Annotated in this window: 57 protein-coding genes and 1 pseudogene (2 of these 58 only partly in view); 42 read left to right on the top strand and 16 right to left on the bottom strand. The window is 70.2% G+C overall.

What is annotated here, in order from left to right; all coding sequences use genetic code 11:
• Positions 1 to 344 carry the 5' end (the start) of an SDR family oxidoreductase gene (locus ACH4TL_RS38775; protein WP_398325353.1) on the bottom strand. The gene continues 412 nt to the left of window position 1, outside the view, so the window shows 344 of its 756 coding nt (coding positions 1–344); its start codon is at positions 342 to 344; the stop codon falls past the left edge of the window.
• A gap of 208 nt (positions 345 to 552) precedes the next feature.
• Here ACH4TL_RS38775 and ACH4TL_RS38770 point away from each other — a divergent pair, with 208 nt between their 5' ends.
• A complete protein-coding gene (locus ACH4TL_RS38770; protein WP_398325350.1) occupies positions 553 to 1959 on the top strand; it encodes a hypothetical protein in 1407 nt (468 codons plus the stop codon).
• Here ACH4TL_RS38770 and ACH4TL_RS38765 read toward each other — a convergent pair.
• Together ACH4TL_RS38765 and ACH4TL_RS38760 are read right to left on the bottom strand one after the other, a co-directional pair.
• Positions 1949 to 2281 carry a YnfA family protein gene (locus ACH4TL_RS38765; protein WP_398325347.1) on the bottom strand — a complete coding sequence of 111 codons (333 nt, stop codon included), beginning with the start codon at positions 2279 to 2281 and terminating at the stop codon, positions 1949 to 1951. The two genes, ACH4TL_RS38770 and ACH4TL_RS38765, sit on opposite strands and share 11 nt — an antisense overlap.
• A 37-nt stretch (positions 2282 to 2318) precedes the next feature.
• Positions 2319 to 2867 carry a hypothetical protein gene (locus ACH4TL_RS38760; protein ID WP_078510346.1) on the bottom strand — a complete coding sequence of 183 codons (549 nt, stop codon included), beginning with the start codon at positions 2865 to 2867 and terminating at the stop codon, positions 2319 to 2321.
• A 138-nt stretch (positions 2868 to 3005) separates the two neighbouring features.
• Between ACH4TL_RS38760 and hemL the strand changes: the two genes are divergently transcribed.
• The 7 genes from hemL (at position 3006) to ccsB (ending at position 10711) form a co-directional block, all read left to right on the top strand.
• Positions 3006 to 4322, top strand: a complete 1317-nt coding sequence (gene hemL / locus ACH4TL_RS38755; protein WP_398325344.1) for a glutamate-1-semialdehyde 2,1-aminomutase — start codon at positions 3006 to 3008, stop codon at positions 4320 to 4322.
• Between the two features lie 8 nt (positions 4323 to 4330).
• Positions 4331 to 5017: a histidine phosphatase family protein gene (locus tag ACH4TL_RS38750; protein WP_398325341.1), complete on the top strand. Its 687-nt coding sequence runs from the start codon at positions 4331 to 4333 to the stop codon at positions 5015 to 5017.
• Between the two features lie 163 nt (positions 5018 to 5180).
• The gene (locus ACH4TL_RS38745; protein ID WP_398325490.1) at positions 5181 to 6362 is read left to right on the top strand and encodes a hypothetical protein; all 1182 of its coding nucleotides are present in this window, start codon (positions 5181 to 5183) and stop codon (positions 6360 to 6362) included.
• A gap of 102 nt (positions 6363 to 6464) precedes the next feature.
• A complete protein-coding gene (locus ACH4TL_RS38740) occupies positions 6465 to 7082 on the top strand; it encodes a TlpA family protein disulfide reductase (protein ID WP_398325338.1) in 618 nt (205 codons plus the stop codon).
• A 6-nt stretch (positions 7083 to 7088) separates the two neighbouring features.
• Entirely contained in the window at positions 7089 to 7850 is a 762-nt protein-coding gene (locus ACH4TL_RS38735) for a cytochrome c biogenesis CcdA family protein (protein ID WP_398325335.1), read from the top strand.
• A gap of 3 nt (positions 7851 to 7853) precedes the next feature.
• The gene (locus ACH4TL_RS38730; RefSeq protein WP_398325332.1) at positions 7854 to 9617 is read left to right on the top strand and encodes a cytochrome c biogenesis protein ResB; all 1764 of its coding nucleotides are present in this window, start codon (positions 7854 to 7856) and stop codon (positions 9615 to 9617) included.
• A complete protein-coding gene (ccsB, locus tag ACH4TL_RS38725) occupies positions 9614 to 10711 on the top strand; it encodes a c-type cytochrome biogenesis protein CcsB (RefSeq protein ID WP_398325329.1) in 1098 nt (365 codons plus the stop codon). The genes ACH4TL_RS38730 and ccsB overlap by 4 nt, the downstream gene beginning before the upstream one ends.
• A 52-nt stretch (positions 10712 to 10763) precedes the next feature.
• Here ccsB and ACH4TL_RS38720 read toward each other — a convergent pair whose 3' ends face one another.
• Positions 10764 to 11165, bottom strand: a complete 402-nt coding sequence (locus ACH4TL_RS38720; protein ID WP_398325326.1) for a PLD nuclease N-terminal domain-containing protein — start codon at positions 11163 to 11165, stop codon at positions 10764 to 10766.
• An 89-nt stretch (positions 11166 to 11254) separates the two neighbouring features.
• On the opposite strand from ACH4TL_RS38720, the gene ACH4TL_RS38715 reads away from it, so the two are divergent.
• The 3 genes from ACH4TL_RS38715 (at position 11255) to ACH4TL_RS38705 (ending at position 14366) form a co-directional block, all read left to right on the top strand.
• Positions 11255 to 12706, top strand: coding sequence for a menaquinone biosynthesis decarboxylase (locus tag ACH4TL_RS38715; protein ID WP_398325323.1), 1452 nt, complete (start codon positions 11255 to 11257; stop codon positions 12704 to 12706).
• Between the two features lie 11 nt (positions 12707 to 12717).
• Positions 12718 to 13629: a menaquinone biosynthesis prenyltransferase MqnP gene (gene mqnP, locus ACH4TL_RS38710; protein ID WP_398325486.1), complete on the top strand. Its 912-nt coding sequence runs from the start codon at positions 12718 to 12720 to the stop codon at positions 13627 to 13629.
• A 62-nt stretch (positions 13630 to 13691) separates the two neighbouring features.
• On the top strand, positions 13692 to 14366 hold the full coding sequence (locus ACH4TL_RS38705; RefSeq protein ID WP_398325320.1) for a UbiX family flavin prenyltransferase: 675 nt from the start codon (positions 13692 to 13694) through the stop codon (positions 14364 to 14366).
• 29 nt (positions 14367 to 14395) lie between these two features.
• On the opposite strand, the gene ACH4TL_RS38700 is transcribed toward ACH4TL_RS38705, so the two are convergent.
• Positions 14396 to 14566, bottom strand: a complete 171-nt coding sequence (locus tag ACH4TL_RS38700) for a hypothetical protein (RefSeq protein WP_398325317.1) — start codon at positions 14564 to 14566, stop codon at positions 14396 to 14398.
• 126 nt (positions 14567 to 14692) lie between these two features.
• Here ACH4TL_RS38700 and ACH4TL_RS38695 point away from each other — a divergent pair, with 126 nt between their 5' ends.
• From ACH4TL_RS38695 to ACH4TL_RS38675, 5 genes are all read left to right on the top strand, one after another.
• Positions 14693 to 15154 carry an Lrp/AsnC family transcriptional regulator gene (locus ACH4TL_RS38695; protein ID WP_039938108.1) on the top strand — a complete coding sequence of 154 codons (462 nt, stop codon included), beginning with the start codon at positions 14693 to 14695 and terminating at the stop codon, positions 15152 to 15154.
• Positions 15155 to 15217: 63 nt separating this feature from the next.
• On the top strand, positions 15218 to 16399 hold the full coding sequence (gene mqnE, locus ACH4TL_RS38690) for an aminofutalosine synthase MqnE (protein WP_398325314.1): 1182 nt from the start codon (positions 15218 to 15220) through the stop codon (positions 16397 to 16399).
• A gap of 48 nt (positions 16400 to 16447) precedes the next feature.
• Positions 16448 to 16972, top strand: coding sequence for a GNAT family N-acetyltransferase (locus ACH4TL_RS38685; protein ID WP_398325311.1), 525 nt, complete (start codon positions 16448 to 16450; stop codon positions 16970 to 16972).
• Between the two features lie 106 nt (positions 16973 to 17078).
• Positions 17079 to 17399, top strand: a complete 321-nt coding sequence (locus ACH4TL_RS38680) for a DUF4229 domain-containing protein (RefSeq protein WP_398325308.1) — start codon at positions 17079 to 17081, stop codon at positions 17397 to 17399.
• Positions 17400 to 17757: 358 nt separating this feature from the next.
• Entirely contained in the window at positions 17758 to 19089 is a 1332-nt protein-coding gene (locus tag ACH4TL_RS38675) for a dicarboxylate/amino acid:cation symporter (protein WP_398325304.1), read from the top strand.
• Positions 19090 to 19238: 149 nt separating this feature from the next.
• Here ACH4TL_RS38675 and ACH4TL_RS38670 read toward each other — a convergent pair.
• Both ACH4TL_RS38670 and ACH4TL_RS38665 read right to left on the bottom strand, forming a co-directional pair.
• Positions 19239 to 19373, bottom strand: a pseudogene (locus ACH4TL_RS38670) (flavoprotein); the annotation flags it as partial.
• Positions 19374 to 19402: 29 nt separating this feature from the next.
• Positions 19403 to 20041 carry a hypothetical protein gene (locus ACH4TL_RS38665; protein ID WP_398325301.1) on the bottom strand — a complete coding sequence of 213 codons (639 nt, stop codon included), beginning with the start codon at positions 20039 to 20041 and terminating at the stop codon, positions 19403 to 19405.
• Positions 20042 to 20266: 225 nt separating this feature from the next.
• Here ACH4TL_RS38665 and ACH4TL_RS38660 point away from each other — a divergent pair, with 225 nt between their 5' ends.
• From ACH4TL_RS38660 to ACH4TL_RS38645, 4 genes are read left to right on the top strand one after another with little or no spacing between them, the layout of a single operon-like run.
• Entirely contained in the window at positions 20267 to 20848 is a 582-nt protein-coding gene (locus ACH4TL_RS38660; protein WP_398325298.1) for a hypothetical protein, read from the top strand.
• On the top strand, positions 20848 to 21300 hold the full coding sequence (locus ACH4TL_RS38655) for a hypothetical protein (protein WP_398325295.1): 453 nt from the start codon (positions 20848 to 20850) through the stop codon (positions 21298 to 21300). The genes ACH4TL_RS38660 and ACH4TL_RS38655 overlap by 1 nt, the downstream gene beginning before the upstream one ends.
• Positions 21297 to 21764, top strand: coding sequence for a hypothetical protein (locus ACH4TL_RS38650; protein ID WP_398325291.1), 468 nt, complete (start codon positions 21297 to 21299; stop codon positions 21762 to 21764). Before ACH4TL_RS38655 ends, ACH4TL_RS38650 begins: the two co-directional genes overlap by 4 nt.
• Before the next feature lie 39 nt (positions 21765 to 21803).
• The gene (locus ACH4TL_RS38645) at positions 21804 to 22856 is read left to right on the top strand and encodes an ATP-binding protein (RefSeq protein WP_398325288.1); all 1053 of its coding nucleotides are present in this window, start codon (positions 21804 to 21806) and stop codon (positions 22854 to 22856) included.
• Here ACH4TL_RS38645 and ACH4TL_RS38640 read toward each other — a convergent pair.
• Positions 22809 to 23843 carry an alpha/beta hydrolase gene (locus ACH4TL_RS38640; RefSeq protein WP_398325283.1) on the bottom strand — a complete coding sequence of 345 codons (1035 nt, stop codon included), beginning with the start codon at positions 23841 to 23843 and terminating at the stop codon, positions 22809 to 22811. The genes ACH4TL_RS38645 and ACH4TL_RS38640 overlap by 48 nt on opposite strands.
• 240 nt (positions 23844 to 24083) lie before the next feature.
• Here ACH4TL_RS38640 and ACH4TL_RS38635 point away from each other — a divergent pair, with 240 nt between their 5' ends.
• Positions 24084 to 24692, top strand: a complete 609-nt coding sequence (locus ACH4TL_RS38635) for a TetR/AcrR family transcriptional regulator (RefSeq protein ID WP_398325483.1) — start codon at positions 24084 to 24086, stop codon at positions 24690 to 24692.
• A 9-nt stretch (positions 24693 to 24701) separates the two neighbouring features.
• On the opposite strand, the gene ACH4TL_RS38630 is transcribed toward ACH4TL_RS38635, so the two are convergent.
• From ACH4TL_RS38630 to ACH4TL_RS38610, 5 genes are all read right to left on the bottom strand, one after another.
• Entirely contained in the window at positions 24702 to 25301 is a 600-nt protein-coding gene (locus ACH4TL_RS38630; protein WP_398325280.1) for a hypothetical protein, read from the bottom strand.
• On the bottom strand, positions 25298 to 25801 hold the full coding sequence (locus tag ACH4TL_RS38625; RefSeq protein ID WP_398325278.1) for a hypothetical protein: 504 nt from the start codon (positions 25799 to 25801) through the stop codon (positions 25298 to 25300). Before ACH4TL_RS38625 ends, ACH4TL_RS38630 begins: the two co-directional genes overlap by 4 nt.
• 154 nt (positions 25802 to 25955) lie before the next feature.
• Entirely contained in the window at positions 25956 to 27140 is a 1185-nt protein-coding gene (locus ACH4TL_RS38620) for a lipase family protein (RefSeq protein ID WP_398325275.1), read from the bottom strand.
• Between the two features lie 175 nt (positions 27141 to 27315).
• The gene (locus tag ACH4TL_RS38615; protein WP_398325272.1) at positions 27316 to 28401 is read right to left on the bottom strand and encodes an AraC family transcriptional regulator; all 1086 of its coding nucleotides are present in this window, start codon (positions 28399 to 28401) and stop codon (positions 27316 to 27318) included.
• A gap of 188 nt (positions 28402 to 28589) precedes the next feature.
• Positions 28590 to 28793 carry a cold-shock protein gene (locus tag ACH4TL_RS38610; RefSeq protein WP_009715975.1) on the bottom strand — a complete coding sequence of 68 codons (204 nt, stop codon included), beginning with the start codon at positions 28791 to 28793 and terminating at the stop codon, positions 28590 to 28592.
• A gap of 359 nt (positions 28794 to 29152) precedes the next feature.
• On the opposite strand from ACH4TL_RS38610, the gene ACH4TL_RS38605 reads away from it, so the two are divergent.
• From ACH4TL_RS38605 to ACH4TL_RS38580, 6 genes are all read left to right on the top strand, one after another.
• A complete protein-coding gene (locus tag ACH4TL_RS38605; RefSeq protein ID WP_398325480.1) occupies positions 29153 to 30025 on the top strand; it encodes a menaquinone biosynthetic enzyme MqnA/MqnD family protein in 873 nt (290 codons plus the stop codon).
• A 68-nt stretch (positions 30026 to 30093) separates the two neighbouring features.
• Positions 30094 to 31863, top strand: a complete 1770-nt coding sequence (locus tag ACH4TL_RS38600; protein ID WP_398325268.1) for a serine/threonine-protein kinase — start codon at positions 30094 to 30096, stop codon at positions 31861 to 31863.
• Positions 31864 to 31920: 57 nt separating this feature from the next.
• On the top strand, positions 31921 to 33120 hold the full coding sequence (mqnC, locus tag ACH4TL_RS38595) for a cyclic dehypoxanthinyl futalosine synthase (RefSeq protein WP_398325265.1): 1200 nt from the start codon (positions 31921 to 31923) through the stop codon (positions 33118 to 33120).
• The gene (locus ACH4TL_RS38590) at positions 33120 to 33572 is read left to right on the top strand and encodes an imidazolonepropionase-like domain-containing protein (RefSeq protein WP_398325262.1); all 453 of its coding nucleotides are present in this window, start codon (positions 33120 to 33122) and stop codon (positions 33570 to 33572) included. The genes mqnC and ACH4TL_RS38590 overlap by 1 nt, the downstream gene beginning before the upstream one ends.
• A gap of 42 nt (positions 33573 to 33614) precedes the next feature.
• Positions 33615 to 34307, top strand: coding sequence for a demethylmenaquinone methyltransferase (locus ACH4TL_RS38585; protein WP_398325259.1), 693 nt, complete (start codon positions 33615 to 33617; stop codon positions 34305 to 34307).
• 145 nt (positions 34308 to 34452) lie between these two features.
• Positions 34453 to 35775 (top strand): geranylgeranyl reductase family protein, encoded by a 1323-nt coding sequence (locus tag ACH4TL_RS38580; protein WP_398325256.1) that lies wholly within the window; start codon positions 34453 to 34455, stop codon positions 35773 to 35775.
• A gap of 25 nt (positions 35776 to 35800) precedes the next feature.
• Here ACH4TL_RS38580 and ACH4TL_RS38575 read toward each other — a convergent pair whose 3' ends face one another.
• A complete protein-coding gene (locus ACH4TL_RS38575) occupies positions 35801 to 36586 on the bottom strand; it encodes a VOC family protein (RefSeq protein WP_398325254.1) in 786 nt (261 codons plus the stop codon).
• Positions 36587 to 36791: 205 nt separating this feature from the next.
• Between ACH4TL_RS38575 and ACH4TL_RS38570 the strand changes: the two genes are divergently transcribed.
• Positions 36792 to 37211: a CBS domain-containing protein gene (locus ACH4TL_RS38570; RefSeq protein WP_398325251.1), complete on the top strand. Its 420-nt coding sequence runs from the start codon at positions 36792 to 36794 to the stop codon at positions 37209 to 37211.
• Positions 37212 to 37317: 106 nt separating this feature from the next.
• Here ACH4TL_RS38570 and ACH4TL_RS38565 read toward each other — a convergent pair whose 3' ends face one another.
• Positions 37318 to 38118, bottom strand: coding sequence for a C40 family peptidase (locus tag ACH4TL_RS38565; protein ID WP_398325247.1), 801 nt, complete (start codon positions 38116 to 38118; stop codon positions 37318 to 37320).
• A 746-nt stretch (positions 38119 to 38864) separates the two neighbouring features.
• On the opposite strand from ACH4TL_RS38565, the gene ACH4TL_RS38560 reads away from it, so the two are divergent.
• The 14 genes from ACH4TL_RS38560 (at position 38865) to nuoN (ending at position 55101) form a co-directional block, all read left to right on the top strand.
• The gene (locus ACH4TL_RS38560; protein WP_398325244.1) at positions 38865 to 39224 is read left to right on the top strand and encodes an NADH-quinone oxidoreductase subunit A; all 360 of its coding nucleotides are present in this window, start codon (positions 38865 to 38867) and stop codon (positions 39222 to 39224) included.
• A gap of 60 nt (positions 39225 to 39284) precedes the next feature.
• A complete protein-coding gene (locus ACH4TL_RS38555; RefSeq protein WP_055555975.1) occupies positions 39285 to 39839 on the top strand; it encodes an NADH-quinone oxidoreductase subunit B family protein in 555 nt (184 codons plus the stop codon).
• Complete coding sequence (locus tag ACH4TL_RS38550) at positions 39836 to 40573, top strand: NADH-quinone oxidoreductase subunit C (RefSeq protein ID WP_398325239.1); 738 nt, start codon at positions 39836 to 39838, stop codon at positions 40571 to 40573. The genes ACH4TL_RS38555 and ACH4TL_RS38550 overlap by 4 nt, the downstream gene beginning before the upstream one ends.
• On the top strand, positions 40573 to 41910 hold the full coding sequence (locus ACH4TL_RS38545) for an NADH-quinone oxidoreductase subunit D (RefSeq protein ID WP_398325236.1): 1338 nt from the start codon (positions 40573 to 40575) through the stop codon (positions 41908 to 41910). Before ACH4TL_RS38550 ends, ACH4TL_RS38545 begins: the two co-directional genes overlap by 1 nt.
• 17 nt (positions 41911 to 41927) lie before the next feature.
• On the top strand, positions 41928 to 42737 hold the full coding sequence (gene nuoE, locus ACH4TL_RS38540; RefSeq protein ID WP_398325477.1) for an NADH-quinone oxidoreductase subunit NuoE: 810 nt from the start codon (positions 41928 to 41930) through the stop codon (positions 42735 to 42737).
• A complete protein-coding gene (gene nuoF, locus ACH4TL_RS38535; RefSeq protein ID WP_398325233.1) occupies positions 42737 to 44116 on the top strand; it encodes an NADH-quinone oxidoreductase subunit NuoF in 1380 nt (459 codons plus the stop codon). The genes nuoE and nuoF overlap by 1 nt, the downstream gene beginning before the upstream one ends.
• Positions 44113 to 46608, top strand: coding sequence for an NADH-quinone oxidoreductase subunit G (locus ACH4TL_RS38530; RefSeq protein ID WP_398325230.1), 2496 nt, complete (start codon positions 44113 to 44115; stop codon positions 46606 to 46608). The genes nuoF and ACH4TL_RS38530 overlap by 4 nt, the downstream gene beginning before the upstream one ends.
• A gap of 115 nt (positions 46609 to 46723) precedes the next feature.
• A complete protein-coding gene (nuoH, locus tag ACH4TL_RS38525; RefSeq protein WP_398325227.1) occupies positions 46724 to 48088 on the top strand; it encodes an NADH-quinone oxidoreductase subunit NuoH in 1365 nt (454 codons plus the stop codon).
• Positions 48078 to 48695, top strand: a complete 618-nt coding sequence (gene nuoI, locus ACH4TL_RS38520) for an NADH-quinone oxidoreductase subunit NuoI (protein ID WP_398325224.1) — start codon at positions 48078 to 48080, stop codon at positions 48693 to 48695. The genes nuoH and nuoI overlap by 11 nt, the downstream gene beginning before the upstream one ends.
• Positions 48692 to 49576: an NADH-quinone oxidoreductase subunit J gene (locus tag ACH4TL_RS38515; protein ID WP_398325221.1), complete on the top strand. Its 885-nt coding sequence runs from the start codon at positions 48692 to 48694 to the stop codon at positions 49574 to 49576. The genes nuoI and ACH4TL_RS38515 overlap by 4 nt, the downstream gene beginning before the upstream one ends.
• Complete coding sequence (gene nuoK, locus ACH4TL_RS38510; protein ID WP_009715954.1) at positions 49573 to 49872, top strand: NADH-quinone oxidoreductase subunit NuoK; 300 nt, start codon at positions 49573 to 49575, stop codon at positions 49870 to 49872. The genes ACH4TL_RS38515 and nuoK overlap by 4 nt, the downstream gene beginning before the upstream one ends.
• A 16-nt stretch (positions 49873 to 49888) precedes the next feature.
• Entirely contained in the window at positions 49889 to 51784 is a 1896-nt protein-coding gene (gene nuoL / locus ACH4TL_RS38505) for an NADH-quinone oxidoreductase subunit L (protein ID WP_398325218.1), read from the top strand.
• 3 nt (positions 51785 to 51787) lie between these two features.
• Positions 51788 to 53452 carry an NADH-quinone oxidoreductase subunit M gene (locus ACH4TL_RS38500; RefSeq protein WP_398325215.1) on the top strand — a complete coding sequence of 555 codons (1665 nt, stop codon included), beginning with the start codon at positions 51788 to 51790 and terminating at the stop codon, positions 53450 to 53452.
• The gene (gene nuoN / locus ACH4TL_RS38495) at positions 53449 to 55101 is read left to right on the top strand and encodes an NADH-quinone oxidoreductase subunit NuoN (protein ID WP_398325212.1); all 1653 of its coding nucleotides are present in this window, start codon (positions 53449 to 53451) and stop codon (positions 55099 to 55101) included. Before ACH4TL_RS38500 ends, nuoN begins: the two co-directional genes overlap by 4 nt.
• Before the next feature lie 107 nt (positions 55102 to 55208).
• Here nuoN and ACH4TL_RS38490 read toward each other — a convergent pair whose 3' ends face one another.
• On the bottom strand, positions 55209 to 55345 hold the 3' portion of the coding sequence (locus ACH4TL_RS38490; protein WP_398325209.1) for a fumarate reductase/succinate dehydrogenase flavoprotein subunit. It continues 2614 nt past the right edge of the window; the window shows 137 of its 2751 coding nt (coding positions 2615–2751); the start codon falls outside the window, past its right edge; its stop codon occupies positions 55209 to 55211.

Here is a 55345-nt window from a genome sequence, read left to right as displayed (position 1 = left end):
ACATGGAGCACGCCCATCACGTTGACCTCGTACATCGCGCGCCAGTCGGCCGGGTCGGAGGCCGCGACGGTCTCGGCTCCGATGGCCCCGCCCGCGTTGTTGACCAGTACGTCACAGCGGTCGAGCTGACCGGCGAAGGCGGTCACGGCGTCCCGGTCGGTGACGTCCAGGACGTACGGCACGGCCTCGTGCCCCGCCTCGGTCAGCTCCGTGGCCAGCGCCTCGATCCGCTCCTTGCGGCGGGCGGCGAGGACGACGCGGAATCCGGCCGCGGCGAGCCTGCGGGCGGTCGCCGCCCCGATCCCACTGCTGGCACCGGTGATGACTGCGGTACGGGTGGTCATCGGCCCTCCTGTGGCGACGTGGCGTACACGATCACGGTACGGAAATCACACCGTGATCCATACGCAGGATATGACCTTCTGATCTACGGCCGATCGGGGGACTGGGGATCGGAAACCGCTATCCGCTCATGACCCCGGGGAAGGGTGCACTGCGTCCGGCGTGCCGCCGGTCTCGGACTCTCCCATGCCCAAGGAGTGAATTCAGGTCATGACCCATCAGAACAGAATGGTGTCCCGGTCCCGTCGGTCCCTCAGCCGTTGGGGCGTCGCCTCCGCCGGTGCCCTCGCGGCCGCGGCGCTGGTGGCGGGCGCTCCGTCGGTCGCGTGGGCCGCGGGTACGCCGGGCCCGCACCAGTCGTCGTCCTCCGCATGCCCCCAGGACCACGAGCGGCACGGCGACCATGGGGATGGCCGTCAGCACGACAACAACAACCAGCACAACAACCACCAGCAGCAAGGCAACAACAACCACCACCAGCACGACAACGGTCAGCAGCAGAACGGCAACAACAACCAGCACCAGCAGCAAGGCAACAACCACCAGCAGCACAACAACAACCAGCACCAGCAGCAAGGCAACAACGGCCAGCAGCACAACAACAACCAGCACCAGCAGCAAGGCAACAACAGCCACCAGCAGCAAGGCAACAACAGTCAGCAGCAGCAAGGCAACAACAACCAGCAGCACAACAACGGCCAGCAGATGAACGGGCAGTCGGGGAACGGCTGGCACGGCAACGGGCAGCAGGGCAATGGCCAGGCGGGCCACATGCAGCAGGGCAGCGGTCAGGCCGCTCAGGGGCAGCAGGCCAACGGCCAGCAGATGAACGGCCAGCAGATGAACGGGCAGTCGGGGAACGGCTGGCACGGCAACGGGCAGCAGGGCAACGGCCAGGCGGGCCAGATGCAGCAGGGCAACGGCCAGGCGGGCCACATGCAGCAGGGCAACGGCCAGGCCGCCCAAGGGCAGCAGGCCAACGGTCAGGCCGCCGCCAACCAGGGCCAGGGCGCCCGGCCCAACGCCCGCCCGAACCGCTGGCAGCGTGAGAACAGCGCCCCGCAGGGCCATGGCTACCAGCAGCGCGCCATGGTCCAGCCGGAGGCGGCCCCGCAGGCCGCCGAGGTCATGCCGCAGGACCGTTACGGCGCCCCGTCCGCCCACGGTGACCACCAGAACAACCAGCACCAGCAGAACAACAACCAGCACAACAACCAGCAGCAGGGCAGCGGCGCGCAGAGCGCGAGCGGACCGGTCACGCTCCAGCAGGCCGTGGAGATCGCCGAGTGCGAGGCCGGCGGCCAGGCCGTCAGCGTCGACCTGGTGGACGACTGCCCCGAGGACGACCAGCGGCACGACGACCACCACAAGGGCGACCACCGCAAGAACGGTCAGCACCAGGACCAGCAGCGCCACGGCGACAGGCAGCAGGACGAGCACGGCCAGCGGGACGAGCACAAGCAGCAGGGTCCGCACCAGGTGTGGGCCGTGGACGTCGAGTGCGGCGACACCATCACCCGGGTGCTGATCGACCCGGACACCGGCTGCGTGCTCAGCTCAACTCAGCAGCAGGACAACGGCGACCACGGTCAGCACGGCCACCCGCTCACCTTCTAGGCGCGTACATGATCACGGCTACTCCGGCCAGGCAGATCAGCGCTCCGAGGACATCGAAGCGGTCGGGCCGGTAGCCGTCGGCGACCATGCCCCAGGCGAGCGATCCGGCGACGAAGACGCCGCCGTACGCCGCGAGGATGCGGCCGAACTCCGCGTCCGGCTGGAGCGTGGCGACGAAACCGTAGGCGCCGAGAGCGACGATCCCGGCGCCGATCCAGGCCCATCCCCTGTGCTCGCGCACACCCTGCCAGACCAGCCAGGCGCCTCCGATCTCCAGGAGGGCGGCCAGGACGAACAGGACGACGGAGCGTGCGATGAGCATGGGGGAAGGCTAGGACGATGCTGAGGACCGACCGGCCTCAGGGCCAGACCAGGCAGTACGGCTGGTGGCCGGCCTCGTGCAGCCGGTGGCTGAAGTCCTGCCACTCGTGGAGCAGTTGGTAGACCAGGAAGGCGTCCCGCGGGCCGCCGCGGTCCGGGACCGTGGACCAGATGAAGGCCGCCGCGCCCACCGCCTCCTCGCCGACGCCGCGCAGCGGGTCGACGGCGGTCATCGGCAGCTTGACGACGGCGTAGTCCGGGTGCAGGACGACGAGTTCGAGCGGGGGCACCTTGTGCAGGGGCACGCCCTCGATGCCGGTGAGGACCATCGCGGCCACCGTCTCCGGCTTGATCTTGGTGAACATGCCGTGACCCAGCTCGTCACCGCCGAGCTCCTCGGGGCGCATGGAGATGGGGACCCGGGCAGCGGTGGCCCCGTCGGGCGCGCCGAAGTACTTGTAGGTCACCCCCATGCGGCCCCCGCTCCTGCTTGCCCTGCCCGCGTCTTCTCGCCGATGGCGTCCGGGGCGGGCACGCTCGGGGCCTCGATCGTCAGTCCCTTCACCCAGTTCGCCACCGCGATGCATATCTCCACCCGACCACTCGCAGCCGCCGCCGCGCAACCCGATCTTTGCCACTGATCAAACTGATCAATATGACTGAGACCTCCCCCGCGTCGGCGTTGTGAAACGCCCGGCGGCAGGACTCCGTCACCCTCTGACAACATGGCTTGCGTGAGCTATCCGTACGCAGCCCCAGTTTCGCAGACGCTTTTCGATCGTGCGGCCGTCGTGACGCCCGGCGGCGTGAACTCTCCGGTCCGGGCTTTCCGCGCCGTCGGAGGTACGCCCCGCTTTATGGTGTCCGGTGACGGTCCGTACCTCACCGATGCCGACGGACGCGAGTACGTCGACCTCGTGTGCTCGTGGGGACCGATGATCCTCGGCCATTCGCACCCCGAGGTCATCGCGGCCGTGCAGGCCGCCGTCGCACGTGGTACGTCGTTCGGCACCCCGGGCGAGGGCGAGGTCGAACTCGCCGAGGAGATCGTGGCCCGGGTCGGCCCCGTCGAGCAGGTGCGCCTGGTGTCGTCCGGCACCGAGGCGACGATGTCGGCGATCCGGCTGGCCCGCGGGTTCACCGGCCGCCCCAAGGTGATCAAGTTCGCCGGTTGCTACCACGGCCATGTGGACGCCCTGCTGGCCGCGGCCGGGTCCGGGGTGGCGACCTTCGGGCTGCCGGACACCCCCGGGGTGACGGGCGCGCAGGCGGGGGAGACCCTCGTGCTGCCGTACAACGACCTGGAGGCGGTGCGGGCGGCGTTCGCCGCGCACCCGGGTGAGATCGCCTGTGTGATCACCGAGGCCTCGGCGGGCAACATGGGCGTGGTGCCGCCGCTGCCGGGGTTCAACGCGGGCCTGAAGCAGCTGTGCGCCGACAACGGCGCGCTCTACATCTCCGACGAGGTCATGACCGGCTTCCGGGTCTCCAAGGCCGGCTGGTTCGGGCTCGACGGAGTCGTACCCGATCTGATGACCTTCGGAAAGGTCATGGGCGGCGGCTTCCCGGCCGCGGCCTTCGGCGGCCGCAGCGATGTGATGGCGCAGCTCGCCCCGGCCGGTCCGGTCTACCAGGCGGGCACCCTGTCCGGGAACCCGATCGCGACGGCGGCCGGTGTGGCGCAGCTGCGGCTGCTGGACGACGCGGCGTACGAGAAGGTCGACGCGGCCTCCGCGCGGCTGCGGGCGCTGGTGACCGAGGCGCTGGACAAGGCGGGCGTGGCCCACCGGCTCCAGACCGCGGGCAACATGTTCTCCGTCTTCTTCACCGACGAGGACGTCACGGACTACGCCAAGGCGAAGGCGCAGCAGGCGTTCCGCTTCACCCCCTTCTTCCACTCGATGCTGTCCCAGGGCGTCTATCTGCCGCCGTCGGCCTTCGAGTCGTGGTTCGTCTCGACGGCTCATGACGAGCGGGCGCTGGAGCGGGTGGCGGAGGCTCTGCCGGGGGCGGCGCGGGCCGCCGCCGAGGCGACTGAATGATGGGTGACATGACACAGAGCGAGAACGACATCACCGTCGTCCATGTGATGCGCCACGGCGAGGTGGAGAACCCGGAGGGCGTCCTGTACGGGCGCCTGCCCGGCTACCACCTGTCCGAGCTGGGGCGCCGCATGGCCGACCGGGTCGCCGAGCACCTCGCTGAGCGCGACATCACCCATGTCGTCGCCTCCCCGCTGGAGCGGGCCCAGGAGACGGCCGCGCCGATCGGCAAGGCGCACGGTCTGGACGTGGCCGTGGACGAGCGGCTGATCGAGGCGGCGAACGCCTTCCAGGGGAAGACCTTCGGGGTGGGCGACGGCGCGCTGCGCAGGCCCGCCAACTGGCGTCATCTCACCAACCCCTTCCGTCCCTCCTGGGGCGAGCCGTACATCGATCAGGTGGTGCGGATGATGGGGGCGCTGGGCGCGGCGCGCGACGCGGCCCGCGGGCACGAGGCGGTCTGCGTCAGCCATCAGCTGCCGATCTGGATCGTGCGCAGCTTCGTGGAGCGGCGGCGGCTGTGGCACGACCCGCGCAAGCGGCAGTGCACCCTGGCCAGCCTCACCAGCTTCACCTATCGCGGCGACAAGATCGTGTCGGTCGGCTACAGCGAACCGGCCCGTGATCTCGTCCCCGCCCATCTCCTCGCGGGTGCGAAGCGGGTGAAGGGGGCCTCCAAGGGGGTCGGTGCGTAATCAGCGCACCGTAGGCGTCTCATCGCATTCGGTCATCGTTCCGGAGTTTTGTGCCGGAACTGTAATTGACCGCGTCCGTCCGGAACCCCGCTATTCGTCTCGCCATCTCAAAGGTCGTCCGCAGCCCGGACAACCGGAACGGCGAGTGCGAATTGAGGACGCTATGCGTGAGGTCAGCCGGAGGGGGATCCTCGGTCTCGGTATGGGGGCGGTCGCGTCACTGACCGCCGTCGGCTGTTCGTCGTCGGGGTCGGGCAAGGCGGCGCCGAAGAGGACGGCACAGGCAAAGCCGATCGGTGACGGTTCAACTTCCCGTGGGGTGAGCCGGCCGAAGGAGCCCAAGCCGGAGCGTCTTGAGCGGGGGCAGAAGCCGCCGCAGTTCGTGGTCTTCTCGTGGGACGGCGCGGGAGAGGTCGGAAACGGCCTCTTCCCGCGTTTCCGGAAGCTCGCCGAGGATCACGGCGCGACCATGACGTTCTTCCTGTCCGGGCTCTACTGTCTGCCGGAGTCGAAGAAGTCCCTCTACAAGCCGCCGAACAACCCGGTGGGCGCCTCCGACATCGGCTATCTCAGCGACGACCACGTCAAGGCGACGCTGAAGAACGTGCGTCTGGCCTGGCTGGAGGGGCATGAGATAGGCACCCACTTCAACGGGCACTTCTGCTCCGGCCGCGGCACCGTCGCCGACTGGACGCCCGACCAGTGGGAGTCCGAGGTCGAGCAGGCCGTGTCGTTCGTGACGCAGTGGCGTACGAACACCGGATTCAAGGATGTCGATCCGCTGCCCTTCGATTACCGCGAGGAACTGATCGGCGGACGCACCCCCTGTCTGCTCGGACAGCAGAATCTGCTGCCGACCGCACGCAAGCTCGGCTGGCGTTATGACGCCAGTTCGCCCGGCGGCCGCCAGGTGTGGCCGACGAAGAAGTCGGGGCTGTGGGACTATCCGCTCCAGCAGATTCCCTTCCCCGGCCATTCCTTCGAAGTGCTGTCGATGGATTACAACATCCTCGCCAATCAGTCGCGGAATTCGACGAATGCGCCGCCCGCCAATTACCCGGGCTGGCGCAAGCAGGCCACCGACGCTTACATCGCCGGTTTCCAGCGCGCGTACGAGACCAATCGCGCCCCGTTCTTCATCGGCAACCACTTCGAGAAGTGGAATGGTGGCATCTATATGGACGCCGTCGAGGAAGCGCTCAAGCACATGGCCGACGAGAAGCACAAGGACGTGCGGCTGGTGTCCTTCAAGCAGCTCACGGACTGGCTGGACGCGCAGGACCCGCAGGTGCTCGCCGATCTTCAGGGGTTCGGCGTGGGCGAGGCGTGGCACGCGGGCAGCTGACCGCCGCCCGGCTCCGGCACCGCGGGGTCCCCGGCGCGGGGGCAGGTGAGGGGGCGAGGGGGGTGGCGAAGATCGGCAAATGGGCCATGCGAAACTTTTCACATGAGTGCCTGCCGCGCCCCTCGGCGCCTCGCGACCTGCCGTCGCGCAACCGTGCTGGCCACCGGGGCCGTGGTTGCCGCGCTGTCCCTCACCGCCTGCGGTAGCGGCGGCACCTCGGGCGGTTCCGCCGACACCAAGTTCGTCCAGGGCAAGGGCGGCGTCGACACCGTGCCCAAGGGGGACCGCCAGGACGCCCCCGAGCTGTCCGGCAAGACCCTCGAGGGCAAGCCGCTCGACGTGGCCGACTACAAGGGCAAGATCGTCGTCCTGAACGTATGGGGCTCCTGGTGCGCGCCCTGCCGGGCCGAGGCACCGAACCTCGCCAAGGTCGCCAAGGACACCAAGGCCAAGGGCGTCCAGTTCATCGGGATCAACACCCGGGACAGCAACCGAGCCCCCGCGCTCAGGTTCGAGAAGGCGTTCAAGGTCGACTACCCGAGCCTGTACGACCCGATCGGCAAGCTGATGCTGCGCTTCCCCAAGGGAAGCCTCAACCCGCAGGCCATCCCGTCGACCATCGTCCTGGACCGGAACGGCAAGATCGCGGCTCGTGCGCTCACTCCGCTCACCGAGGAGAGCGTGCGCAAGATGCTCGACCCGCTCATCGCGGAGAAGTGACCCCTTGTGACTACGCTCGCCGCCACCGGTGCGAACGAGACCGTACTGACCGGGGCGCTGCTGCTCGCCCTGCCGATCGCCGTCCTCGGCGGACTGGTCTCCTTCTTCTCGCCCTGTGTGCTGCCCCTGGTGCCGGGCTACATGTCGTATGTCACCGGGATCACCGGTACGGACCTGGCCGAGGCCAGACGCGGCCGGATGGTCGCGGGCGCCTCGCTCTTCGTGCTCGGCTTCACCGCCGTCTTCGTCTCCGGCGGCGCCCTGTTCGGCCACTTCGGCTGGACCCTCCAGGAGCACAAGGAAACCCTCTCCAAGATCCTCGGGGCCGTCACGATCCTGATGGGCCTGGCCTTCATGGGGCTGCTGAAGGGCTTCGGACAGCGGGAGTTCCGCTTCCACATCACACCCACGATGGGACTGGCGGGCGCGCCGGTGCTGGGCGCCCTGTTCGGCGTCGGCTGGACGCCGTGCCTGGGGCCCACCCTCACCGCCGTCCAGGCGCTGGCGTTCAATGAGGGGAGCGCGGGGCGCGGCGCTCTGCTGACCGTCGCCTACTGCGTCGGGCTCGGGCTGCCGTTCGTCGCCGTCGCGGTGGCGTACCGGCGCGCGCTGGGCGCCTTCGCTTGGGTCAAACAGCACTACGTGTGGGTGATGCGGACCGGCGGCGGTCTGCTCATCGCGCTGGGGGTGCTGCTGCTCACAGGTGTCTGGGACAGCATCATGAGCGACACGCAGAGCTGGGCTCAGGGCTTCAACGTTGGGATCTGATCCATGTCCACCACCGATACCGACTCCGCGGCCGAGAAGGCGGCTGGACAGGCGGCCGAGCAGGCGGCCGACAGCGGCGCGGGCGGCGCTGGCGGCGCCGAGGAGCGCGAGCTGGGCGCCGCGGGGTCGCAGCTGTCCACCGCCCCCGCCGAGGAGATCAGCGTCCCCTCGCTGGGGCCGCTCGGCTGGGCCAGGTGGTTCTGGCGGCAGCTGACCTCGATGCGGGTCGCGCTGCTGCTGCTCTTCCTGCTCTCGCTGGGCTCGATCCCGGGCTCGCTGATCCCGCAGACCAGCATCGACCAGCTCAAGGTCCAGGACTTCAAGGACAAGCACCCGACGGTCACGCCGATCTACGAGAAGCTCCAGCTGTTCCACGTCTACAGCTCGGTGTGGTTCTCGGCGATCTACATCCTGCTGTTCATCTCGCTCATCGGCTGCATCGTGCCGCGCACCTGGCAGTTCGTGGGCCAGCTGCGCGGCCGTCCGCCGGCCGCCCCGCGCCGGCTCACCCGGCTTCCCGCGTACACCACCTGGCGCAGCGACGCCGAGCCGGAGAAGGTGCTGGAGGCGGCGCAGCGGATCATGAAGCGGAGGCGCTTCCGCAGCCAGCTCACGGGGAACGCGGTCGCCGCCGAGAAGGGCTACCTGCGTGAGGTCGGCAATCTGCTGTTCCACGCCGCGCTGATCGTGCTGCTGGTCTCCTTCGCCGCGGGCCAGCTGTGGAAGACCGAGGGCAGCAGCCTGATCACCGAGGGCGGGGGCTTCTCCAACAGCCTGACCCAGTACGACGACATCAAGACGGGGCAGCTGTTCCAGAGCGACGACCTGGCGCCCTTCAGCTTCCAGCTGGACCGCTTCCACGCGACCTACGAGCGCAGCGGCCCCCAGATGCGCACGCCGCGCACCTTCCGCGCCGACGTCACCTACTGGGACGGGGTGGACGGGCCCGCCCGCAAGACCTCGATCAAGGTGAACGAGCCGCTGGAGATCCAGAACTACAAGGTCTTCCTGCTGAACCACGGCTACTCGCCCGTCGTCACCATCCGGGACGGCCAGGGCAACGTGGTGCACCAGGGGCCGGTGGTCGGGCTGCCGATCGACGGGGCCAACCTCACCGAGAGCCTGGTGATCAAGCTCGGTGACTACCGCGACAAGAACGGCAAGCGTGACCAGGTCGCGTACCAGGGGCAGTTCCTGCCGACCTGGGAACGCAGCAAGGGCATGTTCTCCCAGTTCCCGGCGCTGGACAATCCGACGCTGGTGCTGACGGCCTACCACGGCAGCCTCGGCATCGACGGCGGTACCCCGCAGAGCGTGTACCAGCTCGACAAGTCGCGGATGAAGCAGTACCGGGAGTCCGACGGGAAGACCAAGTTCGCCCGGGCGCTCGCGCCCGGCAACACCATGAAGCTGCCGAACGGCGAGGGCACCCTGACCTTCGACGGGGTCAAGAGCTGGGCCAGCTTCCAGATCTCGCACAAGCCGGGCGACCAGACCGCCCTGCTGGGCGCCGTGGGGGCCCTGGTGGGCCTGGTCGGTTCGCTGTTCATCCAGCGCCGCCGGGTCTGGGTCCGGGCGGTGAAGGGCACCGACGGCGTGACCGTCGTCGAGATGGCCGGGCTCGGCCGCAGCGAATACGCCAAGCTCCCCGAGGAGCTGGGTGATCTGGCCGTCCGGCTGCAGACGGACGCGCCTCCCGCGGCGGAACCCGGAGATACCGCAGAGCCTGCAGACCCCGCAGATCCCGCAGAAGGAGCGCGCGCGTGAACCTCGCGGCCGCAGTCAACGAAAGCCTCGCCCAGTACAGCAATTGGCTGATCTACTCGGCGATCACGGTCTACACCCTCGCCTTCCTCGCCCATATCGCCGAGTGGGTCTTCGGCAGCCGTAGCGCTGTCGGCCGCACTGCCGCCGCGATCACCAACGGGGCCGCGGCCGCCGACGGCGGATCGTCGGTCACGGTGAAGACGGCCGAGAAGGGCGGCGGCACGGCCGTGCTCGAGCGACCGAAGGTCATCACCCGGGCCGCGGCCGGCAGCCGTGACGTGCCGGACGGGCCGGGCGCGGCGGGCGGCACCGAGCAGGGCGATGTGTACGGCCGGATCGCGATCGGCCTGACCGTCCTGGCGTTCGTCCTTCATGCCAGCGCCGTCCTCACGCGCGCGCTGTCCGTGCAGCGGGCTCCCTGGGGCAACATGTACGAGTTCTCCACGACCTTCGGCATGGTCGCGGTCGGCACGTACCTCACACTGCTCCTGCTCAAGAAGAACGTCCGCTGGATCGGTCTGCCCCTGACCACCTCGGTCCTCCTCGACCTCGGACTCGCCGTCTCTGTCTTGTACACCGACAGCGACCAGTTGGTTCCCGCTCTCCACTCCTACTGGCTGTGGATCCACGTGAGCTGCGCGATCCTCTCCGGCGCCGCCTTCTACATGGGGGCCGTTTCCACGCTGCTCTACCTCTTCCGCGACCGCTACGAGACGCAGCTGGAGAACCCGGAGGCCAAGCAGTACAGCCGAGGCGTCAAGTCCGTGCTGGCGCGGGTTCCGTCGGCGGCGTCGCTGGACAAGTTCGCGTACCGCATCAACGCCACGATCTTCCCGCTGTGGACCTTCACGATCATCGCGGGCGCGATCTGGGCCGAGGCCGCGTGGGGCCGATACTGGGGCTGGGACCCCAAGGAGGTCTGGTCCTTCATCACCTGGGTCGCCTACGCCTGCTATCTGCACGCCCGGGCCACCGCGGGCTGGAAGGGGCGCAAGGCCGCCTACCTCGCGCTGATCGCCTTCGCCTGCTTCCTCTTCAACTACTACGGCGTCAACATCTTCATCACCGGCAAGCACTCCTACGCCGGAGTCTGACCCGCCGCCGGAGTCCGGCTCCGGCGTCCAGCCCCCCGCCGCCCGCGCCGTCTCAGGACGCCGCGGGCGGCGGCGTGTCGTCCGGGCCCTCGCCGCCCTTGCGGCGCAGCTCCTCCTCGCGGCGGCGCAGATCCGCCTCCCAGTCCTTCAGCAGCTCCTCGTCGCGGACCTCGGGCGCATCCGCGCCGCGGTCCTTCGGCGCGTCCCCCAGGGACTTCAGGAACTCCGGGTTGTCGTCCGGGGCGACCCATTCGCGGCGCGTCTCGGCCGCCGCGGTCCGCTTGCGGCCCACCAGCAGCCAGGAGATCGATCCCACCACCGGGAACAGCAGGACGAGGATCGCCCACAGCGGCTTGGGGATGTAGCGGACGTCCTGCTCTTCGGTGGTGATGCAGTCGATGAACGCGTAGATGCTGAGTGCCAGCGGCACCAGGATCATCAGCACCCGGAGCATGAGGCGATCCCCCTGCGTGTGGTGTTCGGGGCCGGTCGTACGGGCCCCAGGTACGGGACCAGGGTAGTGCGTACCGGATACTGGGACGCATGGCTTATGACGATCTTCGTTCCTTTCTGCGGGCGCTCGACAGGGAAGGCGACCTCAAGCGCGTCAAGGCCGAAGTCGATCCGTATCTGGAGATCGGCGAGATCGTCGACCGCGTCAACAAGGCGGGCGGTCCCGCGCTCCTCTTCGAGAACGTCAAGGGCGCGGCGATGCCGCTTGCCATGAACGTGTTCGGCACGGATCGCCGGCTCCTCAAGGCCCTGGGCCTGCGCTCGTACGACGAGATCAGCGAGAAGATCGGCGGCTTGGTCAAGCCCGAGTTGCCGCAGGGCTTCGGCGGGCTGCGCGAGGCGTTCGGCAAGCTCGGCTCCGTGGCGCACGTACCGCCGAAGAAGGTGAAGGAGGCACCGGTCCAGGAGGTGGTGCTGACCGGCGACGACGTCGACCTCGACGCGCTCCCGGCGCTGTTCACCTGGCCCGAGGACGGCGGCTCGTTCTTCAACCTCGGCCTGACCCACACCAAGCACCCCGAGACCGGGGTGCGCAACCTCGGCCTCTACCGCCTCCAGCGCCATGACCGCCGCACCATCGGCATGCACTGGCAGATCCACAAGGACAGCCGCAACCACTACCAAGTCGCGGCCAGGCGCGGGGAGAAGCTGCCGGTCGCGATCGCCTTCGGTGCGCCGCCCGCCGTGACGTACGCGTCGACCGCCCCGCTCCCCGGGGACATCGACGAGTACCTGTTCGCGGGGTTCGTGCAGGGCCGCCGGATCGAGATGGTCGACTGCAAGACGGTGCCGCTCCAGGTCCCGGCCGCCGCCGAGGTCGTCATCGAGGGCTGGCTGGAGCCCGGGGAGATGCTGCCGGAGGGCCCGTTCGGCGACCACACCGGCTTCTACACGCCCCAGGAGCCGTTCCCGGCGCTGACCATCGACTGCGTCACGATGCGGTCCCGCCCACTGCTCCAGTCGATCGTGGTGGGCCGTCCGCCGACGGAGGACGGGCCGCTGGGGCGGGCCACGGAGCGGTTCTTCCTCCCGCTCCTCAAGATCATCATCCCGGACATCGTGGACTACCACCTCCCCGAGTCCGGCGGCTTCCACAACTGTGCGATCGTCTCGATCGACAAGAAGTACCCCAAGCACGCGCAGAAGGTCATGCACGCCATCTGGGGTGCCCACATGATGTCGCTGACCAAGCTGATCGTCGTGGTCGACGCCGACTGTGACGTACACGATCTGCACGAGGTGTCCTGGCGCGCGTTGGGGAACACCGACTACGCCCGTGATCTGAACGTGGTCGAGGGCCCGGTCGACCATCTCGACCACGCCTCGTACCAGCAGTTCTGGGGCGGCAAGGCGGGCATCGACGCCACTGCCAAGTGGCCCGAGGAGGGCTACACGCGCGACGGCGGCTGGCCGCACATGGTCGAGTCCGATCCGGAGACGGCCGATCGGGTGACGCGGCGCTGGAAGGAGTACGGGCTGTGAGCGGCGACGCCATTATCGGGGACGGCAGGGCGGAGACCGGTCCCCGCGGAGGCGGGGGTGTTCCGGCTTTCCTGCGGCTGGTCATGATCGAGCATTCCGTCTTCGCCCTGCCCTTCGCCTACATCGCCGCCCTGACCGCGATGTTCCAGTGGGACCAGCACCTCCACTGGACGCGGCTGCTGCTGATCACGGTCGCGATGGTGGGCCTGCGCACCTTCGCGATGGCCGCCAACCGGATCATCGACCGCGAGATCGACGCGCGGAACCCCAGGACCGCCTCCCGCGAGCTGGTCACCGGAGCCGTCTCGGTACGCACCGCCTGGACCGGGGCGCTGGTCGCGCTCGTCGTCTTCCTGGGCGCCGCCGCGCTGCTCAACCCCCTGTGCCTGGCGCTGGCGCCGGTCGCGGTCGTGCCGATGGTGGTCTATCCGTACGGCAAGCGGTTCACCGACTTCCCGCACGCCATCCTGGGCCTCGCCCAGGCCATGGGCCCGATCGGCGCCTGGATCGGGGTCACCGGCCAGTGGTCGTGGGACGCGGTGATCCTGGGCCTCGCGATCGGCATCTGGATCGGCGGGTTCGACCTGATCTACGCCTGCCAGGACGTGGCCGCCGACCGGGCGCACGGGGTGCGGTCGGTGCCGGCGCGCTTCGGCATCGCGGGGTCGCTGTACGGGGCGCGCGTCTGCCATGTGATCACCACACTGCTGCTGGTGTGGTACGCGCTGGCCACCGGCGCCGGGGCCTTCTTCTGGCTGGGTCTTGTGATCGTGGCGGCGGCGTTCGCGTACGAGCACACGATCGTGCGCCCGGACGATCTGTCCCGGCTGAACCGAGCCTTCTTCACGGTGAACGGCTTCATCGGAATCGCCCTGTTCTGCTGCGCTCTGCTCGACCTGGTGATGCGGGGCCTCGGCCCGTGAGACCCGCCGGATAGGCTCGGTGTGTGGAGCCGCCGCACGGGCCGAACAGGCCGCACGAAGAAGTGAGCAGACGCCGGCCCTGGGTGGTCGGCGTGTCCGGCGCGTCCGGGACGCCGTACGCCGCCTCAGTGCTGCGCGCGCTGCTGCACGCGGGGGAGGCGGTCGACCTGGTGATCAGCCGCGCCTCGCGGCTGACGCTGCTGGACGAGACGGGGATCGGCTTCCGGGACGCGCACTGGCGGGAGGATCTGCGCCGCTGGCTGGCGCGCGGCGCGGACGGCACGCCCGACGCCTTCGACGTACCCGTCGACTCGGCGGACGTCCGTCACTGGGCGGCCGGGGACCTGGCCGCCGGGCCGTCCTCGGGCAGCTACGGCACCAAGGGGATGCTGGTCGTCCCGGCGAGCACCGCGTGTGTGGCCGGGGTCGCGCTGGGGCTCTCGAAGGATCTGCTCCAGCGGGCCGCGAGCGTGACGCTCAAGGAGCGGCGTCCGCTAGTGGTGGCGGTGCGGGAGACCCCGCTGAACGGGCAGACCCTGCGGCACCTGGTGACCCTGGACGAGGCGGGCGCCGTGGTGCTGCCCGCCTCGCCGGCGTTCTACGCGGGGGCGACGCACATCCAGGATCTGGTGGACTTCGTCGCGGGGCGGGCGCTGGACGCGGCGGGGGTGCCGCACAAGCTGTACCGCCGGTGGGAGGGGGAACTCGGTGGCGACCGGGGACCGGGGTCCGGTTAGGAGACGTCCCGGGCCGGGCGCTCCGGGTGCTAGCGCGTCCAGCGCTTCCTGGCGCGGGCGGCGCGGGCCGCGACGACGGCGGCGCGGCGGGCCGTGCGGGATCCGGCCGGACGGTCGGTGTTGCGGACCACGGCACGCGAGCGGCCGGCCAGTTCCCGCAGCTCCAGCATGCGGGCTTCAAGACCTTCGATCGTGTACACGGTGAGTTCTCATCTCCTGAGGTAACAGGCCGAACGCCTAGAGGATTTGCAGGACTTGTGGTCCTGATGCCTTAGATTCTACATGTAATGACGCTCTAACCCTGAATAATGGAAGGCGCACGGCATATGGACGCGGTGGACAGGCAGCTCATCCAGGCCCTGCGGGAGAACGGCAGGGCCTCGTACGCGGAGCTCGGCAGGCTCGTCGGCCTCTCCGGGCCGAGCGTCACGGACCGGATCAACCGCCTGGAGGCGGCCGGGGTGATCACCGGCTATCGCGCGACCGTGGACGCGGCCTCCCTCGGCCTCGGCGTCACCGCCCTCATCGGCCTCCAGCTCTCCGACGCCGCCGACCACGAGGACGTGGCGCAGCGGCTGCGCGACCTCGCCGAGATCGAGGACTGCTGGTTCATCGCGGGCGACGACTCGTACATGCTCAAGGTGCGCGCCTCGAACGTGGACGGTCTGGAGCGCACCGTCCGCAGACTGTCCCTGACCAAGGGCGTCGCCCGGACGCGTTCCACGATCGTGCTGTCCACGAAGTGGGAGAACCGGGTCGGGGAACTTCCCGAGGACGCCGAGGCGTAGTCTCGGCTGAGGCCGACACCGGCACGACGACGTAGGGCCAGACGCATGGGAGGCGGCCGTCGCATGAGCGCAGCGACACACGATGTGGGTTTCAAGCGGGAATTGGAGCAGAAGGTCCTCGCGGGCGAGCGGCTGACCCGTGAGGACGGTCTCGCCCTGTACGGGTCCGACGACCTGGCCTGGCTGGGCGGGCTCGCCCATGAGGTGCGCACCCGCAAGAACGGCGACGTCGTCCACTTCAACGTCAACCGTCACCTCAACATGACGAACGTGTGCACCGCGTCCTGCGCCTACTGCTCCTTCCAGCGCAAGCCGGGCGAGAAGGACGCGTACACGATGCGCATCGAGGAGGCCGTCCGCCTCGCCAAGGCGATGGAGAACGACAAGCTCACCGAGCTGCACATCGTCAACGGGCTGCACCCCACCCTGCCGTGGCGCTACTACCCGCGGTCGCTGAAGGCGCTCAAGGAGGCGCTGCCCGCCGAGGTGTCGCTGAAGGCGTTCACCGCCACCGAGATCCACCACTTCGAGAAGATCTCCGGAATGTCCGCGTCCGAGATCCTGGACGAGCTGATCGACGCCGGTCTGGAGTCGCTGACCGGCGGCGGCGCGGAGATCTTCGACTGGGAGGTCCGGCAGCACATCGTCGACCACGACACCCACTGGGAGGACTGGTCGCGCATCCACCGGCTGGCGCACGAGAAGGGCCTCAAGACCCCGTGCACCATGCTGTACGGGCACATCGAGGAGCCCCGGCACCGGGTGGACCACGTGCTGCGGCTGCGTGAGCTCCAGGACGAGACCGGCGGCTTCCAGGTCTTCATCCCGCTGCGCTACCAGCACGACTTCGTGGACATGCAGGACGGCAAGATCCGCAACCGGCTCCAGGCGCGCACCTCCATGGCGACCGGCGCCGAGGCGCTGAAGACCTTCGCGGTCTCCCGGCTGCTGTTCGACAACGTCCCGCACGTCAAGGTGTTCTGGGTGATGCACGGGGTGCAGACCGCGCAGCTCGCCCTCAACCACGGCGCGGACGACATGGACGGCTCGGTCGTCGAGTACAAGATCACGCACGACGCGGACAACTACGGCACGCCCAACAAGCTGACCCGCGACGATCTGCTGGACCTCATCCGGGACGCGGGCTTCCGCCCGGTGGAGCGCAACACCCGGTACGAGACCATCCGCGAGTACGAGGGCCCGGACCCGGCCCGCCGCGAGTCGCCGCAGCCGATGCGGGTGTGAGACGGCCGGGGGCCGGGTTCGTACAGTCGCTCGGTTATCGTCGTCCGCATGCCGCTGACGTTCGACCTGGACCCCGAGACCACCCCTGAGCTGCTCGACTCGATCCGTACGCTCTGGGCCGATGTCTCGAACGCGGGCGGCGCCGTCGGTTTCGTGCCGCCGGTGACCACGGAGGACGTCCGGCCCGAGCTGATCAAGCACCTCACGGCGATGGCCGAGGGGCGCACCCGGCTGCTCGTGGGCCGGGACGGGACCGGCGCGGCGGCCGCGACCGCCTTCTTCACCCTCAACACCCACCGGCTGATGCGGCACTGGTGCTGGCTCTACAGCGTCATGGTGCACCCCTCCCACCAGGGCGAGGGGTACGGCCGTGAGCTGATGGCCGCCGTGGAGAAGGCCGCACGCGGGATGGACGGCATCCGGGGGATACGGCTCACCTGCCGGGGCGGCACCGGTGTGGACCGGTTCTACGCCGGGTGCGGATACCGGGAGGTCGGCCGGGTGCCGGGGGCGATCAAGGTCGCGGACGACGACTTCCGCGACGACATCACCATGTGGCTACCGCTGGACTGACCTCCGCTGGGCCGACCTCGGCTGAACCGACCTCCACTGAATTGATCAGAAACCGGACGTGATTCACTGGGAGGGCAGGAACTTCCAGCAGAAAGAGGACCCCGCCGTGTCTCTCAAGCCGAGCGCCACGTTCCGCTACACCAGCATGCGCCTGGGGATCTTCGCCGGTTGCTTTCTGGTCATGTGGGCCCTGGTGTACTTCCGTGTGGTGCCCGCGGGCCTCGGGGCCTCCAACCTGTTCTGGGTCGTCCTGCTGGCGCTGATCGTCTCCGCCCCGCTCAGCTTCGTCCTGCTGCGCAAGCAGCGCGAGGCGATGGCGGTGCAGGTCGCCGAGCGCGTGGACCGGGCCAAGGAGCGGCTGGCGGCGAGCCAGAGCCAGGAGGACGCCACGTCCACCGCGCCGGAGGGCTCGCGCGCCGAGGCGTAACCCGGTGTAAGGCTCCTCACACCCCGCACACCTTTCCGACGCCCCCTGGGCCGGCAGCCGCTGGCCCAGGGGGCGTTGAGCTGTTTCCGGCCACCCCGCCCGGCCCCGGACGGTCCGAAAGGTCAAAGATTTTCTTTGGGTTCCCCAAAGGCGCGGTGTTAATGTACTTGTCATGAAGACAGCAGCCGCGCCCCGTATCGCAGCGAGCGTTCCGCTCGTGGCGCGCCTGCACATCGATCTTTGCCGCTGCCGGTCCGCGGCCTGTCAACGCCGCTGACCCCTCTCGTACAGCGGCCGGAGATCCCGTACGGACTCCTGGCTTTCTCTTCCCCTCTTGACCTCCCCCGGAGTGTGTCCGTTGTCGCCCCTCCCCGAGACGTCCGGCCGGACGTCGTCCTTCCGCCTGCCCAAGGTGCCGTTCTGGGCGCAGATCCTGCTGGGTCTCGTCCTCGGCGTGGTGTTCGGCTGGATCGCCCGCAGCGGCGATGTCAGCTGGCTGGCCACCACGCTCGACAAGATCGGCTCGATCTTCGTCCAGCTGCTGAAGCTCGCCGTCGCCCCGCTGGTCTTCTTCGCGATCCTGATATCGATCACGAACCTGCGGAACGTCAGCAACGCCGCCCGGCTGGCCACCCGCACGCTGCTGTGGTTCATGGCCACCTCGCTCATCGCGGTCGCCATCGGCCTGGCCATCGGCCTGCTCACCAACCCGGGCGCGGGCACCGGCCTGACCCCGAAGGACGGCGCCAAGCCCGAGGACGCCGGGTCCTGGCTGGACTTCCTCACCGGCATCGTGCCGACGGACGTCATCACGCCGTTCACCGACCTGCAGGTGCTGCAGATCGTCTTCATGGCCGCCGTCGCGGGCGTCGCCGCCCTCCAGCTCGGTGAGCGGGCGCAGCCGATCCTCACCCTGAGCCAGTCGGTGCTGGAGCTGCTCCAGAAGGCCCTGTGGTGGGTCATCCGCCTCGCCCCGCTGGGCAGCCTGGGCCTCATCGGCTCCGCCATCGCCGAGTACGGCTGGAACCTCATCAGCAAGTACGCGACCTTCACCGCCGACGTCTACATCGGCTGCGCGCTGGTGATGTTCGGCGTCTACCCGCTGCTGCTGGCGACCGTCGCCAAGGTCAACCCGCTGAGCTTCTTCAAGGGCGCCTGGCCCGCGATCCAGCTGGCGTTCGTCTCCCGCTCCTCGGTCGGCACCATGCCGCTCACCCAGAAGGTCACCGAACGCCTCGGCGTGCCCAAGGAGTACGCGTCCTTCGCGGTGCCCTTCGGCTCGACCACCAAGATGGACGGCTGCGCCTCCATCTACCCGGCGCTCGCGGCGATCTTCATCGCCGAGATCTTCGGTGTGCACCTCGGCGTCGGCGACTACCTGCTGATCGCCTTCGTCTCGGTCATCGGCTCCGCCGCCACGGCCGGTCTCACGGGCGCGACGGTCATGCTCACCCTGACCCTCTCCACCCTGGGCCTCCCCCTGGAGGGCGTCGGCCTGCTGCTGGCGATCGACCCGGTCCTGGACATGATGCGGACGGCCACCAACGTGGCGGGCCAGGCCCTGGTGCCGGTCCTGGTGTCGGCCCGCGAGAAGATCCTCGACCACGACGCCTACCACCACGCCAGCGCGTCGCCCCTGGACGACCGCGACGAGGCCGATGCCCCGGAGCGTCAACTCGCCACCGCGTAGCGGCAGCCCCTGTACAGCCTCGACATCGCCCCCGCTCTCAGCAGAGAGCGGGGGCGATGTGCTGTGCTGCGGGCTCATCGTCGGCGGTGAGCCTCAGTGCCTTGGTGGCCAACAGCTCATGGCTGACTGCTGTCACGCCGCCGTAGGGCGCACGGCATGGTCACGGTGGGGATGCCCTTGCCGATGGCCTCGGCCACGAATCCCACGATGAACTTCTCGGTGATCCCCAGCGCCCATTGGTTGATCGTGTTGAAGGTGGCGGGCGCCAGGACCGCGACATCCGCCGGGGCTTCGAAGATCAGCGGGGGGTCGTTCAGGCGTCGAGGCCGAGCTTCATGTAGATCGTTTCGTAGCCGTCGGCGATGCTCAGCTCGGAGTTGAGGAACTCGGTACCGGGCGGGACGTTGACGCGCACCGTGGCCTCCATGCGCTCGTCGTCGGCGAGGTGGTCGGGCAGGGTTTCGCGCTTCATGCCGTCGACCTTCCAGGTGCCGTACACGATCGAGCCGTCGGGCAGGGCCTGGCCTTCGTGGAGGCTCTCGTGGAGGTCGCCGCCTACGAGGTCGACGGCCTTGCCGCTGCCGTTGACGATCAAGAGGGTGTACGTGTAGGTGAGGTCGCCGGGCTCGTTGTTGTCGTCACCCGGGACCGGGCGGATGCGCCGGGGCGTGCCGAAGGTCACGTCCACCCCGTTCTCGTACGGTTGCAGGACCCCGTCACGCTCCGGGTTTTCGCCGGTCACGTCGATGCTGCCGTCGTGGGTCTCCATGTCACGCTTCACCGACCAGTTCAGGTAGAGCAGCGCGCACATGCCGCACAGGAACAGGATGAGCAGCGCGACCAGGGCCGATGTGGTGGCGTTGCGGGGGCCGACGAACTCGGATTCGGGTGTTGGTCCCAGCTCCAGCTGCGGGGGGTCGGGGTGGGTGGGGCGCTGGCGGGGTGTGGGCATGACCGGAAGCTATGGCGCCGGACCGGGCCGCCACATCCGTGCGGGGGCGGAGGGCGCCTAGGTAGGGAGGCTCAGGTGATGTCCGGGTGCCTCGGTGACAGGGGATGTCTGCCTTCGATCAAAGAATGCTGCGTTACTGTCAATTCCTTTCAGGGTATGTGTTATTAAGTGTTACGGCGCTAATATGTGCTTCGTGTACATGCGGTCGTAACGGGGGGAACGCGCATGCCTGACACCACAGCGGGGAAATCTCTGCGCTCCGCGCGCGACATGATCGAAAAAGCGATCCGGGAGATGGCGGACAAGGCCGTGCTGCCGAAACCGGGCGCCGATCGGGGCGTTGTCGGCAAAATCGCGCTGCGGCACATCCTGAAGATGATCGATGTCGTGATCGCGGCCCTGGAGGCGCCGCCGGAATCCGACTCGATCGTCGTGTACGGCATCCTCGCCGAAGAGTGCGAGCCCGTTCTCGGGCTGCCGTCGAGTGACGTATTCAGCGCGCTGGTCGAGATGTGCGGTGAACCGCACGGGTCGGCCATCCGGCCGGAACTGCCGCGGGCGAAGCGGTCGGTGATCGAGACGATCCGCCGGGAGATCGTCGCGGTGACCGTCGAATACCGGGCCCGGCCCGGGGAGACGGGGGTGCGGATCATCGAGATGCTGTACGGCGCCGACCGGCAGAAGGTGCGGCGCAAGCGCATCAAGCAGGAGATCGACTGGGGCGACATTCCCGAGGAAGTGCGCGCGCGGATGATCCGTGACGACGATGAGGGCGTCACCTTGAGCCTTCCGGTGGGGAGGGCCTGATGGCGTTCTTCATTCCGCTGATCATCCTGGCCATCGGTCTGGCGATGTGGAATCAGATCATGGTCTGGGCCCGGGATCAGCTTTTCCCCTGGGTGGCCGAGCACCTTCCCTGGATGTCCGACACGGTGAAGCTGGCCTTCACCGAGCTGGACAAGTACGCCACCGCGATCCGCAGAAATGTGAAGGCAGCCTGGCATCAGCTGCGGGCCTATCTGCTCGAACAGGTCGTCCAGTTCGAGAAGGGGGTGGCCCCGAACACCTACCTCAGGCGCATGACCGCGCTGATGAAGAGCCATCTGCGCAAAGACGCCCCGATCAAGCGGATCGTGGTCGAGGAGGACGTCACCTGGGACGACCTTCCGGAGAAATACCGTCAGTCGCTCCTCGCGGGCGACGGGGGCAGTTATCGCATGGACGTGACCAGGATGCGCGACCAGGAACTCCAAGAATGACCCGCAGAGAGAGAAACGGGCACATGTCGCTGTGGTGGTGGACGGGCGTCGGTGTAGTGGTGGTGGCGGTGGCCCTGGTCGTGTCGCGGCGATGGCCGCGGCCCGGCGGGCGGGCGCGGGACGGCCGTCTCACCGACGTCGTCCTGGACGCCCTGGCCGAGGACTGGGCGGCGCGCGTGGATGCGCGTCCCGACGACGTCCGGGCCGCCGTTCTCGGCTCCGGAGCCGCTGAGCTGCGTGCCCGGCTGGCATCGGAAGTGCGCGAGGTGGAGGTCGTGTTCATCAGGCCCGCCACCGGGCGGCCGGACTCGCACACCGTCGTCCGCTGCGTCTTCGGGAATCCCGAAAGCGCATCGGTGACCGAGACCGTCACGGGCTGGGACGACATTCCCGACGGCGTCCGCGCGGAGTTCATCCGCGAGGAAATCGACGAGGTCAGCCGCCGCTGGACCCTGGCGGGCTGAAACAGATTCGCCGGCACACACTGATACGGGGGGCAGTGAATGGACGAGGGACGCAACACGGTGCCACGGCGCTGGACGTTCACCGATTCCGGCGGCGGGACGGCCGGACCGGTGGCGACCGCGACCGTGCCCGGGAATGCGGCGCCTGCCGGACGCGACGGGAATTCCGCGGAGCCCGGATCACCGGAGACGGTCGACTTCCGGGTGGAGCGGCCCACCCGGACGTTCGGCGATCTCGTCCTCGCGGAGGAGGTGCGCAGACGCGTCGACACCGCGCTGAACGTGGTCGCGCACCGGGAGGTGCTGTTCAAGGAATGGAATCTGGCCGCGATCTCCCCGCACCGCGGCGGCGCGGTGGTGAGCCTGTACGGGCCGCCCGGTACGGGTAAGTCGGCGTGCGCGGAGGCCGTCGCCCACCGGCTCGGCCGCCCGTATCTCCGGGTCAGCTACGCCCAGATTGAATCCCGGTACGTCGGGGAGACGCCGAAGAACATCGTGCGCTGTTTCGCCGAGGCCCGTCGGCACGATGCCGTGCTCGTCTTCGACGAGGCGGATTCCATTCTGGGGCGGCGGCTGAGCCGGGTCACCCAGAGCGCCGACCACAGCGTCAATGTGTCCCGCTCGGTGATGCTCACCGAACTGGACCATTTCGACGGCGTCGTCGTCTTCACGACCAACTTCCCGGAAAACTACGATGTGGCGTTCGTCCGGCGGATCCTGGCGCATATCCGGCTGGAACTGCCCGACCTCGCCGGACGGCGCGACCTGTGGACGAAACTCCTCCCGAAGGAGCTGCCGCTGCACCCCGAGGTCACCGCCGACATCCTGGCGGCCGAATCCGAGGGCATGGCCGGGGGCGACATCGTGAACGTCGTCATGGCCGCGGCCGCGGCGGCCGTGGCCCGGCACGGAGAGCGGCGCGTGGTCGAACTCGCCGATCTCCGCGACGAACTGGCCGCCTCGGCGCGGGCGCGGCGCGAGGTCGGGAATCCGCCCGCGTCACCGCGCCTGGTGGCCTTCGAGGACGTGCCCGCGCCCAGCGGTTCAGGGGCGGACCCGGTGGCCGGTGAGGGCGGTGGTCAGAAGGGGTAGCGCGCGGCCCAGTTCGCGCTCCCAGTACGGCCAGGTGTGGGTGCCGGGGCCGTAGAGCCGGGCGGTGAGCGCCAGGCCATGGGCCCGGGCGCGGCGTACGTAGTCCTCGGCCATCAGCCCGAGGCCCCGTTCGGTGGGGTCGACGGGGCGGTCCGCGGGGTCCAGCGGCCCGGGGCTGCCGTCGCCGCAGGAGACGTACACCGGGTAGCCGCGGGGGAGCCGGGTGAGCTGGGTGTACGGGTCGTGCGCGGCCCACAGCGCGGACTGGGCCCCGGGGTCGCCCCACAGCGCGGTGGGGTCGTCCCCGTACTGCCGCACGATGCCCTGGACGCCGCTCGGGTCGCGCAGCGGGTGGATCACGCCGCTGAACGACGCGGCCGCGCGGAAGAGACGGGGGTGGCGGGCCGCGTAGGACAGGGCGCCGAAGCCGCCCATCGACAGGCCCGCTACCGCCCGGCGGCCGTTGCCGCGCAGCGCGCGCTCCAGCAGCGGGCGCAGCTCGCCGAGGTGGAAGGACTCCCAGGCGGGCGGGCCGTAGGCACCGCCGTTCCACCAGTTCGAGTAGAAGCCGGAGGGGCCGCCCTCCGGGCACACCACCAGCGCGGGGAAGGACGTGGTCAGCCCCTCGACGTCGGTGTTGAGGGTCCACGCCTCCCAGCCCGGGCCGGGGTCGCAGCAGCCGTGCAGGAGGTACAGGACCGGCCAGCTGCGGTGCGGCAGGCGGTCGTAGCCGCGGGGCAGCAGCACCCGGGCGTGGCCGTCGCGGGCGAGGGCGGGGGACTGGATCGTCAGGTCGAGGACGCGCTCGCCGACGCGGTCGGCGGCGGTGATGCGTGCCTGTTCGGTGGCTGTGGCGCGCGCCCGGCCGGTGGTGCCTCGGGCGAGGTCGGCGGGCCGGGGCAGGGCGCGGGCCTCGGCGGGGGTGGGGAGCAGGGGCGCGGCGGCCAGTGCGGCGAGAGCGGCGGCGGCGCGGCGGCGGGAGGGCATCGTCCGTATCTCCTTCGCTGGTGCGTGCGGAGCTGAACGGGGCGTTGCGCGAGCTCTGTTGACACTGTGAAGGGGTCGGCGGGCCGTGACAAGAGTGGGGCGCCGACCCCGTGATCTTCGTCGTGGTCCGCCGTAGGCTGGTGGGCGTACGAGTGTGCGGGGGCACTGTCGGAGGGGGCGGTCCGCGTGGGCGGGGCGACGAGGAGCAAGCGCGTACCGCGGGTGGTGCGGGAGCAGCAGATGCTGGACGCGGCGGTGCGCACCTTCGCGCGGCGCGGCTACAGCCACGCCTCGATGGACGACATCGCCGAACTGGCCGGGGTGTCCAAACCGCTGGTCTATCTGTACCTCAGCTCGAAGGAAGAGCTGTTCGCCGCGTGCGTCCGGCGGGAGGCGGTCTCGCTGGTGGACGCGGTGCGGTGCGCGGTCGAGCGGGGCGCTCCGGCGGACCGTCAGCTGTGGAGCGGGCTGAGCGGCTTCTTCGCGCACACCGCCCGGCACCCCGACGGATGGGCGCTGCTGCACGTCCAGGCGCGCACCCACGGCCACCCCTACGCACAGGAAGTGGCGGCGATGCGGGCAGAGATCGTGACGTTCGTGACCCAGCTGATCGCGGCGGCGGCGCGCAGGGGCGCGCGGGAGCGGCGGCTGGCGGCGGCCGAGGTGTCCGGGCTCGCGCACGCGCTGGTCGGGGCGGCCGAGTCGCTCGCGGACTGGGCGGGGGACGCGGCGGAGCCGGAAGGGCCCTCGGCCCAGGAGGCGGCGGCCACCCTCATGAACTTCGCCTGGGCGGGGCTCGGGAACCTGCTGCGCGGCCAGGGCTGGTCGCCCGGCCCGGCAGCACCGTGACCGGGCGGGTCAGCCGATCCGCGCCCGCGCGTACAGCGCCGCCGGGTCCGCCGCGCGGGACACCGCCGAGGGGTGCGCGTCCCGCTGGGACACCGGATGCCCGACGCCCTCCCGCCAGGCCGCGGACGGGTCAGTTCCGCTGTCCGAGCCCGCCTTGTCCGGCGCCAGTTCCAGCGGCACGAAGTTGGAAGGGGCGGTGTGCCAGCCGTCCGGCGCCACCCGGGTGGCCAGCAGGTACGTCCGCCCGGGCCGCAGCTCAGGGGCCTCGCCCACCACGACCCGCTGCCGCCGCAGCGGATCGTCGCCGCCCTCCTGGGCGACCCGTACGTCCCCTGACACCTTGCCCTTGAGGGTGGACTGGACCTCGACCCGGTACGTCGTCCACAGCAGCCGGTCGCCGTTCGTGCGCCGCACCCCCTGGCGGGCGGTGACCTTGCCGACGAACACGTCGTCGGCCCAGCCCGCGGCCAGCCCGGGGGTGTCCAGCCGGACCGCGTAGGTGGGGTGGTAGTGCGTACTGCCGTACGGGACCTCGAACCAGGCCACCGCGCAGCCGCCCGCCGCCGCCAGGGCCGTGGCCAGCGCGATCGTCCCGGTGCGGGCGCTCATTTGCCCCACACGGCCCGGTACGCGGCGATGTCGGCGGCCGAGGGCGCGACGGCGGTGCGGGTGTCGTTGCAGTACATGACCGCGCCCCGGGAGGAGCGGTGGCCCAGCCGCAGGGCGTGGCCCAGCTCATGGGTGACGATGCCGCGCTTCACATCGGCCGGGTACGCGCCGAGGAAGTGGTCGTTGAGGACGATGTCGTCCGAGCCCAGCTCATGGGACTCCCACAGCCCGGACCAGCCGATGTCCGCACGGTCGACGTCGGTCGCGTCGACGTCCGCGTAGGCCGTGCCGCTGTGCGGCTTGATGTCGACCTTGCCCAGCGCGTTCCACTCCGCCCGGGCCCGCGCCCACTCCGCGGTGTACTTGGTGTGCAGGGTGTACGTCAGCTCCGAACCGTCCACCGATCCGGTCGTGTTCGGGTCGTCCGGGCAGTCGGCGGCGACGGCCGGTGGCGCGGGCAGCCCCGCGCACAGCCCGGCGGCCAGGGACGCGCTGACCACGACGCGTATACACCGCCGGGCGAAACGGGCGCCCTTACATCGACCCACGTCCGCAAACCCCTCGTTCGTGTGAGGCCCGAGAGCTTCAACGTACGAGGGGCCGCGGGGCGCCGCATGCGCAAAGGGGCCTCCCGGGGGAACCGGAGGCCCTGGCTCAGGTGGTGCAGTTACCGGTGGCCGGTTCGTCGGCGAGCCGCGCGCCGAGCCAGGCCATGGCCGCCGGGACCCCGGTGATCGCGGTCGTCACATGGTCGGTCGGATAGCTCTTCCACTCCACCGGCGCGCCCTTCTCGCACCACCGGTCGCGCAGCTCGGCGCCGACCCGGTACGGGATCAGCTCGTCCACCGTGCCCTGGTAGAGGTAGACCGGACGGTCGGGGGCGCTGTCGCCCAGATACGAGGCGCGCAGTGCGAGCTGCCACAGCGGCGACGCCAGCGGATCGCGGACGGTCACGTCGGACAGGTTGGTGAAGAGCCCGGCGATGGTGCTGATCGAGACGCAGTTGTTCCGCATGAAGGCGACGTCGTCCTTGCCCTTCTGGTTGAGGTAGGAGTCGAGCGACAGTTCGGGGAAGGCGGCGTCCTGCCCGGCGAGCGCCATCAGGGCGAGCCCGGCGCCCACGCCGCCGTCGTTGTAGTCGAGGGTGGCGGGGAGATCGGCGGGCACGCCCCCGGCGACCGTGCCCTTCACCCGCAGCTCCGGCGCGTACGAGGAGCGCAGCTGGGCGGCCCAGCCCGCCGCCTGGCCGCCCTGCGAGTAGCCCATGATCCCGACCGGGCCGTCCGGTGAGAGGCCCGCCTCGGGGAGCCGCTGCGCGGCGCGCGCCGCGTCCAGCAGGGCGTGCCCCTCGGACCGGCCGACCGTGTAGGTGTGGTCGCCGGGGGTGCCCAGGCCCTCGTAGTCGCTGACGGCGACGGCCCAGCCGCGGCGCAGCGCGAGGTCGATCAGCTGGCCCTCGGAGCTGGTGCCCTGCGGGAAGCGGCCGGAGGCGGCGCAGTCGTCGGCGAGGCCGACGGCGCCCATGCCCCAGGTGACGAGCGGCCGGGGGCCGGTCTTGCCGTCGTCGGGCACGATGACGGTGCCGGAGACGACGTTCGGACCGCCCCGGGCGGTGGTCGAGCGGTAGGTGATGTGCCAGGACCGGGTGGTGACCGGGGCGCCGGGCACGGTGCGGAACGAGGTGGGGGACTTGGACACGATGTCGCCGGGCTCGCCCTGGAGTGTGGCGGTCCCGGTGGTGTCGCCCGCGGCCGTGGCCAGGGCCGGTGGTGCGATGGACAGCGCGGCCGGCAGGGCCAGGGCGGCGAGGGCGGCGAGCACGGTGGTGCGGGTGCGCATACGGCTCTCCCAAGGGTGCGATGGTGCTGCGGTGCTGTGAGGGGGACCGTAAGGACGTGCGGTTTGTCGGTTGATGACCGGAGCGCTCAGATTCGCTGGCCTCATGTCTCACCCGTGTCTCACGCGGCGCATCTCACCCGGCGCGACTCACCCGGCGCGTCTCATCCGGTACGGCTCATCCAGCCTTGCGGCCGTACGTCAGCCGGTAGGCGCCGGGCGTCATCCCCGTCCAGCGCCGGAACGCCCGGTGGAACGCGGCGCCTTCGGAGAAGCCCAGCCGCACCGCCAGCTCCTCGATCGGCTCGCCGGTCCCGCGCAGGCTGCCGATCGCCGCGTCCTGCCGCACCTGGTCCTTGAGCCGCTGGAACGAGGTGTCCTCCTCGTCCAGCCGCCGCCGTAGCGTCGCGGGGCTGACCGCGAGCCGGGCCGCGACCTCCCGCAGCTCCGGCAGCCGCCCGGGCAGCCGACCGGCGCGGCCGCGGCTGCCCGGCCCGCTCCCGCCGGTCCGCAGGCCGCCCGCGAGCACCTGCCGCACCTGCTGGGCGACGGTCGTGCCGTACTCGGGGCGGCCGAGCAGCCCGTCGGGCGCGCGGCGCAGCAGCGCCTGGAGCGACGCCTCGTCCTGGATCACGGGCGCGGACAGCCAGCGGGGATCGAATCCGGCCGCCGTACGGTCGCCGCCGAAGTACGGGACGCAGCCGAACAGCTGCTCGTACTCGTCCGCGTGCGGGGGCGCGGGGTGGGCGAACTGGGTCCACAGCAGCGGGATCCGACGGCCGATCAGCCAGCCCGCCAGCCGGTGCCAGATGAGCATCAGCCATTCGGCGACGATCTGGCTCTCATGGCGGGTGCGTAACCGCCCATGGATGCCGAACACCGCCTCGTCGCCCTCGCCGCGCTCCAGCGCGAGATCCGGCCCGCCGGGGAAGAGCCGGTAGAAGCGCGCGCCGCGCTCCAGGGCGGTGCCGAGGTCGGGGCTGCCGAGCGAGGCGTAGCACATCATGGCGAACGTGCCGGGGCGGCTGCGCGCGGATCCGAGCCCCAGGAACTCGTCCCCGGTGGCCCGGTGGAGGGCGCGCACCAGCCGGGCGAACTGCTCGGGGGAGAAGCGCGCGCGGTCGTCGCCGAGCAGCAGCGGCGGTATCCGGGCCCGTTGGAGGAGGGGTGCGGTGTCCACGCCGAGGCGCTGCGCCCCGCGCACCGCGGCCCGTACGTGGTGCACCGTGACCGTTCGCCGCCCCCGACCCCTGGTCAGCCCCATGGTCCAAAACGGTAGCCCGATCGGGTGGGCCATGTCGACGGTGTGTCGTGGCATCCCTACGCAGCGTGAGGCTTGGGGTTTCGCTTTCGAAAGAAAATGAACGGTCCGTGAATAGGAAAAGCTGGAAAAGGCAGGAGCCCCGCCACCCCGCCGATGCGGGGGAGCAGGGCTCCTTGGGTGCTGCTAGATCAGACCGCGCTGACGTTCTCGGCCTGCGGGCCCTTCGGGCCCTGCGTGACGTCGAAGGTCACGGCCTGGTTCTCCTCCAGGGAGCGGAAGCCAGACGCGTTGATCGCGGAGTAGTGAACGAAGACATCGGGGCCGCCGCCGTCCTGGGCGATGAAGCCGAAGCCCTTCTCGGCGTTGAACCACTTGACGGTTCCGGTAGCCATAAAGCCCTCCTTGGGCCAAAGGGTTGCCCTGCTCCAGAACCTGCAAGAAGTCTGAAAACTACAAAAGCCCGCGGTTACATGCTCCGCAGGCTCTGTACTGCAAGGGAAACCAAACTGCAACTTGCGGCGAGCTTAGCACGCTCCGTGTCCAAGGGGAAAGAGTCGAAGATCACGAATGCGCGGGGTTTCCGGGCCTCGCGGGACGGATAGGCACGCAGGTCGAGCCCGCGGGCCGCGAGTTTTCGGGCCATCCGGGTCACCCCGCCGCCGGTTCGCGGGAAGAGCGGCGCTAGCCTCCGGTTGTGGACAATTCACCGAGTTCCCCCTCGCGGAGTACACCGGACACCGCCGAAAGCGTCATCCCCGGCTCCCTGGGCCGCCGTGACAGACCGAGGGTCGGCCACATCCAGTACCTCAATTGCGTGCCGCTGTATTGGGGCCTCGCCAGGACCGGCTCGCTGCTCGACTTCGAGCTGACCAAGGCCGCCCCGGACACCCTCAACGACCTGCTCGTGGCGGGCGGCCTCGACATGGGCCCGATCAGCCTCGTGGAGTTCCTCCGCAACGCCGACGACCTGGTGGCGCTGCCCGACATCGCGGTGGGCTGCGACGGGCCCGTCATGTCGTGCGTGATCGTCTCGAAGGTGCCGCTGGAGCGGCTCGACAAGGCGCGCGTCGCCCTCGGCTCCGCCTCGCGCACCTCCGTACGCCTGGCCCAGCTGCTGCTGGCCGAGCGGTACGGGATCGAGCCCGACTACTACACCTGCCCGCCCGACCTCAGCCTGATGATGCAGGAGGCCGACGCGGGGGTGCTGATCGGCGACGCCGCGCTGCGGGCCAACCTCCACCACGCCCCGAAGCTGGGCCTCCAGGTCCATGACCTGGGGCAGATGTGGAAGGAGTGGACCGGCCTCCCCTTCGTCTTCGCCGTCTTCGCCGCCCGCCGCGAGTATCTGGAGCGTGAGCCGGAGATCGTGCGGGAGGTGCACCGGTCGTTCCTGGAGTCCCGGAACCTGTCCCTTGAGGAGTCGGGCAAGGTCGCCGAGCACGCGGCCCGCTGGGAGGACCTGGACGCGGCGGTGCTGGAGCGCTACTTCACCACCCTCGACTTCTCCCTGGGTACGAAGCAGCTGAAGGGCATCGCCGAGTTCGCCCGCCGGACCGGCCCGACGACCGGCTTCCCGGCGGACGTCCGGGTGGACCTGCTGGACGCCCCCGCCGCGAAGGGTTAGCCGACCGGGCTGGGTCCGTGTCGTGATGCCCGCCTAAGCTGGTCCGGCGCAGGCGATGGGGGAGGCACATGCATCCGCTGGGAGCGGAGGACCCGCAGGTCATCGGGGCGTACCGGCTGCTCGGACGGCTCGGCTCCGGCGGTATGGGCGTGGTGTACCTGGGCCGCAGTGCGGGCGGGCGCACGGTCGCGGTGAAGATGGTGCACGCGCACTTCGCGCTCGACGAGGAGTTCCGCGCGCGCTTCCGGCGCGAAGTCGACGCCGCGCGCCGGGTCGGTGGTTCCTGGACCGCGCCGGTCCTCGACGCCGACCCGGAGGCACGCATTCCGTGGGTGGCCACCGGCTATGTGGCGGGCCCCTCGCTCAGCCAGGCCATCAGCGACGAGGGCCCGCTGCCCGAGTCCTCGGTACGGGCCCTGGCCGCCGGTCTCGCGGAGGCGCTGGGCGCCGTCCACGGGCTGGCCCTGGTCCACCGCGACGTCAAGCCGTCCAATGTGCTGCTCGCCCTCGACGGCCCCCGGCTGATCGACTTCGGCATCGCCCGGGCCACCGAGGGCACCGTCTCGCTGACCTCGACCGGCGCGTCCATCGGCTCGCCCGGCTATATGGCGCCCGAGCAGATCCTCGGCCAGAACGTGAGCGGCCCGGCCGACATCTTCTCGCTGGGTGCCGTGCTGACGTACGCGGCCACCGGCGAGCAGCCCTTCCCCGGCGACAGCTCGGCCTCGCTGCTCTACAAGGTGGTCCACGAGGAGCCGCGGCTCGGGCCGGAGCTGACCGGTGAGCTGCGCGACGTCGTCGCCGAATGCCTGGCCAAGGACCCCGCGGACCGCCCCACCCCGGAGCAGATCGCGCGCCGCCTGGCCCCCGAAGACGGCGCCTCGGGGCTCGTACGGTCCGGCTGGCTGCCGGGGGTGCTGATCGAGCGGGTGAGCCGACAGGCGGTCGAACTGCTCGACCTGGAGGCGGACGCGGTGACGCCGCCGCCCTCGGCGACCCCGCCCGCCCTGCCCGCCACGCCCGGAACGCCCCCGTCCGGAACGCCCGTGCCCACCACGCCCGCATCCGGAACGCCCGTCCCCGGAACGCCCGTCCCTGGGACGTCCTCCGCATCGTCCGCGTCGGCCCCGCCCGCCCCCGTGCTGGGCGCGTTCGGCCCGCCGCCCGCGTCGTACGCGTACCCGCAACCGGGCCACGGCCCGGGCGACCCCGCGACCCCGCCGCCCAGCCAGCCGCAGAAGAGCGACGGCGGCGGGACGGGCGGTCGCGGCTTCGCGCTCTCCGCCGCGCTCGGCGGCAGGAAGCGGCCCAAGGCGCTCAGTTGTTCCCTGGTGCTGTCCGTCGCGGGCGCGCTCGCGGTCGCCACGACCGCCGTGGTCCTCTTCCAGGTGCTCCCCGGGTCCGGCGGCGGCGACGACGCGTCGGACAAGAGCGCCGCCACCCCCACCCACACGCCGTCCGACGCGGCGTCGAAGCCCGGCGGCTCGGATGTGCCCAAGGCGTTCCTCGGCACCTGGCAGGGCGACCTCACCTCCAAGAACGGCATCCCGGTCGGCACCATGACCATCACCTTCCAGCGCGGCTCCACCGGCCAGCAGGTCGCGTCGGGCCGGGTGAAGCTGTCCGTGCTGCGGTGCGACTTCACCTGGAAGCTGGTCTCCGCCTCGGCCAAGGAGCTGCACCTGGACGCCCGCTTCCGCGGCGACGAACCCCAGGAGGGGTGCAGCGACAGCTCGACGGACGAGCAGTACAGCCTCGGCTCCGACGGCACCCTGAAGTACCGGGCGAAGGACCCGCGGGCGGGCGATCCGACCGGCACCCTGCGCAGACTGGGCTGAGACGCGGGGGCGTACGCTGGGTCGGTCCGCCCGTACACCTCCGAAAGGGACGCCCCGGTGACCGCACACGCCACTCTTCAGGCAGTCCTCGACCGCGCTGCCGCCGGCGGGCGCATCACCCCGGAGGAGGCGCTGGACCTCTACCGGTCCGCGCCGCTGCACGCCCTGGGGGCCGCCGCCGACGCCGTACGCCGACGTCGCTACGCGGGTACCGAGCACATCGCGACGTACATCATCGAGCGGAACATCAACTACACCAACGTGTGCGTGACGGCGTGCCGGTTCTGCGCCTTCTACGCCGCGCCCAAGGACACCGCCAAGGGCTGGACCCGCGACCTCGACGACATCCTGCGGCGCTGCGCCGAGACCGTCGAGCTGGGCGGCACCCAGATCATGTTCCAGGGCGGCCACCACCCGGACTACGGCGTCGAGTACTACGAGAAGCACTTCTCGGCCATCAAGGAGGCGTACCCCCAGCTGGTGATCCACTCGCTGGGCGCCTCCGAGGTCGAGCACATGGCACGCATCTCGGACGTGCCGGTGGAGGAGGCGATCCGCCGCATCCACGCCGCGGGTCTGGACTCCTTCGCGGGCGCGGGCGCCGAGCTGCTGCCCGAGCGGCCGCGCAAGGCGATCGCCCCGCTGAAGGAGTCCGGCGAGCGGTGGCTGGAGATCATGGAGATCGCCCACAACCTCGGGGTCGAGTCCACCTCGACGATGCTCATGGGCACCGGTGAGACCAACGCCGAGCGGATCGAGCACCTGCGCATGATCCGCGACGTACAGGACCGGACGGGCGGCTTCCGCGCCTTCATCCCGTACACCTACCAGCCCGAGAACAACCACCTGAAGGGCCAGACGCAGGCCACCGTCTTCGAGTACCTGCGGATGATCGCGATCGCCCGGCTCTTCCTCGACAACGTGGCCCACATCCAGGGCTCCTGGCTGACCGTCGGCAAGGAGGCCGGGCAGCTGTCGCTGCACTACGGGGCGGACGACCTCGGCTCGGTGATGCTGGAGGAGAACGTGGTCTCCTCGGCCGGTGCCCGCCACCGCTCCAACCGGATGGAACTGCTCCACCTCATCCGCACGGCCGGGCGGGTGCCCGCGCAGCGCGCCACCACGTACGAGCACCTGGTGGTGCACGACGACCCGGCGAACGACCCGGTGGACGACCACGTCGTCTCGCACCTGTCCTCGACGGCGATCGACTCCGGCAAGGCCCACCCCGAGCTGAAGCTGATCGACGCCTCCTGATGCGCACGCTCCACGCCGCGCCGGAGGTCCGGTACGGCCTCGGCGAGGGCGCGGCCCCGCTGCGCGACGGCGCGGTCCTGGTCGACGGCGGCCGCATCGCCGCCATCGGCCCGCTGGAGGAGCTGCGGGCCGCGCATCCGCAGGCCCGGGTGCGGCAGTGGCCCGGCACCCTCGGCCCCGCCCTCGTCCACGACGGTCCGGTGCCCGACGCGCCGACGCCCCGGGAGCGCGTCCACGCCCTGCTGCGGCTGGGCGCGACGGCGGTCCTGGCGGAGCACGTCACCGACCCCGGGCTGCGCGCCGCCGCGATACGCAACGACGTCACCGTCCTCGACGAGGCCCGGCCGCCCTCCCTGGCCGAGGCCGACCGCGCCGATCTGGCGGTCTTCGGCGCGGACGGGGCCTGTCTGGCCACCGTGCTCGCCGGGCGCCTGGTGCACCGCCGCCGCTGACCCCCGCACGGAGCCGCGCGGCGCGAGGTGAACAATGGGCGGGTGACCCGAGCATCCCTGGACAAGCAGCCGCACGAAGTCGCCGCCATGTTCGACGACGTGGCGGCCAACTACGACCTGACCAACGACGTGCTGTCGCTCGGCCAGGCCCGGCTGTGGCGCAAGGCGGTCGCCCGCGCCGTCGACGCCCGCCCCGGGGACCGGGTGCTCGACCTCGCCGCCGGTACGGGCACCTCATCGCTGCCCTACGCGGCGGCCGGTGCGTACGTGGTGCCCTGCGACTTCTCGCTCGGCATGCTCCGCGAGGGCAAGCGCCGCCACCCGCGGCTGCCGCTGACGGCGGGCGACGCGACCCGGCTGCCCTTCGCCGACGGCACCTTCGACGCGGTGACGATCTCCTTCGGGCTGCGCAACGTGCGGGACACCGAGGGCGCGCTGCGCGAGATGCTGCGGGTGACCCGGCCGGGCGGGCGGCTGGTCATCTGCGAGTTCAGCCACCCCACCTGGGCGCCGTTCCGCACGGTCTACACCGAGTACCTGATGCGCGCGCTGCCGCCGGTCGCGACGGCGGTCAGCAGCAGCCCGGACGCGTACGTCTACCTCGCGGAGTCCATCCGCGCCTGGCCCGACCAGCCGCGGCTCGCCGCCCGGCTGCGCGAGGCGGGCTGGGCCCGCCCGGCCTGGCGCAACCTCACCGGCGGCGTCGTGGCCCTGCACCGGGCCACCCGCCCCTGACGCCACGGCGGCAGCCGTATCACAGGCTGAGTCACGGTCAGGGAGGCCCGCCCGTCGCAGGTGCCCGAGTACGCCCCCATAGACTGCACGTGTCCAGTGCCCGGCGCGACCGGCACGCTGTTACCCAGGCCACGGGAGACCCTGCGTGAGCGAGACCGCACCCACCGCGAGCGCCACCGGAAGCGCATCCTCCGGGATCTCGGAGCGCAGCGCCGATGTGATCGTCGTCGGCGCCGGACCGGCCGGTTCCACGACGGCGTACCACCTGGCCAAGTCGGGGCTCGACGTCCTGCTGCTGGAGAAGACCGCGTTCCCGCGCGAGAAGGTGTGCGGCGACGGGCTGACCCCGCGCGCGACCAAGCAGCTCGTCGCGATGGGCATCGACATCTCCGAGGAAGCGGGCTGGCTGCGCAACCGGGGCCTGCGGATCATGGGCGGTGGCGTACGGCTGGAGCTGGACTGGCCGGATCTGGCCGCGTACCCCGACTACGGCCTGGTGCGTAAGCGCGACGACTTCGACGACCAGCTCGCGCGGCAGGCCCAGAAGGCCGGGGCGCGGCTGTACGAGCGCTGCAACGTGGGCGCGCCGATCGTCGACGACCGCACCGGACGCATCACCGGCGTCGAGGCGAAGCTGGGCGAGGAGAAGACGCCCGTCACCTTCCACGCCCCGCTGGTCGTCGCCGCCGACGGCAACTCCACCCGGCTCTCCCTCGCGATGGGCCTGCACCGGCGCGAGGACCGCCCGATGGGCGTCGCGGTGCGCACGTACTTCACCTCGCCCCGCCACGACGACGACTACCTCGAATCCTGGCTGGAGTTGTGGGACCGGCGCGGCGCCGAGGACCGGCTGCTCCCCGGCTACGGCTGGATCTTCGGCATGGGCGACGGCACGAGCAACGTCGGCCTCGGGGTGCTCAACACCTCGAACTCCTTCAAGGAGCTGGACTGGCGCGAGATCCTCAAGGCGTGGTGCGCGTCCATGCCGGAGGAGTGGGGCTACACCCCGGACAACATGACAGGACCGATCCGCGGCGCGGCCCTCCCCATGGCCTTCAACCGGCAGCCGCACTACACCCGTGGGCTGCTGCTGGTCGGCGACGCGGGCGGCATGGTCAACCCGTTCAACGGCGAGGGCATCGCCTATGCGATGGAATCCGGGCAGATCGCGGCGGACGTGATCGTCCAGGCCCAGTCCCGCGCCACCCCGGCCCAGCGCGAGATGGCCCTCCGCCGCTATCCGCAGGTCCTCAAGGACGTGTACGGCGGCTACTACACGCTGGGCCGCGCGTTCGTGAAGCTGATCGGCAACCCGAAGGTGATGAAGCTGGCGACGCAGCGCGGGCTCACGCATCCGATGCTGATGCGCTTCACGCTGAAGCTGCTGGCCAACCTGACGGACCCGACGGGCGGCGACGCGATGGACCGCATCATCAACGGCCTGACGAAGGTGGCCCCGCGCGCCTGACGGGCCACGGCTTCAGGGCACGGCTTCAGGCCGCGTCGGGGCCCGAACTGGTGATCACACCGAACGGGGCGCCCGCCACGTCCGTCAGCCACGCCATCCGTCCGATTCCCTCCGACGTCATGGCGGGCATCAGCACGGACCCGCCCAGCTCCTGACCCTTCGCGACCACCCGGTCACAGTCCGCCACTTCGAAGTACGGCAGCCACTGCGGCGGCGTCGAATGCCCCTCCTGGAGCTGTGCGACGCCGCCGAATGTGCCGTCCTTGCCGCCGTCGGCCGTCGACAGGACGGTGTACGTCCCGCCGGGGAACGACATCTCCTCGGTCTCCCAGCCGAAGACGGTGCGGTAGAACGCGCGGGCCTCGGCCGGGTCGGGGGAGTGCAGCTCGGTCCAGCACAGCGAGCCGGGCTCGGTGACCGCCTCGAGACCGGCCGTCTTGCCGGGCTGCCAGACCGCGAACCGGGCGCCGCCGGGATCGGTGAACTGCCCCATCCGCCCCTCGTCGAAGACGTCGAACGGCTCGGCGCGCACCCGGCCGCCCGCCTGCTGGACGGAGCGCGCGGTGGCGTCGGCGTCGGGGGTGTGGAAGTACGGGGTCCAGGCGGACCTGGCCCCGGCGTCGGTGAGCGGGCCGAGGGCGGCGACGGTCTTGCGGTCATGGGTGAAGAAGCCGTATCCGCCCGCTTCGGGACCGGCCGACTCGAAGGACCAGCCCAGCAGCCCGCTGTAGAAGGCGCGGGCCGCCTCGGTGTCGGGGGCGCCGAGATCCAGCCAGTTGGGTGCGCCGGGGACGAAATCGGTGGTGAGCATGGCTGCTCCTTCAACGATCGTGCGCAAGGGGCTCATATGGTGCTCTGACGACAGTTCTCAGTCTGGCACCGGGCGGTCGCGCGGGCCCGCCGGCGGTGGTGACAATGAAGGTGAGGGGGCGCCGTGCGCGTCCGCCGCGGCGACGCCGGATCGATCGGGCCCACGGGCCGGTTCCGTTGCCGGTGGGCCTTTCAGGAGGTACGCCATGACGAAGGCCGCAGACATCATGCACCCGGGCGCGCAGTGGATTCCGGCGACGGAGAACCTGGAACGCGCCGCGCAGTTGATGCGCGATCTGGACGTGGGTGCGCTGCCCATCAGCGACAGCCAGGAGCGGCTGTGCGGCATTCTCACCGACCGCGACCTCGTCGTCGGCTGTGTGTCCCAGGGCCGCGATCCGTCCCGGATGACGGCGGGGGACCTCGCCAAGGGCACTCCGCGCTGGATCAGCTCGGACGCCGACGTCTCGGAGGTGCTGCGGGAGATGGAGGATCACCGGATCCGCAGGCTGCCGGTGATCGACAAGAACAAGCGGCTGGTCGGCATGATCAGCGAGGCGGACCTGGCCCGGCATCTCTCCGAGCACCAGATCGGGGAGTTCGTGGAGAAGGTCTACGCCACGTAGACAGGCGTGAGGCCGCCGTTCCGCTACGAGCGGCGAGGAACGGCGGCCCCATGGCCGAAAACAGCTGAGATCAGCTGGAGCGAGCCGGAGGCGGCTCTCAGGCGGCTCAGAGGACGCGCACGGCCCCGGTCGGCTGGTCGTAGTCCAGCGGACGCTCCACGATGCCCGTGCTCGGGTTCTGGGCGCCGATGAACTTGCCGTCGCCGATGTAGACGCCGACGTGGTACGCGCTGCCGGAGCTGCCCCAGTAGAGCAGGTCGCCCGCCTGGAGGTTGTCCAGCGACACCTGGGTGCCGACGGTGGACTGGTCCTGCGAGACCCGCGGCAGGTCGATGCCGACCTGCTTGAACGCGGCCTGCGTCAGGCTGGAGCAGTCGTACGAGGACGGGCCGCTGGCCCCGAGCACATACGCCTTGCCGAGCTGTGCCTTGAGGAAGCTGATCACCGAGGCGGCGTTGCCGGTGGCGTTGGAGACCGAGGTGGTGGACAGGGTGGCGCGCTCGGCGGAGCGGGACGCCTTCTCGGCCCGGGCCTCGGCGGCGCGCTTGGCGGCCGCGCGGCGGGCCTCGGCCTCGCGCTCCTTCTTGTCGGCCTCCGCCTTGGCCTTCTTGGCGGCGGTCTTGGCCTGAGCGGCGGCTTGGTCCTGCTGGGCCTGGAGCTCATAACCGGAAGCCGCCTGCTGGGTGGCGGCGGCCGTCTGGGCTGCCGTGTTCGCCAGCGTGTCGCTGACGGTCGGCATTTCGAGCGTCGCCTCGTGGGCGGCGGGCTCGGCGGCGGAGGCGGGCACCGCGGCGCCGGCCACCGCGAGGGTGAGGAAGCCACCGGTCACCCCTGCGCGGAGTGCACGCGTGGGAGCCGCGGCACGGCGGGGCTTCCGGTGGCTGGGTATGTGTGCGATCGGGGACATAGGTCACTGGGTACCAGGGCCCAAAGGCCCGGATCAACAAAAGTGGTCTGCACCACATTTGACGCGCACACGCCCAGAATCCGGGCTAAATGATCTTCATCGCGGGCGCCGATGCCATGTCCGAATTCCTCGATCATGTGTGTACGCATGGCATTTGGCGTCACGCGGTCACGGCGGGCGGCCTATCACCGATGCGGCCCGCATACCAAGGGTTCCCGTCAAATCGAGATCCACAACTCTTTCCGAGGTGGGATACCTCACTCGCTCGTGCCCATTTTGTGACGCTCGTGAACGGAGTCGCGAAGCGGTGGCCGAGTCGTGCGCGAGGGCGATCCGGATCACTGGACCGGATCGATGGCGGGTGGGGTCGAGTGCGGGGTCACCCATGCGGATGGGGGGGCAATATCAGCTGACGTCCCGCCTCTCAAATTTGCATGTATGTACCATATCTTGGTAGGGGCGCGACGCGCTCACCTGTGATGACGTCCTCGGTTGTCACCTCTCGTGACCGAATGGATGCTTCACGTACAAGATCACCGCTCATCCGACTTCATGATCCTTCGTCAGGTGGTGGAGATCACAAAGACGTTGGCGTACCCCGTGTCGCAGATCACAGACCGACGGGCATAAGATGCAGGCGCTACGGGCTTGTGAACTGCCTCACATGAGCACGATCTTCGTGGGGGGCGACGGCATGTCCGTGCGGTCCGCCAGCCAGTCATCGTCGACTGAAGGGAGCGAGGACGGTGAACGCATACGCGCCCATCCTCGTACTGGGAGCACTCGGGGCAGGCTTTGCGATCTTCTCGGTGGTCATGGCCGCGATCATCGGCCCCAAGCGCTACAACCGGGCCAAGCTCGAGGCGTACGAGTGCGGCATCGAGCCGACTCCGCATCCGGCCGGCGGTGGGCGCTTCCCCATCAAGTACTACCTGACGGCGATGCTCTTCATCGTCTTCGACATCGAGATCGTCTTCCTCTACCCCTGGGCCGTCACCTTCGACGCCCTGGGGCTGTTCGGGCTCGTGGAGATGCTCCTCTTCGTGCTCACCGTCTTCGTCGCCTACGCGTACGTCTGGCGGCGCGGCGGCCTGGAGTGGGACTGAGTGGGACTAAAGGGGCTCAAGGGGATCAAGGGGCTCAAGAGGAGATAGGGGAAACAGCGCATGGGTATCGAAGAGAAACTTCCGAGCGGGTTCCTGCTGACCACCGTCGAACAGGCCGCCGGGCTGGCCCGTAAGTCCTCCGTCTTCCCGGCCACCTTCGGCCTGGCCTGCTGCGCCATCGAGATGATGACGACGGGTGCCGGACGGTACGACCTCGCCCGCTTCGGCATGGAAGTCTTCCGCGGCTCGCCCCGGCAGGCCGATCTGATGATCGTCGCCGGGCGGGTCAGCCAGAAGATGGCCCCGGTGCTGCGGCAGGTCTACGACCAGATGCCGAACCCGAAGTGGGTCATCTCGATGGGCGTGTGCGCCTCCAGCGGCGGCATGTTCAACAACTACGCGATCGTGCAGGGCGTCGACCACATCGTCCCCGTCGACATCTATCTGCCCGGCTGCCCGCCGCGTCCCGAGATGCTCATGGACGCGATCCTCAAGCTGCACCAGAAGATCCGCGAGGAGAAGCTCGGCGTGAACCGCGAGCGCGCGGCCCGTGAGGCGGAGGAAGCGGCGATGAAGGCGCTCCCGACGATCGAGATGAAGGGGCTGCTGAGGTGACAGCGAACGGTAACGGGGTCAATCCCGAGAAGGACCTCAACGCCGAGAACCTCCCCGGCCACCGCGGTGACCAGGGCGAGGCCATCCGCGTCCAGCGCGGCATGTTCGGCGCCAACAACGGCGGCGACACCACCGGCTACGGCGGCCTGGTGCGCCCCGTACGGCTGCCGGGCCAGGCGTCCCGCCCGTACGGGGGCTGGTTCGACGAGGTCGCCGACGAGCTGGAGGGCGCGCTGGAGGAGCAGGACCTGCTCCCGGACAACGCGATCGAGAAGACCGTCGTGGACCGCGACGAGATCACCTTCCACATCGCCCGCGAACATCTGCCGAGGGTCGCCAGGACCCTGCGCGACGACCCGGCGCTCCGCTTCGAGCTGTGCACGGGCGTCAGCGGCGTCCACTTCCCCGGCGACAAGGGCCGTGAGCTGCACGCCGTCTACCACCTGCGGTCGATCACCCATAACCGGGTGATCCGGCTGGAGGTGAGCGCCCCGGACGGCGATCCGCACATCCCGTCGATCGTCGACGTCTATCCGACCAACGACTGGCACGAGCGGGAGACCTACGACTTCTTCGGCATCGTCTTCGACGGTCACCCCGCGCTCACGCGGATCATGATGCCGGACGACTGGCAGGGCTTCCCGCAGCGCAAGGACTACCCGCTCGGCGGCATCCCCGTCGAGTACAAGGGCGCCCAGATCCCGGCTCCGGACCAGCGGAGGTCGTACAGCTGATGTCTGCTACCCACGCGAACCCCTCCTCCGCCTCCGCGCGCGAGACCACCGAGGGCACCGTCTACACCGTCACCGGCGGCGACTGGGACGAGGTCGTGGCCGCGGCGGCGAAGGCCGACGACGAGCGGATCATCGTCAACATGGGTCCGCAGCACCCCTCCACCCACGGGGTGCTCCGGCTGATCCTGGAGATCGACGGCGAGACGGTCACCGAGGCCCGCTGCGGAATCGGTTATCTGCACACCGGTATCGAGAAGAACCTCGAATTCCGGAACTGGACGCAGGGCACCACGTTCGTGACGCGCATGGACTATCTGACGCCCTTCTCCAACGAGGCGGCGTACTGCCTGGGCGTCGAGAAGCTGCTCGGCATCGAGGACCAGATCCCGGACCGCGCCTCCATCATCCGGGTGCTGATGATGGAGCTGAACCGGATCTCCTCCCATCTGGTGTGCATCGCCACCGGCGGCATGGAGCTGGGCGCGACCACCGTCATGATCTACGGCTTCCGCGACCGCGAACTCGTCCTGGACCTCTACGAGCTGATCACCGGCCTGCGGATGAACCACGCGTACATCCGGCCCGGCGGCCTCGCCCAGGATCTGCCGCCCGGCGCGGTCGACCAGATCCGCGCGTTCCTGAAGACGATGCGCAAGAACCTGGTCGAGTACGACAAGCTCGCGACCGGGAACCCGATCTTCAAGGCGCGCCTTCAGGACGTCGGCTACCTCGACCTCGCGGGCTGCATGGCGCTCGGCGTGACCGGCCCGATACTGCGTTCCACCGGGCTGCCGCACGATCTGCGCAAGGCCCAGCCGTACTGCGGCTATGACAGCTACGACTTCGAGGTGCCGACCGCCGACACCTGCGACGCGTACGGGCGCTTCCTGATCCGGCTGGAGGAGATGCGCCAGTCGCTGCGGATCGTCGAACAGTGCCTGGACCGGCTGGAGCCCGGGCCGGTGATGGTCGCGGACAAGAAGATCGCCTGGCCCGCGCAGCTCGCGCTCGGAGCGGACGGGCTCGGCAACTCCCTGGACCACATCAAGAACATCATGGGCACCTCGATGGAGGCCCTGATCCACCACTTCAAGCTGGTGACCGAGGGGTTCCGGGTCTCGCCGGGACAGACCTACGTGGCCGTCGAGTCACCCAAGGGCGAACTGGGCGTGCACATGGCCAGCGACGGCGGCACCCGGCCGTACCGGGTCCACTTCCGCGATCCGTCGTTCACCAATCTCCAGGCCGTGGCGGCCATGTGCGAGGGCGGCCAGGTCGCCGACGTGATCGTCGCCGTCGCCTCTATCGACCCCGTGATGGGAGGTGTCGACCGGTGACCGACGTTTCCCTGGGGATGCCGCAGCTGCCGGCCCCCGACTACCCGGCCGAGGTGCGGTCCCGGCTCGAGGCGGACGCCGCGGAGGTGATCGCCCGCTACCCGGACAGCCGCAGCGCCCTGCTGCCGCTGCTGCACCTGGTGCAGTCCGAGGAGGGCCATGTCACCCGCACCGGCATCCAGTTCTGCGCCGAGGTGCTGGACCTGACCACCGCCGAGGTCACCGCGGTCGCCACCTTCTACACGATGTACCGCCGCAAGCCCTCGGGCGACTACCAGGTCGGGGTGTGCACCAACACCCTGTGCGCGGTGATGGGCGGGGACGCGATCTACGAGGAGCTCCAGCACCATCTGGAGCTGGGCAACGGGGAGACCACCGGCGACGGCAAGGTCACCCTGGAGCACATCGAGTGCAACGCGGCCTGCGACTTCGCCCCCGTGGTGATGGTCAACTGGGAGTTCTTCGACAACCAGACCGTCGACTCCGCCAAGCGGCTGGTCGACGACCTCAGGGCGGGCCGCGAGGTCACCCCGACCCGTGGCGCGCCGCTGTGCACGTTCAAGGAGACCGCGCGCATCCTCGCCGGTTTCCCCGACCCGCGCCCCGGGGCCGTCGAGGCCGGTGGTTCCGCGGGGCCCGCCTCGCTCACCGGGCTGCGGCTCGCCAAGGGCGAGGAGACGCCCGGCCGGGTCGTCTCGCCGCGGCACGGGGGCGCACCGCAGGACGAGACGCCGCCGACGCATCCCAGTTCGCACGACGCGCCGCAGCGGACCTCGGCCTCCGATCCGCACCACCCGGCAGGTCCGGCCGCCGAGGAGGGGGAGTGATGACCGTGACGACCGAGCGATCCGAGCACAGCCCCGAGAAGCTGCTGGCACCCGTGCTCTCCGCGCACTGGGACGAGGCGAACTCCTGGTCCCTGCGCGCCTATCTGCGGCACGAGGGCTACGAGGGCAGCGCCAAGGCGCTCGCCATGGACCCCGACGCCGTGATCGCGCTGGTGAAGGACGCCGGACTGCGCGGCCGCGGCGGCGCGGGCTTCCCCACCGGAATGAAGTGGCAGTTCATTCCGCAGGGCGACGGCAAGCCGCACTACCTCGTCGTCAACGCCGACGAGTCGGAACCGGGCACCTGCAAGGACATCCCCCTTCTCTACGCCAACCCGCACGCCCTCATCGAGGGCATGGTCATCGCCTGCCACGCCATCCGCTCCGAACACGCCTTCATCTATCTGCGCGGTGAGACCGTGCCGGTGCTGCGGCGGCTGCACGAGGCCGTGCGCGAGGCGTACGAGGCGGGCTACCTGGGCACGGCCGAGCGGCGAAGGCAGAAGCTCGGGGTGGATGGGCTTCCCGGTCTCGACATCACGGTGCACGCGGGCGCGGGCGCGTACATCTGCGGTGAGGAGACCGCACTGCTGGACTCGCTGGAGGGGCGCCGTGGCCAGCCCCGGCTGCGGCCTCCCTTCCCCGCGGTCGCCGGTCTGTACGCGTGCCCCACTGTTGTCAACAACGTCGAATCCATCGCCTCGGTTCCCTCGATCCTGAACAAGGGCAAGGAATGGTTCCGTTCGATGGGCAGCGAGAAGTCCCCGGGCTTCACGCTCTACTCGCTGTCCGGCCATGTGGCCAGCCCCGGCCAGTTCGAGGGCCCGCTCGGGATCACCCTGCGCCAGCTGCTCGACATGAGCGGCGGCATGCGCCCCGGCCACCGGCTGAAGTTCTGGACGCCCGGCGGCTCGTCCACCCCGCTGCTCACCGAGGAGCACCTGGACGTCCCCCTGGACTACGAGGGTGTCGGCGCGGCCGGGTCGATGCTGGGCACCAAGGCGCTCCAGTGCTTCGACGAGACCACCTGCGTGGTGCGGGCGGTGACCCGCTGGACCGAGTTCTACGCGCATGAATCCTGCGGCAAGTGCACACCCTGCCGCGAGGGCACGTACTGGCTGGTGCAGCTGCTGCGCGACATCGAGGCGGGCAAGGGGCGGATGTCCGACCTCGACAAGCTGGCCGACATCGCAGACAACATCAACGGCAAGTCGTTCTGCGCGCTGGGCGACGGCGCCGCCAGCCCCATCTTCTCCTCGCTCAAGTACTTCCGCGCGGAGTACGAGCAGCACATCACCGGCGGAGGCTGTCCCTTCGACCCGGCCAAGTCCACCGTCTGGGCCGACGAACCGCGCACCACTCTGGGGGTGACCGCATGACCGTGACCACCAACGCACCCTCGGGAGGCGGGGAGGCGGCGGTGCCGCGAGAAGATCTGGTCTCCGTGACCATCGACGGGATCGAGATCTCCGTCCCGAAGGGGACGCTGGTCATCCGCGCCGCCGAACTCCTCGGGATCGAGATCCCGCGCTTCTGCGACCACCCGCTGCTCGACCCCGCGGGCGCCTGCCGCCAGTGCATCGTCGAGGTGGAGGGCCAGCGCAAGCCGATGGCCTCCTGCACCATCACCTGCACCGACGGCATGGTCGTGAAGACCCAGCTCACCTCGCCGGTCGCCGAGAAGGCGCAGCGCGGGGTGATGGAGCTGCTGCTGATCAACCACCCGCTGGACTGCCCGGTCTGCGACAAGGGCGGCGAATGCCCGCTCCAGAACCAGGCGATGAGCGCGGGACAGGCCGACAGCCGGTTCGAGGGCCAGAAGCGCACGTTCGCCAAGCCCGTCCCGATCTCGGCCCAGGTGCTGCTGGACCGCGAGCGCTGTGTGCTGTGCGCGCGCTGCACCCGCTTCTCCAACCAGATCGCGGGCGACCCGATGATCGAGCTGCTGGAACGCGGCGCGCTCCAGCAGGTCGGCACCGGCGAGGGCGACCCGTTCGAGTCGTACTTCTCCGGCAACACCATCCAGATCTGCCCGGTGGGCGCGCTCACCTCGGCCGCGTACCGCTTCCGCTCCCGCCCCTTCGACCTGGTCTCCTCGCCGAGCGTGTGCGAGCACTGCGCGGGCGGCTGCGCGACCCGCACCGACCACCGGCGCGGCAAGGTCATGCGGCGGCTGGCCGCCGACGACCCCGAGGTCAACGAGGAGTGGATCTGCGACAAGGGGCGGTTCGGCTTCCGCTACGCCCAGCTTCCCGACCGGCTCAGCACCCCGCTGGTGCGGAACCCGGAGTCGGGGAAGCTGGAACCGGCGGGCTGGCCCGAGGCCCTGGTCGCGGCGGCCGAGGGGCTGGCCGCGGCGCGCGGCCGCACCGGCGTGCTGACCGGCGGCCGGCTGACGGTGGAGGACGCGTACGCGTACGCCAAGTTCGCGCGGACCGTCCTGGAGACCAACGACATCGACTTCCGGGCCCGCGCCCACAGCGACGAGGAGGCCGACTTCCTGGCCGCCCACATCGCGGGCCGCGGCCGTGACCTGGACGGCAGCGGACTGACGTACGCCACGCTGGAGAAGGCACCGGCGGTGCTGCTCGTCGGGTTCGAGTCCGAGGAGGAGGCGCCCGGGGTCTTCCTGCGGCTGCGCAAGGCGCACCGCAAGCACGGCCAGCGCACCTTCTCCCTCGCCACCCACACCACCCGGGGCCTTGAGAAGGCCGGCGGCACCCTGCTGCCGGCCGCGCCCGGCACCGAGACCGAGTGGCTGGACGCGATCGCGGGACGCACGGGTCTGGACGAGGACGGTGAGCGGGCCGCCGACGCGCTGCGCCAGGAGGGCGCGGTCATCGTCGTCGGCGAGCGGCTGGCTTCGGTGGCGGGCGGACTGACCGCCGCCGTACGGGCCGCGGCCGCCACCGGCGCCACGCTCGCGTGGATTCCGCGCCGGGCCGGTGAGCGGGGCGCGATCGAGGCGGGCGCGCTGCCCGGGCTGCTGCCCGGCGGCCGCCCGGCGCACGACCCGCGGGCCCGCGAGGAGACCGCAGCGGTGTGGGGGACGTCCGATCTGCCGCACCAGGTGGGCCGCGACACCGGCCAGATCGTGGAGGCCGCGGCGACCGGCGGGCTCGGCGCGCTGCTGGTCGGCGGGGTCGAGGTGGCGGACCTGCCCGATCCGGCGCGGGCCGTGGCCGCCCTGGACGCGGCGGAGTTCGTGGTCAGCCTGGAGCAGCGGCCCTCGGAGGTCACCGAGCGGGCGGACGTGGTACTTCCGGTCGCGGCGGCCGTCGAGAAGTCCGGCACGTTCCTCAACTGGGAGGGCCGGGCCCGGCCGTTCGAGGCCGCGCTCAAACCCGACCAGATGACCCGCCGTCACACCCTCCCGGACGCCCGGGTGCTGCACATGCTGGCCGACGCGCTCGATGCGGACCTGGGCCTGCCGGACGTGGCGGCCGCCCGCGCCGAGCTGACCCGGCTCGGCACCTGGCAGGGGCTGCGCGCCACCGCCCCGCTGGAGACCGGGGGCCCGCTGCCCCGGCCCGCCGAGGGCGAGGCGGTGCTCGCCGGGCACCGGCTGCTGCTCGACCAGGGACGGCTCCAGGAGGGCGATCCGGCGCTGGCGGGGACCCGGCACGCCGCGGTGGCCCGGCTCTCGGAGGCGACCGCCGAGGAGGCCGGGGTGCGCGACGGACAGCCGCTCCGCGTCACAGGACCGGCCGGTTCCGTCCAGCTGCCCCTGTGCGTGACGCCGATGCCCGACCGGGTCGTCTGGCTGCCGCTGAACTCCACCGGCGGCGGTGCGCAGCGCGATCTGGGGGCCCGCCCCGGTGACGTCGTCACGATCACCGCAGCTGCTTCAGAGCCGGAGGTGTCTCTATGAGCGACGCACGTGCGGCCGCCGGGCCGCGGATGGTCACGAAAGGCGCGCCTCTGCGCCGCGCGGGCGACCGTGACATGAGCTGCTGGCGCAGCGGGGCGAATGAAAGGGGCGCGGCATGAGGTATCTCGCCGCAGAGGATCTGTCGATGTTCGGCCAGGACCCGTGGTGGCTGGTCCTGATCAAGGCCGTCTTCTGCTTCGCGTTCCTGATGCTGACCGTGCTGATCTCCATCGTCATGGAGCGCAAGGTGATGGGCTGGATGCAGCTGCGCATCGGCCCGAACCGGCACGGCCCCTGGGGCATGCTCCAGTCCCTCGCGGACGGCGTGAAGCTGATGCTCAAGGAGGACGTGGTCGTCAAGGGCGCCGACAAGGTGGTCTACGTCCTGGCGCCGATCGTCGCGGCCATCCCGGCCTTCATGGCGGTCGCGGTGATCCCGTTCGGCCCGTCCGGCGGCGAGGTGTCGGTCTTTGGTCACCGCACCGCGATGCAGCTGACCGATCTGCCGATCGCCGTCCTCTACATCCTCGCCACCGCCTCGGTCGGCATCTACGGCATCGTGCTGGCGGGCTGGTCGTCCGGGTCGACGTATCCGCTCCTCGGCGGCCTGCGCTCCTGTGCCCAGATGATCAGCTACGAGATCGCGATGGGCGTGTCCTTCGCGGCGGTGTTCCTCTACTCCGGGTCGATGTCGACCTCGCAGATCGTCGCCTCCCAGCAGGACCGCTGGTACGTGGTGCTGCTCCCGGTCTCGTTCCTCATCTACATCGTGGCGATGGTCGGGGAGACCAACCGGGCGCCGTTCGACATGCCGGAGTCCGAGGGCGACCTGGTGGGCGGCTTCAACACCGAGTACTCGTCGATCAAGTTCGCGCTGTTCATGCTCGCCGAGTACGTCAACATGGTCACCGTCTCGATGGTCGCCGTGACCCTCTTCCTCGGCGGCTGGCGGGCACCCTGGCCCATCAGCACCTTCTGGGAGGGCGCCAACCACGGCTGGTGGCCGCTGCTGTGGTTCATCGGCAAGGTCGTCTCGTCGCTGTTCGTCTTCATCTGGATCCGCGCCTCGCTCCCGCGCGTGCGCTACGACCAGTTCATGAAGCTGGGCTGGAAGGTCCTCATCCCGATCTCGATGGTCTGGCTGATGCTGGTCGCCACCGTGCGGGCGCTGCGCAACGAGAACTACGACAACCAGTCGATCGTGCTGTACGTCGGCGGCGCGGTGATCACGCTGCTGCTGCTGTCCTTCGTCGTCGACGTCTTCCGCGACCGCGGGGCGGCCGCGAAGGGCGGGGCCGGAGCGGCGGAGGAGGGCCCCGAGCCCGCGTTCGACCCGATGGCGGGCGGATTCCCGGTGCCGCCGCTGCCCGGCCAGTCCCTGCCGCCCGTACCGCGACGGCGCTCCCGACAGGACCGGGAGCTGATTGTCAGTGGTGGCCCCGACACTGTAAGTGACGGAAAGGAGGCCGATGGTGTCTGACTTCCAGAACCCGGTGGCCGGCTTCGGCGTGACCTTCAAGGCCATGTTCAAGAAGCGGCTGACCGAGCAGTACCCCGAGGAGAAGAAGCCCACCGCGCCCCGCTTCCACGGACGTCACCAGCTCAACCGGCATCCGGACGGGCTGGAGAAGTGCATCGGATGCGAGCTGTGCGCCTGGGCCTGCCCGGCGGACGCGATCTATGTGGAGGGTGCGGACAACACCGAGGAGGAGCGCTACTCCCCGGGCGAGCGCTACGGCCGCGTCTACCAGATCAACTATCTGCGCTGCATCCTGTGCGGCCTGTGCGTCGAGGCGTGTCCCACCCGGGCGCTGACCATGACCAATGACTACGAGCTGGCCGACCGCACCCGCGAATCGCTCATCTACACCAAGGAGGAGCTGCTCGCGGGCCTCGAGGAGGGCATGGTCGACAGCCCGCACGCCATCTACCCCGGGATGGACGAGCAGGACTACTACCGGGGCCTGGTGACCGAGGCCGCGCCGGGGACCACCCGGCAGACCGCGGTCAGCAAGGGGGAGACGCCCGAGCCGCCGGAGGCTTCCGAGGAGGACGGCGAGCAGGCCGAAGAGGGGGTGCAGGCATGAGCGGCGCTCTGGCCGCGGCGGCCTCCACCACCTCCACAGGAGAGGCCGTCCAGTTCTGGGTGCTCGGCACGGTCGCGGTGATCGGCGCGCTGTGCACGATCCTGATGCGCAAGGCCGTGCACAGCGCACTGAGCCTGGCCGGCACCATGATCGTCCTGGCGGTCTTCTACCTCGCCAACGGGGCGTATTTCCTGGGCGTCGTCCAGATCGTCGTCTACACCGGCGCGATCATGATGCTCTTCCTCTTCGTCGTGATGCTCGTCGGCGTCACCGCGGCCGATTCGCTGAAGGAGACCCTGAAGGGGCAGCGCTGGCTCGCCGCCCTGTGCGGGATCGGCTTCGGCATCCTGCTGTGCGCCGGAATCGGGAACGCGTCGCTGAAGACGTTCACCGGGCTGGGGCAGGCCAACTCCGGCGGCAATGTGGAGGGCCTGGCGGCCCTCGTCTTCACCAAGTACGTCTTCGCGTTCGAGATCACCGGCGCGCTGCTGATCACCGCGGCGGTCGGCGCGATGGTGCTGACCCACCGCGAGCGCACCGAGCGCGCGCGCAGCCAGCGCGAGCAGTCCGAGGCGCGGGTGCGCACCGGCAAGCACGTCCCGCCGCTGCCCGCCCCCGGCGTGTACGCCCGGCACAACGCGGTGGACATCCCCGGTCTGCTGCCCGACGGGACGACCTCCGACCTGAGCGTCAACGCGACGCTGCGCGCCCGCGGCCAGGTCCGGGACGTCTCCGGGGAGGCGCTGGCGGAACTGGCGGCGCTGGAGCAGCGCTCGGAGCGCTGGCTCGGGCGGCGTAAGCCCGAAGACGGCGCCGCCACCGGTGAGGACGCCGACAGCGCTTCCGACGACGCCGAGCACCACAAGGGAGTCGCCAAGTGAATCCGGTCAACTACCTCTACCTGGCCGCCCTGTTGTTCACCATCGGTGCGGCCGGGGTCGTGATCCGGCGGAACGCGATCGTCCTCTTCATGTGCGTCGAGCTGATGCTGAACGCGTGCAACCTCGCGTTCGTCACCTTCTCCCGGCTGCACGGCAACCTCGACGGCCAGATCATCGCGTTCTTCACGATGGTCGTCGCGGCGGCGGAGGTCGTGGTCGGCCTCGCGATCATCGTGACCGTCTTCCGCTCCCGCCATTCGGCCTCGGTCGACGACGCCAGCCTGATGAAGCTCTAGAAGGGGTCGCGTTCAAGTGGAGAACCTCATCGGATTGCTCGTCGCGGCCCCGCTGCTCGGCGCGGCCCTGCTGCTGTGCGGGGGGCGGCGGCTGGACCGCACGGGCCACTACCTCGGCACGGTGCTCGCGGGCGCCTCCTTCGTGATCGGAGCCGTGCTCTTCGCCGACATGCTGGGCCGGAGCGAGCACGACCGCGCCCTGCACAGCCAGGTCTTCAGCTGGATTCCGGTGGGCGGCTTCCGCGCGGACGTCGCCTTCCAGCTCGACCAGTTGTCGATGACCTTCGTCCTGCTGATCTCGGGCGTGGGCACGCTGATCCACATCTATTCCATCGGCTACATGGCGCACGACGAGCGGCGCCGCCGCTTCTTCGGCTATCTCAATCTCTTCCTCGCGGCCATGCTGCTGCTCGTCCTCGCCGACAACTACCTGCTGCTGTACGTCGGCTGGGAGGGCGTCGGTCTCGCCTCGTACCTGCTCATCGGCTTCTGGCAGCACAAGCCGAGCGCGGCGACGGCGGCGAAGAAGGCGTTCATCGTCAACCGCGTCGGCGACATGGGCCTGTCCATCGCGATCATGCTGATGTTCACGACGTTCGGGTCCTTCGCCTTCGCCCCCGTGCTGGCGAACGCGACCGACGCGAGCGAGGGCAAGCTCACCGCCATCGGGCTGATGCTGCTCCTCGCCGCGTGCGGCAAGTCGGCCCAGGTGCCGCTCCAGTCCTGGCTCGGCGACGCGATGGAGGGCCCGACCCCGGTCTCGGCCCTGATCCACGCGGCGACCATGGTGACCGCGGGCGTCTACCTGATCACCCGCTCCGGCGCGATCTTCAACGCGGCGCCCGACGCACAGGCCGCCGTGGTCGCGGTCGGCGCGGTCACGCTGCTCTTCGGTGCGATCGTCGGTTGCGCGAAGGACGACATCAAGAAGGCCCTGGCCGGGTCGACCATGTCGCAGATCGGCTACATGATCCTGGCCGCAGGGCTGGGCCCGATCGGCTATGTCTTCGCGATCATGCACCTGGTCACCCACGGCTTCTTCAAGGCGGGGCTGTTCCTCGGCGCCGGGTCGGTCATGCACGGCATGAACGACGAGGTCGACATGCGCAAGTACGGGGCCTTGAGGAAGTACATGCCGGTCACCTTCGTCACCTTCGGGCTCGGCTACCTCGCCATCATCGGCTTCCCGGGGCTCTCCGGCTTCTGGTCCAAGGACAAGATCATCGAGGCGGCCTTCGCCAAGGGCGGCACCGAGGGCTGGATCCTCGGCGGCGCGGCCCTGCTGGGCGCGGCCATCACCGCGTACTACATGACCCGCGTGATGCTGATGACCTTCTTCGGTGAGAAGCGGTGGGAGCGCGACGCCCAGGGCAACGAGCCGCATCCGCACGAGTCGCCCTCGTCCATGACGATCCCCATGATCGTCCTGGCGGTCGGATCGGTCTTCGCGGGCGGTCTGTTCAGCCTGAACGACGCGTTCCTGAAGTGGCTGGAGCCGGTCACCGGCCACAGCCACGGCGACTCTCCGCTCAGCGCGGCGACCGTCACCGCCGGGACGATGGTCGTCCTGGTCATCGGCGTCGCCCTCGCCTGGGCGCAGTACGGGCGCAAGCCCGTGCCGCGCACCGCGCCGCGCGGCTCCCTGCTCACCCGGGCCGCCCGCCGCGACCTGCTCCAGGACGACTTCAACCATGTCGCGCTCGTCCAGCCAGGGCGCTACCTCACCCGCGGCCTGGTCTACGTCGACCACAAGCTGGTCGACGGCGTGGTCAACGGCACCGCGGCCGGAGTCGGCGGACTCTCCGGCCGATTGCGCAAGCTCCAGAACGGCTACGCCCGTACGTACGCGGTCTCGATGTTCGGCGGTACGGCGGTGCTCATCGCCGCGACCCTGCTGATGAGGGCGGTCTGAGTCATGTCCTTTCCCCTGCTGACGGCCACGGCCGCGGTGCCCGCGCTGGGCGCGGTCGTCACCGCCGCGGTGCCCGCCGCCCAGCGTGCCGCCGCCAAGTGGGTGGCGCTGGCCTTCTCCCTGCTCACCCTCGCCCTCGCGGCGGTCGTCGCGGTGCGCTTCGACCCCGGAGGCGCCCGCTTCCAGCTCACCGAATCCCACGCCTGGATCAAGGACTTCGGGGTCCGCTACGAACTGGGCGTGGACGGCATCGCGGTCGCCCTGATCGCGCTCACCGCCGTGCTCATCCCCTTCATCATCCTGGCGGGCTGGCATGACGCCGATCCGCTGGAGGGCGCCCGGCCCAACCGCCGCTGGCGGCCCACCCAGGGCTTCTTCGCGCTGATCCTGCTGGTCGAGGCGATGGTGGTGATCTCCTTCGAGGCCACCGATGTCTTCCTCTTCTACATCTTCTTCGAAGCCATGCTCATCCCGATGTACTTCCTCATCGGTGGCTTCGGGGACCGGGCCGGGGAGCGGTCCGAGGAGGAGACGGCGACCCAGCGCTCCTACGCCGCCGTGAAGTTCCTGCTGTACAACCTGGCGGGCGGACTGATCATGCTGGCCGCGGTGGTCGGGCTCTACGCGGTCACCGCCGACGACCTGGGCACCGGCACCTTCTCGCTCCAGCAGATCGTGGACGCCCGGGCGAGCGGCCAGCTCCACATCGGCACCGGCATCGAGCGGCTGCTGTTCCTCGGCTTCTTCTTCGCCTTCGCGGTGAAGGCGCCGCTGTGGCCGCTGCACACCTGGCTGCCCAACGCGATGGGCGAGTCCACCTCACCCGTCGCCGTGCTGATCACCGCGGTCGTCGACAAGGTCGGCACGTTCGCGATGCTCCGCTTCTGCCTCCAGCTCTTTCCCGAGGCCAGCAAGTGGGCCACCCCGGTGATCCTGGTGCTCTCGCTCATCAGCATCATCTACGGCGCGCTGCTGGCGATCGGCCAGCGGGACATCAAGCGGCTGATCGCCTACGCCTCGATCTCCCACTTCGGCTTCATCATCCTCGGCATCTTCGCCATGACCACCCAGGGCCAGGGCGGCGCGACCCTCTACATGGTCAACCACGGCATCTCGACCGCCGCGCTGATGCTGGTCGCCGGATTCCTCATCACCCGGCGCGGCTCCCGGCTCATCGCCGACTACGGCGGTGTGCAGAAGGTCGCCCCGGTGCTCGCGGGCACCTTCCTGATCGGCGGTCTGGCCACCCTCTCGCTGCCCGGGCTCGCACCCTTCATCAGTGAGTTCCTGGTCCTCGTCGGCGCGTTCAGCCGCTATCCGGCCGCCGGCATCGTCGCCACCGTCGGCATCGTGCTCGCCGCGCTGTACGTCCTGATCCTCTACCAGCGCACCATGACCGGCCCGGTGAAGGAGGAGGTGCGGTCCATGCCCGATCTGCGGCCGCGCGAACTGCTCGTCGTCGCGCCGCTGATCGCGCTGCTGCTCTTCCTCGGCGTCTACCCCAAGCCGCTGACGGAGATCGTCAACCCGGCGGTCGACCACACGCTGTCCGTGGTGGACGAGAAGGATCCCAAGCCCGCTCACCCCGTCACCGACGCGGGCTGGTTCCACTACAGCCCCAAGCCCGAGGGCGCGTCCCACGACGGTGCTTCCGGAGGTGCCAAGTGACCCACGCGGCCACTGTCCACAGCCTGTGGACGACAGCGGCGGCGGCGCCCGACAAGATCCCCGCGCCGCACATCGAGTACGGGCAGCTGGCGCCCACCCTGATCGTGCTCGGCGCCGCGATCGTCGGCGTGCTGATCGAGGCGTTCCTGCCGCGCGCCCAGCGGTACGCGGCGCAGCTGTTCGTCTCCGTCGTCTCCCTCGCCGCGGCCTTCGCGGCCGTCATCGGCCTCGCCGCGAGCGACTACGGCACGGGCAAGGCCCATGTCGCGGCCATGGGCGCCATCGCCATCGACGGGCCCGCGCTCTTCCTCCAGGGGACCATCCTGCTGGTCGCGCTCGTCTCGGTGTTCACCTTCGCCGAGCGGCGGCTCGACCCGGTCGTCCACGGCAACCGCGTCGACAACTTCGCGGCCCAGGCGGCCGCGGTACCCGGCGGCGACGCCGAAAAGGCCGCTGTCAAGGCCGGGTTCACCACCACCGAGGTCTTCCCGCTGGTCCTCTTCGCGGTGGGCGGCATGCTCGTCTTCCCCGCCGCGAACGATCTGCTGACCCTCTTCGTGGCGCTGGAGGTCTTCTCCCTCCCGCTGTACGTCCTGTGCGCGCTCGCCCGGCGGCACCGGATGCTCTCCCAGGAGTCCGCCGTCAAGTACTTCCTGCTCGGCGCCTTCTCCTCGGCCTTCCTGCTCTTCGGGATCGCCCTGCTGTACGGGTACGCGGGCACCGTGAGCTACGCCGGTATCGCCGACGTCGTGGGCGGCCAGGTCCGCAACGTCACCCCGGCGCTCGCCGGGACCATGGGCAACGACGCGCTGCTGCTCATCGGCGGGGCGCTGGTGCTGATGGGGCTGCTGTTCAAGATCGGCGCCGTGCCGTTCCACATGTGGACCCCCGACGTCTACCAGGGCGCACCCACCCCGGTCACCGGCTTCATGGCCGCGGCCACCAAGGTGGCGGCCTTCGGCGCGCTGCTGCGGCTGCTGTACGTCGTCCTGCCGGGGCTGCGGTGGGACTGGCGGCCGGTCATGTGGGGCGTCGCCATCGTCACCATGCTGGGCGGCGCGATCGTCGCCGTCACCCAGACCGATGTGAAGCGGCTCCTCGCCTACTCCTCCATCGCCCACGCCGGGTTCATCCTCGCCGGTGTCATCGCCACCACCCCCGAGGGCATCTCGTCCGTCCTCTTCTACCTCGCCGCGTACTCCTTCGTGACCCTCGGCGCCTTCGCCGTCGTCACCCTGGTGCGCGACGCGGGCGGCGAGGCCACCCACCTGTCGAAGTGGGCCGGGCTCGGCCGCCGTTCGCCCCTGGTGGCCGCCGTCTTCGCGGTCTTCCTGCTGGCCTTCGCCGGTATCCCGCTGACCAGTGGTTTCGCGGGGAAGTTCGCGGTCTTCAAGGCGGCGGCCGACGGGGGTGCGGGGGCGCTGGTCGTGGTCGGTGTGATCTCGTCGGCGATCGCGGCCTTCTTCTACATCCGGGTCATCGTGCTGATGTTCTTCAGCGAACCCCGCACGGACGGGCCGTCCGTGGCCGTCCCGAGCCCTCTGACCTCGTCGGCCATCGCGATCGGCGTCGCCGTCACGGTCGTGCTGGGCGTGGCGCCGCAGTACTTCCTGGACCTGGCGGGCCAGGCGGGCGTCTTCGTCCGCTAGCCGCCCCCTGGCCAACCCCGTCCCGCCCCGGTGCGGGCACCACGACGGTGCCCGCGCCGGGGCGGCGCCCTTGGGCCCCACGTCGGCGCGGGGTGGGGAAGGCCCCGCTAGACCGCCGCCTTCGCCGCGTAGGCGCGGACGTCGGCGTCCGGGTCGGCGTGGACCGTGGACAGGGCTTCGCGGGCGGCCGGGTCGGCTTCCGCCAGGGGCAGCAGGGCCAGCACTGCCGCCTTGCGGACGTCGG

The organism is Streptomyces sp. NPDC021115 (assembly GCF_044333065.1).
In the GTDB taxonomy this organism is placed as follows: Bacteria; Actinomycetota; Actinomycetes; order Streptomycetales; family Streptomycetaceae; genus Streptomyces.
Note: the sequence above shows the minus strand (reverse complement) of the source record. Positions and strands in the feature narration are given on the sequence as shown.

Bases quoted from the DNA above. Each gene is read 5' to 3' on its own strand.
- nuoI (WP_398325224.1), top strand. From the start codon at position 48,078: ATGGTGTCTGACTTCCAGAACCCGGTGGCCGGCTTCGGCGTGACCTTC.
- ACH4TL_RS38665 (WP_398325301.1), bottom strand. From the start codon at position 20,041: ATGCCCACACCCCGCCAGCGCCCCACCCACCCCGACCCCCCGCAGCTG.
- ACH4TL_RS38740 (WP_398325338.1), top strand. From the start codon at position 6,465: ATGAGTGCCTGCCGCGCCCCTCGGCGCCTCGCGACCTGCCGTCGCGCA.
- hemL (WP_398325344.1), top strand. From the start codon at position 3,006: ATGGCTTGCGTGAGCTATCCGTACGCAGCCCCAGTTTCGCAGACGCTT.
- ACH4TL_RS38745 (WP_398325490.1), top strand. From the start codon at position 5,181: ATGCGTGAGGTCAGCCGGAGGGGGATCCTCGGTCTCGGTATGGGGGCG.
- ACH4TL_RS38695 (WP_039938108.1), top strand. From the start codon at position 14,693: ATGGACGCGGTGGACAGGCAGCTCATCCAGGCCCTGCGGGAGAACGGC.
- ACH4TL_RS38635 (WP_398325483.1), top strand. From the start codon at position 24,084: ATGCTGGACGCGGCGGTGCGCACCTTCGCGCGGCGCGGCTACAGCCAC.
- nuoE (WP_398325477.1), top strand. From the start codon at position 41,928: ATGCCGCAGCTGCCGGCCCCCGACTACCCGGCCGAGGTGCGGTCCCGG.
- ACH4TL_RS38620 (WP_398325275.1), bottom strand. From the start codon at position 27,140: ATGCGCACCCGCACCACCGTGCTCGCCGCCCTCGCCGCCCTGGCCCTG.
- ACH4TL_RS38615 (WP_398325272.1), bottom strand. From the start codon at position 28,401: ATGGGGCTGACCAGGGGTCGGGGGCGGCGAACGGTCACGGTGCACCAC.
- ACH4TL_RS38630 (WP_398325280.1), bottom strand. From the start codon at position 25,301: ATGAGCGCCCGCACCGGGACGATCGCGCTGGCCACGGCCCTGGCGGCG.
- ACH4TL_RS38600 (WP_398325268.1), top strand. From the start codon at position 30,094: ATGCATCCGCTGGGAGCGGAGGACCCGCAGGTCATCGGGGCGTACCGG.
- ACH4TL_RS38530 (WP_398325230.1), top strand. From the start codon at position 44,113: ATGACCGTGACCACCAACGCACCCTCGGGAGGCGGGGAGGCGGCGGTG.
- ACH4TL_RS38660 (WP_398325298.1), top strand. From the start codon at position 20,267: ATGCCTGACACCACAGCGGGGAAATCTCTGCGCTCCGCGCGCGACATG.
- ACH4TL_RS38610 (WP_009715975.1), bottom strand. From the start codon at position 28,793: ATGGCTACCGGAACCGTCAAGTGGTTCAACGCCGAGAAGGGCTTCGGC.
- ACH4TL_RS38645 (WP_398325288.1), top strand. From the start codon at position 21,804: ATGGACGAGGGACGCAACACGGTGCCACGGCGCTGGACGTTCACCGAT.
- ACH4TL_RS38555 (WP_055555975.1), top strand. From the start codon at position 39,285: ATGGGTATCGAAGAGAAACTTCCGAGCGGGTTCCTGCTGACCACCGTC.
- ACH4TL_RS38500 (WP_398325215.1), top strand. From the start codon at position 51,788: ATGTCCTTTCCCCTGCTGACGGCCACGGCCGCGGTGCCCGCGCTGGGC.
- nuoF (WP_398325233.1), top strand. From the start codon at position 42,737: ATGACCGTGACGACCGAGCGATCCGAGCACAGCCCCGAGAAGCTGCTG.
- ACH4TL_RS38655 (WP_398325295.1), top strand. From the start codon at position 20,848: ATGGCGTTCTTCATTCCGCTGATCATCCTGGCCATCGGTCTGGCGATG.
- ACH4TL_RS38590 (WP_398325262.1), top strand. From the start codon at position 33,120: ATGCGCACGCTCCACGCCGCGCCGGAGGTCCGGTACGGCCTCGGCGAG.
- nuoH (WP_398325227.1), top strand. From the start codon at position 46,724: ATGAGGTATCTCGCCGCAGAGGATCTGTCGATGTTCGGCCAGGACCCG.
- ACH4TL_RS38570 (WP_398325251.1), top strand. From the start codon at position 36,792: ATGACGAAGGCCGCAGACATCATGCACCCGGGCGCGCAGTGGATTCCG.
- ACH4TL_RS38760 (WP_078510346.1), bottom strand. From the start codon at position 2,867: ATGCATCGCGGTGGCGAACTGGGTGAAGGGACTGACGATCGAGGCCCC.
- ACH4TL_RS38730 (WP_398325332.1), top strand. From the start codon at position 7,854: ATGTCCACCACCGATACCGACTCCGCGGCCGAGAAGGCGGCTGGACAG.
- ACH4TL_RS38545 (WP_398325236.1), top strand. From the start codon at position 40,573: ATGTCTGCTACCCACGCGAACCCCTCCTCCGCCTCCGCGCGCGAGACC.
- ACH4TL_RS38770 (WP_398325350.1), top strand. From the start codon at position 553: ATGACCCATCAGAACAGAATGGTGTCCCGGTCCCGTCGGTCCCTCAGC.
- ACH4TL_RS38650 (WP_398325291.1), top strand. From the start codon at position 21,297: ATGACCCGCAGAGAGAGAAACGGGCACATGTCGCTGTGGTGGTGGACG.
- ACH4TL_RS38515 (WP_398325221.1), top strand. From the start codon at position 48,692: ATGAGCGGCGCTCTGGCCGCGGCGGCCTCCACCACCTCCACAGGAGAG.
- ACH4TL_RS38565 (WP_398325247.1), bottom strand. From the start codon at position 38,118: ATGTCCCCGATCGCACACATACCCAGCCACCGGAAGCCCCGCCGTGCC.
- ACH4TL_RS38750 (WP_398325341.1), top strand. From the start codon at position 4,331: ATGACACAGAGCGAGAACGACATCACCGTCGTCCATGTGATGCGCCAC.
- ACH4TL_RS38640 (WP_398325283.1), bottom strand. From the start codon at position 23,843: ATGCCCTCCCGCCGCCGCGCCGCCGCCGCTCTCGCCGCACTGGCCGCC.
- mqnE (WP_398325314.1), top strand. From the start codon at position 15,218: ATGAGCGCAGCGACACACGATGTGGGTTTCAAGCGGGAATTGGAGCAG.
- ACH4TL_RS38720 (WP_398325326.1), bottom strand. From the start codon at position 11,165: ATGCTCCGGGTGCTGATGATCCTGGTGCCGCTGGCACTCAGCATCTAC.
- ACH4TL_RS38685 (WP_398325311.1), top strand. From the start codon at position 16,448: ATGCCGCTGACGTTCGACCTGGACCCCGAGACCACCCCTGAGCTGCTC.
- ACH4TL_RS38715 (WP_398325323.1), top strand. From the start codon at position 11,255: ATGGCTTATGACGATCTTCGTTCCTTTCTGCGGGCGCTCGACAGGGAA.
- ACH4TL_RS38575 (WP_398325254.1), bottom strand. From the start codon at position 36,586: ATGCTCACCACCGATTTCGTCCCCGGCGCACCCAACTGGCTGGATCTC.
- ACH4TL_RS38765 (WP_398325347.1), bottom strand. From the start codon at position 2,281: ATGCTCATCGCACGCTCCGTCGTCCTGTTCGTCCTGGCCGCCCTCCTG.